51 protein-coding genes, 2 tRNA genes and 2 pseudogenes (2 of these 55 running past the window's edge) are annotated in these 57671 nt (G+C 56.1%); 29 read left to right on the forward strand and 26 right to left on the reverse strand.

The annotated features are described in order from the left end of the window. The 6 genes from GMO_RS11025 to rplM all read right to left on the reverse strand — a co-directional run. Positions 1-148, reverse strand: partial view of an ABC transporter permease gene (locus tag GMO_RS11025; protein ID WP_040509374.1) — the 5' portion only. Its footprint begins 641 nt before the window's first position; only the first 148 of its 789 coding nucleotides appear in the window; it begins with the start codon at positions 146-148; the stop codon falls past the left edge of the window. A gap of 5 nt (positions 149-153) precedes the next feature. After that, entirely contained in the window at positions 154-1269 is a 1116-nt protein-coding gene (locus GMO_RS11030; protein ID WP_008852486.1) for a capsule polysaccharide transporter, read from the reverse strand. A 127-nt stretch (positions 1270-1396) separates the two neighbouring features. Further along, positions 1397-2707 (reverse strand): glycosyltransferase family 4 protein, encoded by a 1311-nt coding sequence (locus GMO_RS11035; RefSeq protein WP_008852487.1) that lies wholly within the window; start codon positions 2705-2707, stop codon positions 1397-1399. 80 nt (positions 2708-2787) lie between these two features. Then, entirely contained in the window at positions 2788-3873 is a 1086-nt protein-coding gene (locus GMO_RS11040) for a branched-chain amino acid aminotransferase (RefSeq protein ID WP_008852488.1), read from the reverse strand. A gap of 181 nt (positions 3874-4054) precedes the next feature. Further along, a complete protein-coding gene (rpsI, locus tag GMO_RS11045) occupies positions 4055-4546 on the reverse strand; it encodes a 30S ribosomal protein S9 (RefSeq protein WP_008852489.1) in 492 nt (163 codons plus the stop codon). 9 nt (positions 4547-4555) lie between these two features. Beyond that, the gene (gene rplM, locus GMO_RS11050) at positions 4556-5029 is read right to left on the reverse strand and encodes a 50S ribosomal protein L13 (RefSeq protein ID WP_040509477.1); all 474 of its coding nucleotides are present in this window, start codon (positions 5027-5029) and stop codon (positions 4556-4558) included. A gap of 327 nt (positions 5030-5356) precedes the next feature. Here rplM and GMO_RS11055 point away from each other — a divergent pair, with 327 nt between their 5' ends. From GMO_RS11055 to GMO_RS11070, 4 genes are all read left to right on the forward strand, one after another. Then, a complete protein-coding gene (locus GMO_RS11055) occupies positions 5357-6772 on the forward strand; it encodes a hypothetical protein (protein ID WP_040509377.1) in 1416 nt (471 codons plus the stop codon). Then, positions 6769-7647 carry an NAD(P)H-binding protein gene (locus GMO_RS11060; RefSeq protein WP_008852492.1) on the forward strand — a complete coding sequence of 293 codons (879 nt, stop codon included), beginning with the start codon at positions 6769-6771 and terminating at the stop codon, positions 7645-7647. The genes GMO_RS11055 and GMO_RS11060 overlap by 4 nt, the downstream gene beginning before the upstream one ends. Before the next feature lie 80 nt (positions 7648-7727). Next, complete coding sequence (locus tag GMO_RS11065) at positions 7728-8987, forward strand: glycerate kinase type-2 family protein (RefSeq protein WP_008852493.1); 1260 nt, start codon at positions 7728-7730, stop codon at positions 8985-8987. A gap of 115 nt (positions 8988-9102) precedes the next feature. Beyond that, entirely contained in the window at positions 9103-10035 is a 933-nt protein-coding gene (locus GMO_RS11070; RefSeq protein WP_040509378.1) for a DMT family transporter, read from the forward strand. A gap of 32 nt (positions 10036-10067) precedes the next feature. Here GMO_RS11070 and GMO_RS11075 read toward each other — a convergent pair whose 3' ends face one another. The 4 genes and pseudogenes from GMO_RS11075 to GMO_RS11085 form a co-directional block, all read right to left on the reverse strand. Continuing rightward, the gene (locus GMO_RS11075; RefSeq protein WP_175282620.1) at positions 10068-11516 is read right to left on the reverse strand and encodes a phosphomannomutase; all 1449 of its coding nucleotides are present in this window, start codon (positions 11514-11516) and stop codon (positions 10068-10070) included. 939 nt (positions 11517-12455) lie between these two features. Next, a pseudogene (locus tag GMO_RS14725) lies at positions 12456-12723 on the reverse strand (transposase); the annotation flags it as partial. 243 nt (positions 12724-12966) lie between these two features. Continuing rightward, positions 12967-13042, reverse strand: a tRNA-His gene (locus GMO_RS11080). An 85-nt stretch (positions 13043-13127) separates the two neighbouring features. Further along, positions 13128-13991: an SDR family oxidoreductase gene (locus GMO_RS11085; RefSeq protein ID WP_139064461.1), complete on the reverse strand. Its 864-nt coding sequence runs from the start codon at positions 13989-13991 to the stop codon at positions 13128-13130. Positions 13992-14195: 204 nt separating this feature from the next. Here GMO_RS11085 and GMO_RS11090 point away from each other — a divergent pair, with 204 nt between their 5' ends. The 3 genes from GMO_RS11090 to GMO_RS11100 all read left to right on the forward strand — a co-directional run bounded on the left by GMO_RS11090 (position 14196) and on the right by GMO_RS11100 (position 18187). Next, positions 14196-15650, forward strand: a complete 1455-nt coding sequence (locus GMO_RS11090) for a SulP family inorganic anion transporter (RefSeq protein ID WP_040509381.1) — start codon at positions 14196-14198, stop codon at positions 15648-15650. Positions 15651-16006: 356 nt separating this feature from the next. Further along, positions 16007-17182, forward strand: coding sequence for an OpgC family protein (locus GMO_RS11095; RefSeq protein ID WP_008852499.1), 1176 nt, complete (start codon positions 16007-16009; stop codon positions 17180-17182). A gap of 117 nt (positions 17183-17299) precedes the next feature. Next, positions 17300-18187, forward strand: a complete 888-nt coding sequence (locus GMO_RS11100; protein WP_008852500.1) for a hypothetical protein — start codon at positions 17300-17302, stop codon at positions 18185-18187. Positions 18188-18238: 51 nt separating this feature from the next. Here GMO_RS11100 and hflX read toward each other — a convergent pair whose 3' ends face one another. The 6 genes from hflX to dusB form a co-directional block, all read right to left on the reverse strand. After that, entirely contained in the window at positions 18239-19546 is a 1308-nt protein-coding gene (gene hflX / locus GMO_RS11105; RefSeq protein ID WP_008852501.1) for a GTPase HflX, read from the reverse strand. Next, positions 19543-19758 (reverse strand): RNA chaperone Hfq, encoded by a 216-nt coding sequence (gene hfq, locus GMO_RS11110; RefSeq protein WP_008852502.1) that lies wholly within the window; start codon positions 19756-19758, stop codon positions 19543-19545. The genes hflX and hfq overlap by 4 nt, the downstream gene beginning before the upstream one ends. Before the next feature lie 89 nt (positions 19759-19847). Next, positions 19848-21269 carry a nitrogen assimilation response regulator NtrX gene (ntrX, locus tag GMO_RS11115; protein ID WP_008852503.1) on the reverse strand — a complete coding sequence of 474 codons (1422 nt, stop codon included), beginning with the start codon at positions 21267-21269 and terminating at the stop codon, positions 19848-19850. After that, on the reverse strand, positions 21259-23589 hold the full coding sequence (locus GMO_RS11120; protein WP_050801477.1) for a sensor histidine kinase NtrY-like: 2331 nt from the start codon (positions 23587-23589) through the stop codon (positions 21259-21261). The genes ntrX and GMO_RS11120 overlap by 11 nt, the downstream gene beginning before the upstream one ends. 32 nt (positions 23590-23621) lie before the next feature. Further along, positions 23622-24365: a helix-turn-helix domain-containing protein gene (locus tag GMO_RS11125; protein WP_008852505.1), complete on the reverse strand. Its 744-nt coding sequence runs from the start codon at positions 24363-24365 to the stop codon at positions 23622-23624. A gap of 50 nt (positions 24366-24415) precedes the next feature. Then, positions 24416-25507, reverse strand: a complete 1092-nt coding sequence (dusB, locus tag GMO_RS11130; protein ID WP_008852506.1) for a tRNA dihydrouridine synthase DusB — start codon at positions 25505-25507, stop codon at positions 24416-24418. A gap of 135 nt (positions 25508-25642) precedes the next feature. On the opposite strand from dusB, the gene GMO_RS11135 reads away from it, so the two are divergent. Together GMO_RS11135 and GMO_RS11140 are read left to right on the forward strand one after the other, a co-directional pair. Beyond that, positions 25643-26458 (forward strand): alpha/beta fold hydrolase, encoded by an 816-nt coding sequence (locus GMO_RS11135; protein WP_008852507.1) that lies wholly within the window; start codon positions 25643-25645, stop codon positions 26456-26458. After that, positions 26455-27303 carry a sugar phosphate isomerase/epimerase family protein gene (locus tag GMO_RS11140; RefSeq protein ID WP_008852508.1) on the forward strand — a complete coding sequence of 283 codons (849 nt, stop codon included), beginning with the start codon at positions 26455-26457 and terminating at the stop codon, positions 27301-27303. The genes GMO_RS11135 and GMO_RS11140 overlap by 4 nt, the downstream gene beginning before the upstream one ends. 110 nt (positions 27304-27413) lie before the next feature. On the opposite strand, the gene GMO_RS11145 is transcribed toward GMO_RS11140, so the two are convergent. Beyond that, positions 27414-27629 (reverse strand): hypothetical protein, encoded by a 216-nt coding sequence (locus GMO_RS11145; protein WP_008852509.1) that lies wholly within the window; start codon positions 27627-27629, stop codon positions 27414-27416. A gap of 92 nt (positions 27630-27721) precedes the next feature. On the opposite strand from GMO_RS11145, the gene GMO_RS11150 reads away from it, so the two are divergent. The 3 genes from GMO_RS11150 (at position 27722) to GMO_RS11160 (ending at position 31980) form a co-directional block, all read left to right on the forward strand. Continuing rightward, the gene (locus GMO_RS11150; protein WP_008852510.1) at positions 27722-28795 is read left to right on the forward strand and encodes a quinone-dependent dihydroorotate dehydrogenase; all 1074 of its coding nucleotides are present in this window, start codon (positions 27722-27724) and stop codon (positions 28793-28795) included. 146 nt (positions 28796-28941) lie between these two features. After that, complete coding sequence (locus tag GMO_RS11155; protein ID WP_139064448.1) at positions 28942-31386, forward strand: DUF3772 domain-containing protein; 2445 nt, start codon at positions 28942-28944, stop codon at positions 31384-31386. Between the two features lie 105 nt (positions 31387-31491). Continuing rightward, complete coding sequence (locus tag GMO_RS11160; RefSeq protein WP_008852512.1) at positions 31492-31980, forward strand: hypothetical protein; 489 nt, start codon at positions 31492-31494, stop codon at positions 31978-31980. Positions 31981-32031: 51 nt separating this feature from the next. Here the strand turns inward: GMO_RS11160 and GMO_RS11165 are convergent, their stop codons facing one another. From GMO_RS11165 to GMO_RS11175, 3 genes are read right to left on the reverse strand one after another with little or no spacing between them, the layout of a single operon-like run. Beyond that, entirely contained in the window at positions 32032-33042 is a 1011-nt protein-coding gene (locus GMO_RS11165) for a zinc-binding alcohol dehydrogenase family protein (RefSeq protein ID WP_008852513.1), read from the reverse strand. A 25-nt stretch (positions 33043-33067) separates the two neighbouring features. Then, positions 33068-34252, reverse strand: coding sequence for a 5-demethoxyubiquinol-8 5-hydroxylase UbiM (ubiM, locus tag GMO_RS11170; RefSeq protein WP_008852514.1), 1185 nt, complete (start codon positions 34250-34252; stop codon positions 33068-33070). Positions 34253-34257: 5 nt separating this feature from the next. Next, positions 34258-34860, reverse strand: a complete 603-nt coding sequence (locus GMO_RS11175) for a nitroreductase family protein (RefSeq protein WP_008852516.1) — start codon at positions 34858-34860, stop codon at positions 34258-34260. Between the two features lie 165 nt (positions 34861-35025). Here GMO_RS11175 and hisB point away from each other — a divergent pair, with 165 nt between their 5' ends. The 8 genes from hisB to GMO_RS11215 all read left to right on the forward strand — a co-directional run bounded on the left by hisB (position 35026) and on the right by GMO_RS11215 (position 39616). Then, positions 35026-35622: an imidazoleglycerol-phosphate dehydratase HisB gene (gene hisB, locus GMO_RS11180; RefSeq protein WP_008852517.1), complete on the forward strand. Its 597-nt coding sequence runs from the start codon at positions 35026-35028 to the stop codon at positions 35620-35622. After that, the gene (locus tag GMO_RS11185) at positions 35619-36008 is read left to right on the forward strand and encodes a hypothetical protein (protein ID WP_008852518.1); all 390 of its coding nucleotides are present in this window, start codon (positions 35619-35621) and stop codon (positions 36006-36008) included. The genes hisB and GMO_RS11185 overlap by 4 nt, the downstream gene beginning before the upstream one ends. Then, positions 35993-36628, forward strand: coding sequence for an imidazole glycerol phosphate synthase subunit HisH (gene hisH / locus GMO_RS11190; RefSeq protein ID WP_008852519.1), 636 nt, complete (start codon positions 35993-35995; stop codon positions 36626-36628). The genes GMO_RS11185 and hisH overlap by 16 nt, the downstream gene beginning before the upstream one ends. After that, positions 36628-37974, forward strand: a complete 1347-nt coding sequence (gene hisA / locus GMO_RS11195) for a 1-(5-phosphoribosyl)-5-[(5-phosphoribosylamino)methylideneamino]imidazole-4-carboxamide isomerase (protein WP_040509491.1) — start codon at positions 36628-36630, stop codon at positions 37972-37974. The genes hisH and hisA overlap by 1 nt, the downstream gene beginning before the upstream one ends. After that, positions 37968-38729 (forward strand): imidazole glycerol phosphate synthase subunit HisF, encoded by a 762-nt coding sequence (gene hisF / locus GMO_RS11200; protein WP_008852521.1) that lies wholly within the window; start codon positions 37968-37970, stop codon positions 38727-38729. Before hisA ends, hisF begins: the two co-directional genes overlap by 7 nt. A gap of 5 nt (positions 38730-38734) precedes the next feature. After that, the gene (locus GMO_RS11205) at positions 38735-39109 is read left to right on the forward strand and encodes a phosphoribosyl-ATP diphosphatase (RefSeq protein ID WP_008852522.1); all 375 of its coding nucleotides are present in this window, start codon (positions 38735-38737) and stop codon (positions 39107-39109) included. Positions 39110-39122: 13 nt separating this feature from the next. Continuing rightward, positions 39123-39488, forward strand: a complete 366-nt coding sequence (locus GMO_RS11210) for a histidine triad nucleotide-binding protein (protein WP_008852523.1) — start codon at positions 39123-39125, stop codon at positions 39486-39488. Between the two features lie 52 nt (positions 39489-39540). Beyond that, positions 39541-39616 (forward strand) — tRNA-Glu (locus GMO_RS11215). A 52-nt stretch (positions 39617-39668) separates the two neighbouring features. Here GMO_RS11215 and GMO_RS14730 read toward each other — a convergent pair. Further along, entirely contained in the window at positions 39669-40634 is a 966-nt protein-coding gene (locus GMO_RS14730) for a tyrosine-type recombinase/integrase (protein WP_008852525.1), read from the reverse strand. Positions 40635-40931: 297 nt separating this feature from the next. Next, positions 40932-41201: a hypothetical protein gene (locus GMO_RS11225; RefSeq protein ID WP_040509384.1), complete on the reverse strand. Its 270-nt coding sequence runs from the start codon at positions 41199-41201 to the stop codon at positions 40932-40934. A 28-nt stretch (positions 41202-41229) separates the two neighbouring features. Between GMO_RS11225 and GMO_RS11230 the strand changes: the two genes are divergently transcribed. From GMO_RS11230 to GMO_RS13985, 3 genes and pseudogenes are all read left to right on the forward strand, one after another. Beyond that, positions 41230-43143: a beta/alpha barrel domain-containing protein gene (locus GMO_RS11230; RefSeq protein ID WP_040509386.1), complete on the forward strand. Its 1914-nt coding sequence runs from the start codon at positions 41230-41232 to the stop codon at positions 43141-43143. A gap of 168 nt (positions 43144-43311) precedes the next feature. After that, positions 43312-44049: pseudogene (locus tag GMO_RS13980) on the forward strand (IS5 family transposase). 96 nt (positions 44050-44145) lie between these two features. After that, positions 44146-44319 carry a transposase gene (locus tag GMO_RS13985; protein ID WP_408734801.1) on the forward strand — a complete coding sequence of 58 codons (174 nt, stop codon included), beginning with the start codon at positions 44146-44148 and terminating at the stop codon, positions 44317-44319. A gap of 683 nt (positions 44320-45002) precedes the next feature. Here GMO_RS13985 and GMO_RS11250 read toward each other — a convergent pair. Genes GMO_RS11250 through GMO_RS11260 form a run of 3 tightly spaced genes read right to left on the reverse strand, consistent with a single transcriptional unit; the run spans position 45003 to position 48752 of the window. Continuing rightward, a complete protein-coding gene (locus GMO_RS11250) occupies positions 45003-46307 on the reverse strand; it encodes a cytochrome c (protein ID WP_139064450.1) in 1305 nt (434 codons plus the stop codon). A 20-nt stretch (positions 46308-46327) separates the two neighbouring features. Beyond that, positions 46328-48106, reverse strand: coding sequence for a GMC family oxidoreductase (locus GMO_RS11255; protein ID WP_040509395.1), 1779 nt, complete (start codon positions 48104-48106; stop codon positions 46328-46330). A 13-nt stretch (positions 48107-48119) separates the two neighbouring features. Beyond that, positions 48120-48752, reverse strand: a complete 633-nt coding sequence (locus tag GMO_RS11260) for a gluconate 2-dehydrogenase subunit 3 family protein (RefSeq protein ID WP_008852533.1) — start codon at positions 48750-48752, stop codon at positions 48120-48122. A 331-nt stretch (positions 48753-49083) separates the two neighbouring features. On the opposite strand from GMO_RS11260, the gene GMO_RS11265 reads away from it, so the two are divergent. Beyond that, positions 49084-50103, forward strand: a complete 1020-nt coding sequence (locus tag GMO_RS11265; protein ID WP_040509397.1) for a LacI family DNA-binding transcriptional regulator — start codon at positions 49084-49086, stop codon at positions 50101-50103. 139 nt (positions 50104-50242) lie between these two features. Here the strand turns inward: GMO_RS11265 and GMO_RS11270 are convergent, their stop codons facing one another. Beyond that, the gene (locus GMO_RS11270; RefSeq protein ID WP_139064452.1) at positions 50243-51544 is read right to left on the reverse strand and encodes a carbohydrate porin; all 1302 of its coding nucleotides are present in this window, start codon (positions 51542-51544) and stop codon (positions 50243-50245) included. 738 nt (positions 51545-52282) lie between these two features. Between GMO_RS11270 and GMO_RS11275 the strand changes: the two genes are divergently transcribed. The 5 genes from GMO_RS11275 to GMO_RS11295 form a co-directional block, all read left to right on the forward strand. Beyond that, positions 52283-52798 (forward strand): GlcG/HbpS family heme-binding protein, encoded by a 516-nt coding sequence (locus GMO_RS11275; RefSeq protein WP_245528480.1) that lies wholly within the window; start codon positions 52283-52285, stop codon positions 52796-52798. A 73-nt stretch (positions 52799-52871) separates the two neighbouring features. Continuing rightward, positions 52872-53546, forward strand: a complete 675-nt coding sequence (locus GMO_RS11280; RefSeq protein ID WP_083813664.1) for a sugar dehydrogenase complex small subunit — start codon at positions 52872-52874, stop codon at positions 53544-53546. Positions 53547-53548: 2 nt separating this feature from the next. Continuing rightward, positions 53549-55207 carry a GMC family oxidoreductase gene (locus GMO_RS11285; RefSeq protein ID WP_008852540.1) on the forward strand — a complete coding sequence of 553 codons (1659 nt, stop codon included), beginning with the start codon at positions 53549-53551 and terminating at the stop codon, positions 55205-55207. After that, entirely contained in the window at positions 55204-56631 is a 1428-nt protein-coding gene (locus GMO_RS11290) for a cytochrome c (RefSeq protein WP_008852541.1), read from the forward strand. The genes GMO_RS11285 and GMO_RS11290 overlap by 4 nt, the downstream gene beginning before the upstream one ends. Positions 56632-56676: 45 nt before the next feature. Beyond that, a protein-coding gene (locus GMO_RS11295) for a lactonase family protein (RefSeq protein WP_008852542.1) crosses the window boundary here: on the forward strand, positions 56677-57671 show its 5' portion. 154 nt of this gene lie beyond the right edge of the window; the window shows 995 of its 1149 coding nt (coding positions 1-995); the start codon lies at positions 56677-56679; its stop codon lies beyond the right edge, outside the window.

Below are 57671 nucleotides of genomic sequence, written 5' to 3' on the forward strand. Positions count from 1 at the left end.
CACCTGCGCAAAAGAGAATAGGTTCACCCACAATCCATAAGTAGCCTAAATTCTCTCGTCCGAACCGCGTGTGCAGTTCACGCATGATGAGCGCCCCGATAACACGGGCCTGTACTAAAAATAGAGACCAAACGGAATTTTTATTCATCGCTCTCACACCGTTTGATGTTCTTTAGCGCCGTTAACAATTAGTTTCCCCATCCAGTACAGCATAAGAAAAGAAGAGAAAACTATCAGTACATCTATGATGCGATGCGGGTATTCCGCATAATCAGGGAGATCAGGACGCGAAACTGCCTCTAGATAGACCTGCTGACGGTCTGCCTGTGCCTTTGCCGTTACAAGTGCTGTGGCTGCTGCTTCCAGCTCTTTTTCTACAAGCTTCTTCTGGACTTCCAGAGCATCGAATACCGTAATTTTTGGAACTAACGATGTATTCGGGCCTGTAATATGGCTCTGTTGTTCTTTGATCTGATTTTCCAGTATCGCAATACGCTGGCGATAAACTGCAATACTCGGACTTGATGGAGAGGCCTGCTGTATTTGAGAAAGCTGCATTTTTAAAGTAACCAGCATAACCTGAAGCTGGTTAATATCAGCCAGAAGCGGAAGAGACTGCTTTGTCGGGTCAAGAAGTGCCATTTGATTACGATAAAAAGCTGTCTGCTTTGCAACCTCTGTCAGCTGTTTCTGTGCATCTTCCAATTCCCTTTGTGCGCTTCCAACCGTATTGGCACGTTGCCTTCTATTCATATCATTGACCAGTTCCTCACCCGCGGACAGCAATGCTGTAGCAATGCGCTGAGAATCTGTTGGCCTGAATGTGACAACTTTAAGGGTGGAAATCGATGTTTCAGTATCCAGTTCTACCGTTACATGTTTTTTGTAAAATTTATAGAAATATTCAAATGTCGATCCTGAGTAAAAATTTGGGAACCGTGCAATCTTGTCACCCTCTGGCCGATCAAATACTTCTGCTAAATTTTCAGTTTTGATCATTTTCCTGGCAGCATCTCGGGAGATCAGATAATCCTGAACAACATAGGCATCCTGATCTGCCGCAGAGCCAGCTTCTCCCATCAACAGGCTGCCAAGCATGCCTGATGATGAATGTCCCGCACCGCGTACGACAAATTCAGCGACAGATACATACTGCGGCGCAGCGATAACAAAATAGTAAAACATGGAAAGCAAGGTCGGAATAACAACCACACACCCAAAAACGCCAAAGCGCTGTATTGTGCTTCTACGGTCAAACCCTTTGGACATATGCTTACGCCAACACTCTCGTCAGTTTACTTTAAAGAAAAACACCTTTTGTATGCCATCAAAAGCATTCAAATGCGAGCTTTTTAAGATAACTTAAATTGGATTAAATCTTTTTGAGTAATTTAAATTACATCACACTTTGATACATCGCTAACAAACGCTGAGCGTATCTGGCCATTGAGAACTTTTCTGCCTGCTGCGAAGAACGTGCGCATAAATCCAGATAAAGATTTTCATTTTTATCTAATTGCTCAATGCCATCCGTGATTGATGCAGCATTATAGGCATCCACCAGCAAACAGGCATCTCCCCCTACCTCTGGCAAAGCTCCCTCTCGCGAAATCAATGCCGGGGTACCTAATGAAAGCGCTTCCAGAACTGGCAGACCAAATCCTTCCGAGAGCGAGGGAAATAACACTGCGCGTGCATGCCTGACCAGACTGAGCAACATTTCATTCGGAAGATACTCCAAATGAACAACGCGTCCGCTTTTTATTCCCTGCTCAAGAAAACGAAGTTCGTTTTCTGATTTCCATGCCATTGCACCAACAATGACAAGTTTTCTGGAAGTGGACGCCCCTAGAAAACCTTCGATTATTCGTCCTATATTCTTTTTAGGCTCAAGGGAGCCAAAGAACATATAATATCCGTCCGGTGACAGTCCGAACAGACTTTCTGTTGTTACGATTCCTTTTTGTGAGAACTTTTTTACATTGTCAAAAACTTCACGAGAAGAAAAAGACTGATAAGTATTGAATATCTTATCTTCTACTCCACCAAAAAAAGACAGTATTTCCCTTTTTGATGCCTCGGATACCGTACATATTGCATCAGCGTTTTGGACAATCTTCTTTATTAATCTATAATATAAACCCTTATTATCCAAGGTTGTATACGGAAGAGTAAGGGGAACAATATCATGAATAGTATAGATATTCTTGCTTCCCTTTACATAAATCGGCAAAGGGTAAGTCCAATGCATGATTTCTGGTGCATTGGGCATTTCGACAGCCAGAAATTTACCGGTCGTTTTGAAAAACCCGCTGGCTGACCTGAATAGATCCAGAACACTCCAGATCCGATCATAAGCCGGCATTCGAGACGCAAAACTTCTCGCCTCGACACGCCCGGTCATCGGAATTTGCACGGCTTCATGCCCGGCAAAATGCCGGTATGTCTCTTTTGTCCATCGCACAGACGGAAATTTGGGACGCTTCCGCGCATGCTCCTGACCCAGGCTATCAAAGAAAATAACTTCCCGAAGAGCCGGACTCATCTTTTTATGAACATTGACGCCATATAGAACATCTATTTCACATCCCATGTCTTGCAGACAATAAGATAGAGTCCGAGCATAAGTAGCCACTCCTGTTCCCTTTGGAAGGGCCAGGTTGTAGCCATCAATACCAACCCTGAAAGAAGTCCTTTTAAGCGTCACGCAAATTTCCCTGTTGCCTTTATTGGAATTCAAACATGCCTGAATGAATTTTCATTTCCAGGCATGGTAATATCCAATATTCATTTCAAAAAAATGGAATGAATCCATTCCTTGTTTGTTTCTGTTTTTCCCGTCTGTATGGAAACGAGCTTTTCTTTCAGTTTCAGAGATAACGGGCCCGGGTTCACGCCATCTCCAAAAATGGCCTCTCCGGATGGACGGACCAGTTTTCCGATCGGTGACAGGACCGCAGCCGTGCCGCACGCAAAGGCTTCGACATATCGCCCGCTGGCAGCTCCTTCGAACAGTTCATCAATCTCGATCGGCTTTTCCACAACCTCGATACCACTCTCTCTGGCCAAGTGGATCAGACTGTCACGCGTGATCCCGCGCAGGATTGTTCCGCCCAGAGGCGGCGTGACAATCTTTCCGTCGTTCCGGACGAACATCACGTTCATTCCACCCATCTCTTCTACAAAGCGATGGTTTTTGGCATCCAGAAACAGAACCTGATCGCAGCCTTTTTCTTTTGCTTCCAACTGGGCAACCAGACTACCGGCGTAATTGCCACCGCATTTCGCTTCCCCGGTGCCGCCCTGGGCGGCACGGGTATAATGCTCGGAAACCCACACGGACACTGCGCCAGAACTGAAATATGCTCCGACCGGACAGGCAATGACAATGAACAGATATTCGGTCGCCGGCTTTACGCCGAGAAAGACTTCATTGGAAATCATGAACGGCCGCAGATAAAGGCTTTGCCCCTTCCCTGAAGGAACCCACGCCTGATCCACTTTCACGAGTTCATCGACAGCCTGAATGAAGAGATCTTCCGGCAGAACCGCCATTCCCATCCGACGTGCAGACGCAGCAAACCGTGCCGCGTTGGCTTCGGGACGGAACGTGGCAATCCCACCTTCAGCTTCACGATATGCCTTCATGCCTTCAAAGATTTCCTGCCCATAATGCAGGACGGTCGAAGCAGGATCGATGCTTAACGGACGGCGTGCAGTGATTTTTGCATCATGCCAGCCCTTGTCAGCCGTATAGCGGATCATCGCCATGTGGTCCGTAAACACACGACCAAATGCCGGATTTGCAATCAGTTCCGCCCGACGATCATCAGGGGTGGGCGTGTCAGTCTTTTCAATCTTGAAGATGGCCATGAAAATCGTTCCGCAAACAGGTCCAGGACAAGTGTTTCCACTTTGCCATAGGAGACAATCAGAAGCGATAGCGGAAGAAAGATCCTTTCATGACCATTCTCACAAAAATCGTTTCAATAAAAAAACCCCGGCCACATCGTGACCGGGGTTTTTCCGTATAGATCCGAAAAAGCTGATCGTATCAGCGCTTCGAGAACTGGAAGGAGCGACGTGCCTTCGCACGGCCATACTTCTTACGCTCGACAACACGGCTGTCACGCGTCAGGAAGCCTGCAACCTTCAGAATGCCGCGCAGGGTCGGTTCGTAATGCGTCAGGGCACGGGAAATACCGTGGCGGACAGCACCAGCCTGACCGGACAGACCACCACCAGTGACCGTGCAGTACACGTCGAACTGGTTGTAACGATCTGTGATCAGGAACGGCTGCGTGATCAGCATGCGCAGAACCGGGCGGGCAAAATACGTCGTGACCGGACGGCCATTGACGATGATGTCACCCTTGCCAGGCTTGATCCATACGCGAGCAACGGCGTCCTTACGGCGGCCGGTGGCATAGGAACGGCCCTGGGCGTCACGCTTTACTTCGTGAACCGGGGCGGCATTGGTGGCAACTGCAGGAGCAACGCTCGCAAGGTCCTGCAGCGTGCCGGTGCGCTCTTGGGTCTCGGACATAGTCAGGCCTTACGACTCGTGTGAGATGGTGTTCTTGCGGTTCAGGGAAGCAACGTCCAGCTTGACGGGCTTCTGGCCGTCATGCGGGTGCTCGGAACCAGCGTAAACATGAAGGTGCTTCATCTGGGCGCGCTGCAGCGGACCGCGCGTGATCATGCGCTCCACAGCCTTTTCCACGACGTTCCCCGGGTTCTTGCCCGTGAGACGCTGCGTGATGGTGCGCTCCTTGATACCGCCCGGATAACCCGTGTGGTAGTGGAAGAGCTTCTGGCCAACCTTGTTGCCCGTCAGTACAACCTTTTCCGCATTGATGACAACAATGTTGTCACCGCAGTCAACATGTGGGGTGTACTGCGGCTTGTGCTTGCCGCGCAGACGGGTGGCGATGATGGTGGCGAGACGGCCGAGAACGAGCCCTTCAGCATCGATCAGCACCCAGTTCTTCGTCACCTCCGCCGGCTTCAGCGAACGTGTGGTCTTCATCAGTGACATTCCAGCTTGGGGCGTGGCAGAAGCCACACCTATGAATGGCGCTTCCCGGTCCGGACAGACATCCTGAATGCCCGTCCTGTCCGAAAAGCGGATCAGGTGGGGCCTTATTGCGATCCACAGCGCAAACGTCAAGTCTTCTTTTGCATTCCGCATGACAGATTCGTGCCGGTTAACCGCCATTTTCCGCTATGTGGTATTATAATACCCCAAGAAAAACACTTCTCCGATTGCTCCATGCTCCCACAATGCTATCTTCCCCTTCTTACGACAGACCTTTCACAGCTTTCGAGCTGAGCGGTTTCAGACAGGAACACCTACGTGAAAAGACCCTGGCTCACCACGAGCCTGATCTCGGTAATCGCGGTGATCAGCGCCGTTGGCATTCATCATGAAGCGCACATGGAACTGGTTCGTGGCCTGTCCAGCTTTCGGGCCGCCCTTCCCGCTGGCACGACCTTTACTTACAGCAGTGCCAAACCCGCGATTTTTGCCCGCGGCGCGCTTCTCACAAACGTCACTCTTCATACAAGCGCCGTCACATTCCGCGCGACGCAGATGCGCCTGGGTCATCCACGCACCACACCGGACGGCGGCATTGGCATCAATTCGCTGGAAATTCATAACCCTTCCCTCCAGACCGCCAGCCTGCTCGTCCATGCCAGCAGTCTGAGCCTTCACAGGCTCACGTTGCCTCCCTCACATGAAAGGCACCCCGGCCCGGTCGCCATTGATCCGGCCCGCACCCTGCTGGATCATCTTTTGGTCGAACATCTTTCAGTTCAGAACCTTTCACATACGTCTGACGCAATGCCCGTATCTCCCCTTGCGCCTGTCCACATGCATAGTCTGACGCTCAACACTTTCTCCGTAGACAATTACGGCCCCTCACACCTCACGACAGGCACCATTCAAGGCGCTACAGTCGCCTACACCCGGATGACGCAGCAATCAGTCTCGCCCTCTGCCACACAGAGTGGTCAGCTGACTTTTGATCATGCCCAATTCCAGCAGCAAGATTTTGCAAATTACGTTGGCGCACTGAAAGCACATCGTGAGCTGGACGAAAGTGGCCTTCCCCCGCGTCAGCTTGATGTCCGCAATCTGCGCGTCAATGGAACAGGCGGAACATTCTGGATTGATGAAATCACAGGAAATGGCACGTCCGATGATGGGAAAAGCCATTTTCAGCAGACATGGAAAGGGCTTCATTTCCGGAGTATGAAGCCACTGCCATTCCGGATCGATGGCCAGCACTCCATTTTCCAGGCTACACAGGACTACAGTTCCGTTGACCAGATTGCCCATATTCAGGGCACGCTGACCATCCCCGCCCTGACACAGGTCATAGCCACAGCCGACCTGCATTTTCAGCATGGCTCTGCCGCACGGGCTCCTCTGAACACCATGCGGATCGCAAATCTGGCGGTGAGGATGGAAAAAGGCGACCGCCTTCTCCAGCGGTTTTTCATGTTTTCCGCACGGCAGGCCCAGAATGTCGTTCCTGCGGATGAACTCCGCAACCAGGCACTCCGGATGCTGACGCCCGCCGTTTCACACAACGCCCAGTTGGCTCCCCTGCCCGATTATCTTCTCAACCCTGCCAACCGGAACCTGACCCTGTCTTACAGACCGGTTGTTCCTGTCCCCGCGCGGACCCTGGCTTTCGTGCTCTCGCAGCCTCTGACATTCATGGCATTTCTCACATCTCCTGACGTCAGGGCCGTCGCAGAATGACTTCCACGTCCTCAGAAACGATCTGCGTCATCGGCGCAAACGGCCGCTCCGGATCCGCGCTGTGCCGCGCCCTTCTGGCAGAGGGCAAAAATGTCATTGCCGTCGTCCGCACCCGTGGGAAACTCGTTCCTGACCTGCAGGATCAGTGTCTGGCCGTCCGCACGGCTGATCTGACTGATCCCGTTGCCCTGCCCATCGCCCTGGAAGGCGCATCAATCGTCGCGAACACGGCGCATGCCCGACATCTGCCCGCCATTCTGGCGGCAACATCCGCGCCCGTGGTGGCGTTAGGGAGTACCCGCAAATTTACACGCTGGCCGGATGATCATGGACAGGGTGTGCTAGCTGGAGAGACCACCCTGAGAGCCGATGGGCGCCCGTCCATCATCCTGCATCCCACCATGATTTACGGCGCACAAGGCGAAGATAATGTCCAGCGTCTGGCCCAGCTTCTCGAAAAACTGCCTGTCATTCCTTTACCCGGGGGAGGCCGGGCCCTGGTTCAGCCCATCGAACAGGGCGACGTCACCCGCTGCCTGCTTTCCGCCATCAGATGTCTTGAAACGAGACGGGTCACCCAACCTGAAAGCATTGTCATCGCAGGCCCGAAAGCCGTTCCCTACCGTACGTTCGTCAGGATGGTACTGTATTTTGCCGGGTTTGGTGGGAGGCCCATCATCTCCCTGCCCGGCTGGCTTCTGATTGCCCTCGCCCCCCTGAGCAGACACATCCCCGGTTTCCCCACCATCTCCCCTCCGGAAATCCGCCGCCTGCTGGAAAACAAGAATTTCGACATCACGCGCATGCGCGAAGAACTGAAGGTAAACCCCATCCCACTTGAAAGCGGGCTGAAACGTCTTTTCTCGAAAAAATGAGTTCGTCGGCGGTTTCAGATCAGATTGTGCACAGTTAGCCTCGCAGAAGTCCGGTTTCTTCCCCTTCCGTGAGAGCAAACATGTCCCCGAACGACCGCGCTTTCCTCACTGACCTTTTCAACGCGGCCGTGCGAGCAGCAGATGCGGAGCGGGTTCTTGCGGAAAATCTACCTTCTCCACCCAAGGGGAAAACCGTTGTCATTGGCGCAGGAAAAGGGGCGGCACACCTGGCGGCAGCTTTTGAAAAAGTCTGGAAAGCGCCTTTCAGTGGCGTCGTTGTCACGCGCCATGGCTGTGCATGCCCTACCGGGACAATCCGTGTCCTGGAGGCGGCCCATCCAGTCCCTGACGACGCTGGCCTCCGGGCGACAAGGGCCCTTTTTGAGGCCGTTCGCGACCTTGGGCCGGACGATCTGGTGGTTGCGCTGATCTGCGGTGGGGGTTCTGCTCTTCTGCCAGCCCCGCCTGAAGGCATGACACTTGAAGATGAAATCGCCCTGAATCAGGCTCTGCTGGCATCCGGTGCGCCAATCTCGGTCATGAATGCCATCCGCAAGCAGGTCTCGACCATCAAGGGAGGCCGCCTGGCGGCGGCAGCGGCCCCGACGCGTGTCGTGTCCCTGATCGTCTCTGATATTCCATACGACGACCCGGCGCAGGTTGCATCCGGCCCGACCGTTCCAGATGCGGGTCTCCGGTCCGATGCACGTCAACTCATTCAGGACTGGAATCTGGACCTTCCCGCCCGCATCCTGGACTGGATCAGCAGCGAACGTGGACAGGCTCCCCTGCCTACCGATCCGGTTTTTCAGCATAATGATGTCAGGATCATAGCCTCAGCCCATCTCTCCCTCGAAGCCGCAGCCGAGACGGCACGAACGGCAGGCATCACACCCGTAATCCTGTCTGATGCCATCGAGGGGGAAGCCCGGGACGTGGCGCGTGTCCATGCGGCCATCATGCGGGAAATCATCATCCGCAACCGCCCTTTCCCGCGCCCTGTGGTGCTGCTGTCCGGCGGGGAGACAACCGTGACACTCCGCGGGAAAGGCCGTGGCGGGCGGAACAGCGAGTTTCTTCTGGCTCTGGCCATTGCTGGCGCGGACATGCCATTCGCGGCTCTGGCAGCTGATACGGACGGTCTGGACGGCTCGGAAAACAACGCGGGCGCCTTTGCTGATGGAGAAACAGCCCCCCGTCTGCGAGCACTGAAACTCAATCCCGCTACGCTCCTGAACAATAACGACGCCTATACGGCGTTCGAAGCTCTGGGAGATCTGTTTGTTCCCGGCCCGACAGGCACAAATGTCAATGATTTCCGCGCGATCCTGATCCGATAAAAGCAAAAACAAGGAAAAGAACATTTTTCATATTGTGAAACATTGACTGTCAGCGCAGAGAGGTTCCCATATTCTTTCCTGGAACGCGGCCTTCTTTCCGCGTCGAGGCATGACAATGAAACAGAACATCTTTTCTTCTGGCATATTACTAGCTCTCATCGGATACGCCCTGTTTTCCATCAGCGATGCCTGTTCCAAGGGACTGGCCGGACAGCTCAATCCTTTTGAAGTCGCTTTTTCAGGAGGTCTTTTCGGCTTTCTGATCCTGCCATTCATCAGAAAACCCGAAGAATCCTATTCCGATATTTTCGCAACCGACCGTCCGGGCATGTGGGTTCTGCGTGCCGTTTCCACGTTTGTTTCCACAGCCGCCAGCGTCATGGCGTTCATGCTTCTGCCCATGCCGGAAGCGCTGTCCCTCATGTTCCTGATGCCCTTCTTTGTCACGATCATCTCGGTCACCCTTCTGAAAGAAAAGGTCTCCGGCTGGACATGGCTTTCAGTGGGGATCGGCTTTCTGGGTGTCCTGATCGTCCTGCGCCCTGGAGTGCGCGCCTTTCATCTGGGACATCTCTGCGCCATCATCGCGGCCGTAGCCAACGCCACAAGCGTGATCGCCTATCGGCTGGCCGGCAATAACAGTGCCCGTCTCTCCCTGTTCGGATCAAGCCTGTTCGGCCCCCTGATCGGCGATGGCCTTCTCATGCTGGGTCATATCACTTGGCCCCATGGCCTGAAGACATGGGCCATTCTCTTCGGATACGGCTTTCTGGCGGCTCTGGGGCAGCTTTTCATGATGCTGGCGACAGCTGTAACGCCCGCCAACCGGGTTGCCCTACCGCAATATACCCAGATGATCTGGGCCGTCGCCTTCAGCTACCTACTGTTTCACCAGTCACTCGACATGTGGAGCTTTATCGGAATTGTGGTGGTCACCCTTTCAGGGATGCTGAACTGGGTCCATCAGAAAATACGTTTCGAGCGCATGGCGCTGGAAGAACATTGGCAACATCGCCACCCTTCCTCCAGCGCGATCCGTCCTTCCTGAGACAGGAAAGACGGCCATGCATCGTCCGTGTTTCAGCGCCAGGCCGAAACCGCTTTCATGCCGGTCTCCAGCAGCGTCTCCGCCCGCGGCAGACTATCCGCTTCCACATAGACCCGTAGTTCCGGCGCATTACCGGACGGACGGAAATGGATGATGTCTCCATCCGCGAAGCTCATGCGAAGTCCATCCGTCTCGTCAACACCTGAAAGCGGCCCACAGACCTTCGTCAATCCAAGCTCCTGCGCCCCTGCCGCCGGATTACGACGCAGTTCTTCCAGATGCTTCCGGCTCTGGGCCGTTGGCATTTCCTTGAGGCGGTCACTAAGTGTGAAACGCGGCGGTAGCGTCTCCACAAGCGCCTGAAGACTGTCTCCATGCTCCCGTGCCGCCAGAAGGGCGCAGAGCATCGGCAGAACGGAGTCACGTGTTGGCAGGGACGTCAGGTCACGACCGTCCTGTGCGATGTCGCTGGCCAGCAAAAAGCCTCCGTTGGCTTCATAGCCCACAACAGGCTGGTGTCCGTTCGCTACGGCTTCGGACATCGCGCCCACCACGAAGGGAGACCCGATCCTGGTCCGGCGCACATCCTTGGCAAATCCGGCTTTTTCGAGCGCCGTATTGCTGCTCACAGGCGTGGACACACTCGCGGCATCCAGGAAACGGGCAGAGAGGATGCCCAGAACATCTCCCCGCAACCAGTTGCCCTGATGATCCGCGAGCAGGGGACGGTCTGAATCTCCGTCCGTGGTAAGAATGGCATGGTAATCATCATCGGTTGCCCAAGCCCGGGCCAATTCCGCATCTTCCGGACGCACGGCTTCGGTATCTACCGGAATGAAACTGTCAGCGCGGCCGAGGGGAACAGCCGTTCCGCCCAGCGCTTCCACGACCTGCACCAAGACATCCCGCCCGACTGCGGAATGCTGATAGACACCCAGTTTCAGCCCTTCGAGAGCTTTTTCTCCAAAGAAATCCCGATACCGGGCGACGAAACCCGGCACAACATCTGTTATCGGTGGCAGTTCAGGGGGCACGGCCAGCATGCCTTCGGCATCGAAAAGATCTTCCGGAAGATTTACAGTCTGCTCCCGCATGGCCACTTCATCGCTTTTCAGGAATTCTCCATGCGCGCGATTGAACTTGATGCCATTCCGGTCAGCCGGGATATGGCTTCCCGTCACCATGAGGGAGGGAATGCCGCGCGCAAAGGCATAATGGCACAGCGCCGGGGTCGGCACATAACCACAGAACAGCGGCTCTCCCCCGGCATAACGTATAGCCGCGGCACAGGTCCGGAGGATACGGGGCGTGCTGGGGCGCAGGTCACCCGCCAACGCGACGGGCTTGCCGGGCGCGAATTCTCCCAGAACTTCAAGATGACGCAGATATCCCACCGTATAGGCAAAGCAGACCTGATCGGTCATGGCTGTTACCAGCCCACGCGCTCCACTGGTCCCAAACGCAACACCGGACCGTTCCATCCATTCCGAAATACGCATCAGCTTTCCCTGAACTTTTCGAGCCTTTTCTTCGCAGGCATGCGGATCTTCCACAGAAGACGCTCTACCCCAAAGATTCAAAACAGCTTCAACTGCTACACTGATTGAAAAGAATAGACAAAACCGCCCCTCCGGCTTCGGAAAACAGCCGTGGACTGATCCGGGGGCGCTTTATGCGAGGATGTCTGAACGGGAGACAGCAGTAGCGCTTTTCCGTCTTCTTCTCGGCTATCTGCCTCACAGCAACCGACATGTTCTGGTTATGTGTCCTGAGCCCAAGATGAAGGACGACCCGCGTGGGTTTTGAGATAACGAACCAATAAAAACCGGTCCTGAGAGGATTGCCGAAAAGTTATTTTCTGCGCCAAAACTCTAAAAATTACCTCTCTACCACCTATATGTCTGCAACACTGGGCGAAATTGATTTTTTACATTTCTTTGCGGCTTGTATATTAAATCTACCGAAGTCACGCATGCCTCTCCGCTCTGTCTTCGTGAAGTGGATTTTAATGCACTCCTCAATAAGGGACTGTAAGAAAATTTTCCAATATCTGGCAGTTGGTCATTCACAAAAAACTTCTTTTCTAAGAAAGAAGTAGGAAGGCATTTTGATATTTTACTATCGTTAAGCCGAAAATAAACTTCACTTACGTAAGGGGATTTATAATTCTTAACTCAATTAAATCAAAGACTATTCCGTCCCTCATGCGTATTCCTTTGGCAGATTGGATCCAAGTTTAGTTATTAATTCTATTGAATTATATTTATAATATTTCTTGTATGGATTTACTTGCTTTACATATAAGTGGTTGAGTGAATTAAAATTGAATAACAACACCATTATGATTTTTCGTATATTCATCAATATTTTCCTTATTTATTGTGTTTGTATATCAAAAATAATGACGTCATGCTTAGGCCTTATAGCCAGAGCATGACGATTGCTGCGAGACAGATAGCTGAGAGTAAGACGATTAGGCAGCTGTCATAGCGTGTAGCGACCCGCCGCCAGTCCTTGAGCCTGCCGAACATGATTTCAATGCGGTTACGGCGTTTGTATTTTCGTTTGTCGTATTTGAGCTTGAGCGGTTTTCCTCAGGATCTCCGCTCTGGAATGCGGGGTCTGATCCTTTCTTCCTCCAAGGCATCCCTGAAACCGGTCAGCGTTATAACTCTGGTCTCCCAGCATCTATTGTGCTGCGGAAAAGCCGCCCATCATCCAGGAAGACACCATGGCGTTCCAACGTCAAACCAGCGATTTTTGGGGATAATGAAGTAAACGTAGCATGTACGTCTTCAAAGGGTCAGATGTTGCACGGTCAGGATTCCCCCGGAATGATCCAGAAGATATGACGCTCAACCCATGACGCAGCATTAGAACCCGGAAGGATTCCAAACAGCCAACTTATTGATTTTCTTGGAAATGGATTGCTGGGGCGAATGACGGGGATCGAACCCGCGACAACCGGTACCACAAACCGGCGCTCTACCAACTGAGCTACATCCGCCACACAGCGAGCCGTTCTTTAGAACACTGACAAAAGGCCGTCCAGTCCTTTTATACAAAAAATTCCGCTCTTCCCTAGCTTCGGTTCAGATGAACGGAACACCGCCCGTCACGGCAATATTGGCCCCGGAAACATAGCTTGCCTCATCGCTGGCCAGGAACACATAGGCCGCAGCCAGTTCAGCTGGTTGGCCAGGACGCTCTATCGGACTGTCACCTCCAAACTGATGAACATGCTCACCATTCATCGTTGCCGGAATCAGCGGCGTCCAGATCGGGCCCGGCGCCACCGTATTGGAGCGTATCCCTTTCGGTCCCAGCAGTTCGGCCAGCCCTCCACTGAAATTGAGGATGGCAGCTTTCGTTGCGGAATAGGCCAGCAACTTGGGTTTTGGCCGGTCAGCATTGATGGACACCGTGTGGATGAGTGAGCCACCACGCGGCATGTGCGGCACAGCCAGACGGGACATCCGGAAAACCCCGCCCGAATTGGTATCGAATGTCAGGTCCCATTCGTCTTCGCTCACATCCGCAAGAGACTCCCGTTCGATCTGAAACGCGGCGTTGTTCACAAGAACATTGATCTTCCCGTATTCCGCCACTGTACGGTCCACGATTTCACGGCAGACGTCACGGTCGCGTATGTCTCCGGGCACCAGCAGGACCTTGCGTCCCTCCTTCTGAATCCATGAGGCCGCCTGACGGGCGTCATCCTCTTCTTCCGGCAGAAAGGACAGCGTCAGGTCAGCCCCTTCCCGCGCGAATGCAATCGCCACAGCCCGCCCGATCCCGGAATCTCCGCCCGTGATAATGGCGCTTTTCCCCCGCAGACGACCATGCCCAACATAGCTCTGTTCACCATGATCAGGCTGGGGTGTCATTTTGGAGGTCTGTCCGGGAATGCGATCCTGAAGTGCCGTGTCAAAAGGGGGTTTGGGATAGTCAGGCATGGTCATGTCTCCACAGTCATTCGTGGACACCCAACGAGGCAGCCCGGAGGATGTTCAATCATTTCTGGCTTATCTCCCGGGTTTTGACCTCCTGCCTGCCAGCCACCTTCCCATTCGATACCCGCCCGCGTTACAGTGGCGGTCTCATTGCCGCGCCGGGCCCGAATACGTCGCACCCTTTTCACCCCTTAACCAAGGATGGACATGACCCCCGCTCTCTATGGCCGCCAGTGGGCCGAAAACCCGCTGCGTGAAATTCTGGCCGGCATGGTTGGCACTTTCGCGCTCATTCCAGAAGTAATCGCATTTTCCTACATCGCAGGCGTCTCACCTGCCGTTTCGCTTTTCGCTTCCTTCGTTATTTCCGTTTCGATTGCCATTTTTGGCGGTCGGCCGGGCATGATTTCGGGAGCCGCCGGATCAGTCGCGCTTGTCGCGGCCCCGCTCGTCCATGCGCACGGCGTCCAGGCCATGCTGCTCGCAACCCTGATCGCCGGTGCGCTTCAGGTCCTGTTCGGAATACTGCGCCTTCAGGCCGTCATGCGCTTCGTCCCGGCTGAAGTCAGAACCGGCTTCGTCAACGCATTGGCCATTCTGATTTTCTCGGCCCAGGTCCCACAGATGCTCGGCGTCACGTGGCATACTTATGCGCTGATCGCTCTGGGGCTCATCATCATCTATCTGCTGCCCCGACTTTCGGATGCCATTCCATCCCCCCTCATCTGCATCGTTCTTCTGACTGGCATCACCATGATCTCGCCCATGCCCGTCCATACGGTCGCCGATCTTGGAGAACTGCCCACCGGCCTGCCCCATCTGACGATCCCCCATCTTCCGCTCAACTGGGCGACATTCTCCGTTGTCCTTCCCTACGCCGTCGCCATGGCAGCCGTCGGGCTTCTGGAATCCCTGATGACCGCGTCTGTCGTCGATGACGCCACCGATACCCATGGCGATCAGCAGATGGAATGCACGGGTCTTGGCATTTCCAATATTCTCGTTGGCGCTTTCGGCGGCATCGCCGGCTGCGGCATGATCGGCCAGACTGTCGGAAACCTGCGCTATGGCGGACGGGGACGTCTCTCGACCTTTACCGCAGGTGCCTTTCTGCTCTTTCTGATGGTTCTGCTCCATCCCTGGGCAGCGCGGGTTCCGATGGCTGCGCTCGTGGCCATCATGATCATGGTGTCAGCCAGCACCTTCTCATGGAACAGTCTGCGGGAACTGAATCGCCATCCGCGCCTATCCAGCCTGACCATGATCATTACGGTCGCCGTTGTGGTCGTGACGCATGATCTGGCCGCGGGTGTTGCTGCGGGTGTCCTGCTGTCGGGCGTTTTCTTCGCATGGCGCGCTGCCCGGCTTATCACTGTCACCTCATCCCGGGCAGGCGAGACCGAGACCTATACCGTGACAGGACAGGTTTTCTTCGCATCGGCAGACAGTCTGTCCGACGCCATCGACTATCACACCTCCGCCACGACCGTGAGGCTTGACCTGACAAATGCCCGTTTCTGGGACATCACATCCGTTCAGGTTCTGGAGAAGATCATTGGCCGCCTTCAGGCCCGTGACTATAACGTCACAGTCATCGGCCTCCAATCAGGTCGTCACGATATCATCAACACCCAATCCGATAATGACCTTCTGAAAATATAAATTCCGGAAAGTACGGTCTCCTCTGGCAACGTTTCTACAGGCTTCCACGTAAAAGCCAGAGAAGGCCTGTTCCGGGACTGCCATGCAGCTTCCCTGTTGTGGGGTTCGAACGGTTTGCAGACTTCCGGACATCAGACTGTCTATGATTCAACAAGAACGGGCACGCATGACCTGCCAGATCAACAGGCACCATCAGGCGCTTGTTGTCACTGACTACCAATGCCGGGTCCGTCAGGAGATATCTTCTCCCATCGCGCCTGAAAGAGAGGACAGGCTCAATTCCATACAATCTTTAATCTGCTCGTAATCCTTCCCGCATACTCTGCGTACCGGAAAGCCGATATTGAGAAATCATCATGTCGCAGCCTCCTTCACAGAATCCCGCCCTGACTTTAGCGCGCAAGAACGAGCGCGATCACCGTGTCGATGCCTTGCGGGGCATAGCGCTGCTCATGATGCTCGTGGACCATGTCCCTGATGACCTGCTCAACCGCTTGACCATCCGCAATTTCGGCTTTGCGGATGCAGCCGAGATTTTCGTTATGCTGGCAGGTTATGCGTCCTATCTGGCTTACGGACGCCTGATCGACAGAAAAGGCTGGAAAACCGGTATCCATCGAATTCTGGCACGATGTGGAAAGCTCTATTTTTATCAGACAGCGATGACACTCATCTTCGTGGGGCTGGTCCGGCAGTGGCGCCATTACGAGCCCGTTCCCGAGTACATCATCGAACCGCAGCTTCTTCAGGGCTACAGCTGGATATGGCGCATTCTGACCTTCGATGCACTTCCCAGCTATCTGAACATTCTGCCGCTCTATATCGTCCTGCTGGCCCTGTTCCCGCTCATCTACGCCATTATGCGCAAAAGCCCCTGGCTTCTGCTCGCCGTCACCATCCCTGTCTGGACGCTGGCCAATATTGACCCAAAACTGACAATTCCGAACTGGCTGGATGCCAATGGCTGGTATCTCAATCCGTTTGGCTGGCAGTTTCTCTACGTTCTGGGTGTTCTGGGCGCGCTCTGGGCTTCGAAAAACAACGGCGACCTTCCTTCAAGAACATGGGCCAAAATCCTGTGCGCCGCATATCTGGCCGGAGCATTCATTCTCTGCTTTCCCTACGAATACTGGGGCATCCCCAGCCTGCGTCTTTTTCCCGCTCCCCCCAATACCGGCAAGTCGGCTCTGGCCATCTGGCGGTTGCTGGACATTCTCTCCATTTTCTATCTGGTACAGTCTTCCACATGGCTCCGGCGCCTCTCGGCCGATCGTCTGGGACAGAGCCTTGCCCTGCTGGGGCGAAACTCGCTGGAAGTATTTGCCTTCAGCACCGTGCTGGATCTGATCGGACGGCTCATTTTCGGCAGTTTCGGAACCAGCCTACCCCTTCAGGTTTTCATGAACCTGATCGGCCTCAGCCTGACCTATGCCCTTGCCATTCCTCTCGACCACAGCCGGCGCAGAGCCAAGGAAGCCGCCCGCCGGAAGACGGAGACCTCTACGCCCCACGCCGAAGCCCAGAGAACCTGATCCGGGACTTTCCTCCCCTGTCAGCCCCGTATTAGGGTTTTCTGGAAACAGCACCCTACTACCAGACATTATTATGCAAGAGGCGTTTTTCTGCGTCTCTCTGTCAGGAGAATGACAATGGCCGACGCAGTTCCCAAACGTACCCGGAAAAAAACCACGAAACCTTCTCGGACGAAACCATCTCTCCTTTCTGAAAAAGCAATCTCGCTTCTTGACCGTCTGAGCGACGGAAAGGGAGAGGCCTTTCTTGAGCGTCTTGTCCGGGAACCAGACAGCCTTGAAAGCGTCGCGCGCGAACTGGCTGGCAGTCCTCCTGTGGAGATGCTGCGCAAACTGGCCCTGACAATCGACATCATGAAGACCGGCAGAATAGAGGCCGACTATGCTTATGTCGGTCTGCCGGAAGAAGCCCGGAACGTTGATTTCAAAACCGGATTTGAAACCTACCTCAAGTCGCGTCTGGATAAACGGGCGGAAAGTTTCGAGATCATGTTCGAGAAGCTCGACCGTTTCAGCCGTCCCCTGATCGTGGAAACGGGGTGTCTGCGCGTTCCCGACAACTGGGCTGGCGATGGCCAGAGTACTTTTCAGTTTGACTGGTATGCCCGGGAAAAAGCCGGAAACGTCATTACAGTAGACATCAGTCCTGATAGCATCGACAGTGCGCGACGCGCCTGTAGTGACGTTACAAGCACTGTTCTGAATGACTCGGTTGCCGAACTCTTCATGCTTGGGGAACGTCTGACTCAACCCGCAGCCCTGCTTTATCTGGACAGCTTCGATCTGGACCTCTCGGATCCAATGCCAAGTGCCATCCATCATGCAAAGGAACTGATCGCTGCCCGACCGCTGATCGGACCCGGCACTCTGATCTGCGTGGATGACTTCAATGTTCCTCCCCTTGGCCCGGGAGGAAAGGGTCTGATCGTCGATCAGTTCATGCACGGGATCCGTGCGGAACTTCTATTCTCTGGCTATCAGAAAGTCTGGCAGATGCCGGGCTGATGCCGCCGGATGTAAGAAAGCCGGCATCCGTGGCGGCTTTCTTACACGACGTCATTCAGCCGACAGGCGCCCGGGATAGACGATTTCGAAACGCTCTCGATCCTGTGGGAAAAGCCGGACCGTCACATCCATGCCCTCGTCATGGTCGAGACGTTCCACCACCTCACCGTGATCATACAGCCATGCCAACGCCGCCCCGTCGGTTACGGACAGACGCACCCGGACATCCTGCATCGAACGGGTTAGATACTGGTCCAGGGCCTCGAAAAGATCGGGGATGCCCTCACCGGTTATGGCGGAAATCGCAACGGCGTTTTCACGCTTCGGTATTGCCTGCACACCTCCGACAAGATCCGCCTTGTTCAGCACCTCGATCGTACGCTCCGGCCACTGTGCATCCAGCATGCCGTCCCGAACCATGCTGTCGAGAACATGCAGCACATCCGCACGCTGCGCGGCACTATCCGGATGCGCCACGTCACGCACATGCAGAATGACATCCGCCTGCGACACTTCTTCCAGCGTTGCACGGAATGCCGCGACAAGTTCTGTCGGCAGTTCACTGATGAATCCGACTGTATCGGACAGAATGACATTACGCCCGGACGGAAGCCGCAGCGCACGCATTGTCGGATCCAGTGTCGCGAAAAGCTGGTTCTCTGCCTGTACGGATGCTCCGGTCAGAGCATTGAACAGGGTGGATTTTCCCGCATTCGTATAACCAACCAGTGCTACAACCGGGAACGGTACGCGCTTGCGGGCATCACGGTGCAGCCCACGGGTGCGGCGGACCTGCTCCAGTTCCTTTTTGATCTTGCCGATCCGCTCGGCCAGCATCCGCCGGTCCGCTTCCATCTGCGTCTCACCCGGGCCTCCAAGGAAGCCGAAACCACCCCGCTGACGCTCAAGGTGGGTCCAGAGCCGGACAAGACGGGACCGCTGGTATTCCAGATGCGCCAGTTCAACCTGAAGCACGCCTTCACGGGTTGCTGCGCGCGCACCGAAAATATCGAGGATCAGCCCGGTCCGGTCCACAACCTTGCAGCCAAGGGCCTTCTCCAGATTGCGTTGCTGCCCCGGTGAAAGCCGCGCATCGATGATGACGACATCCACGCCGTCCAGCTTTACGGCCTCGGCAAGCTGTTCCACCTGCCCGCTGCCCAGCAGGGTCGAAGGCCGGCGCGCGCGCAGCAGGATCGCTGCCTTTCGTACAATCACCAGACCAATCGAGGCTGCCAGCCCGACGGCTTCCTCAAGCCGTGCGTCCGCTGCACGGATCTCTTCCTGTGGGCCGGATTTTTCCCATGGCAGAATGACAGCCGCGCGAGTTGCGGGTTTCTGGGTCTCAAAGCCGCTCAAAGTTCATTTTCCGCAAAACTGGTCAGCGCCGCGACAGGCATGATGGTGCTGACGGCGTGTTTGTAGACAAGCTGTATATGATTGTCGCGCCGTAGCAGGAGGGTCTGACTGTCAGACTGGATGATCACGCCCTGAAGTTTCACACCGTTGACAAGAAAAACAGTCACCGGCGCCTGTGTCTGACGCAGATGTTCGAGAAAGATCTCCTGCACGGCTTTCCCGGCAGGTGGGGAAGGGTCTGAAGTCACGCTGTTAATGGCCTGCCAGTCATAAGATGAAAGAGTTCTGTGTCATATGGTGTTCAGTTTCCCGTCTGGGAAGAGGCGGAGGAAGATGCACCCGTCCGGTCTTCTCCAGTCGTCACGCCAAGCTGCTTGAGCTTACGATGCAAAGCACTGCGCTCCATGCAGACGAAATTGGCTGTTCGGCTGATATTCCCGCCGAAGCGCATGAGCTGGACCTGAAGATACTGCGTTTCGAACAGATCGCGCGCTTCCCTGAGCGGTAGGCTCATGACATCCGCACCGGAATTGAGACGGGTCATGGACGGCGCCCCCTGACTGATGGTGGATGGCAGCATGTCAGCCCGGATAGGATCATTTCCGCTGCCAGGCATCATGATCAGTAACCGTTCCATGAGATTGCGCAATTCCCGCACATTCCCTGGCCATTCATACGCCTGAAGCGCAGCCAGCGCATCTACCGACAACTCCCGGACCGGTAGTCCGGATGCCTGTGCGCACCGCTCCAGGAAATGCCGTGCCAGAGCAGGGATATCCTCCCGCCGCTCCCGGAGGGAAGGGATGCGCAGCGGCACGACGGCCAGCCGGTAATACAGGTCTTCCCGGAACCGGTGCGCCGCAATTTCTCCCTGAAGGTCACGGTTTGTTGTCGCAATGACACGGACATCCACCTTCAGGCGCGTATTGCCACCGATCCGCTCGAAGGTCTGATCCTGAAGCGCGCGGACGATCTTGCCCTGCGTCTCCATCGGCATATCCGCCACTTCATCTAGCAGCAGGGTCCCGCGATGCGCCCGTTCCAGCACGCCGCGGCGGGTCGGCTGGCCATTCTCGCCCTCCAGCCCGAAAAGCTCTTCCTCAAAGCGGTTTGGGGCGAGCGTGGCACAGTTCAGGGCGATGAAAGGCCCTTCCGCACGCCGCGAGCGGGCATGGATCATGCGCGCCGCAACCTCCTTGCCTGAACCGGCGGGACCGCTGATCAGCACGCGCGAATTGGTGGGCGCTACCCGTTCGATCTGGGCGCGGACAGCCGCAATGGCCGCCCCATCACCAAAAAGCGTGGTCTCCGGCCCGGCGCGCAGACGCAGTTCCGCATTTTCCCGCCGCAGGCGCGCCGCTTCAAGCGCACGTCGCACCACCACCAGCAGCCGGTCGGACTGGAAAGGTTTTTCGATAAAGTCGTAGGCGCCGTGCTTCAGACTCGCCACCGCCGTTTCGATCGTGCCGTGGCCTGAAATCATCAGGGTGGGCAGGCCGGGGTCCTCGGCCTGCATGAGTTTGAGCAGTTCGAGCCCGTCAAGCCGGGAGCCCTGCAGCCAGATGTCCAGAATCGCCAGAGACGGCCGATGGGCGCGAAACAGTTCCAGCGCCTGATCCGAATTGGCCGCCGCCCGGGTCTTGTACCCTTCGTCATTCAGGATTCCCTCGATGAGGAACCGGATGTCCGGCTCGTCATCGACGATCAGAATCTCATGCTCCATGTGTAGTCCTCATGATCCGGCGGTTCTCTTCTCCGGCGTTGTCCTGTTCCGCAAGAGGCAGGGACAACGTGACGCGCGTTCCCCGGCGCCTTCCGGAGGGTCCGGGGTCCCGATCGGCAAGCTGAAGCATCCCAGAATGGTCCTCCATGATCTTCTTGACGATCGCAAGGCCCAGTCCGGTCCCCTTCGCCTTGTGTGTCACATAGGGCTCGGTCAGCCTGTGGCGCTCTCCCGCAGGCAGACCAATCCCGTCATCTTCGATCTCTAGCAGGACATGCCCGTCCTGAATGTGCAAGCCCATCACAATGTGTCCGATTGGCTGCACTGGATGGTCACTGGTGTTTTCTCCCGGTTTTCCGCCGTCTGCCATGGCAATCGCGTCAGCTGCATTCTGTAACAGATTTGTCAGGGCCTGACCGATCAGCCGTCTGTCACAACGCACGCGCGGACCGGAAGGCAGCAGACCCACTGTCTCATAAATGATTTCCGGGTGGGCATGCCGCTGAAGAACGAGCGCTTCCCGGCACAGACGGGAAAAGTCTTCGGTCTGCATCACGGGCTGGGGCATTCGTGCAAAAGCCGAGAACTCGTCGACCATCCGGCCAATATCCCCAACCTGCCGCACGATGGTATCGACAAGCTGGCTGTAGGTGTCGGGGTCCGTCTGAATCTCCTTGAGAAACCGGCGTTTCAGCCGCTCCGCCGCGAGTTGGATGGGAGTCAGCGGATTCTTGATCTCATGCGCCACGCGACGCGCCACATCCGCCCAGGCCGCCTTGCGCTGCGCCGACTGAAGGGCCGTAATGTCATCGAACGTCACTACATAACCGGCCACGTCCGTCCCGCGCAGCTCTGCCACGACCCGCACCAGAAGCGTGCGCCCGGCTCCTGCGCCACCACCCTCACCTGGTCCCCCCGGACGCTGGGCGCCTTCGGTGTCCACCTGCACTTCAGCCGTATGCACGCGCTCCGGTGCCTGGCAGGCCGCAATCAGCAGCGCGGAAAATTCCGGTACGCTTTCGGCCAGACGCTGCCCGATGGCGGGCATCAGATCCCGTTGCAGAACCGCTGACGCCGCCCTGTTAGGGAGTTCGATGACCTGCGTGCGGTCCAGTCCGATGACGCCGGCGGAGACGCCCGCCAGAACCGTCTCCGTGAAACGGCGGCGTTCATTGATCTGGTCATAGGCCTGCATCAGTTCCGAACGCTGGCTCTCAAGCTGGTCCGTCATGCTGTTGAACGCCCGTGACAGCCCCGTGACCTCGTCATCCTTATCCTTGGTGCCTGTCTCCGGCACAGGCACGCGCACGCCCAGATCTCCGCGGGAAATCCGCTGTGCCGCCAGGATCAGTAGGCCCAGCGGATTGGCGATCCTGTTGGCCATCGCCAGCCCTGTCAGCATCCCGACCGCCAGCACCAGCAATCCCATCAGCGCAAAGATGACCACAAAAGTCACCTGCGTTTTACCCCGGTTGGCGATCATGTGCTGGTAATCCTGCACCAGCGCATCGGTCCGGTGCATGTGTTCCAGGACATCCGGATCCACCGGGCGCGTGATGACCAGCATCAGCCCCGAGTTCCCGCCCAGCGACACTACGGCCCGCACCATCCTCTGATCCGGCCGGTCAAGAATTGCGACATCCCCGGCCCGCGCCATCTCGATCACGGATTTTGGTGGCAAAGGAGGCGGTGCGGTCATGTCCGTACTACCCAGAAGACCACCAACGGCAAGAACCTTGTTGGTCAGTGGATCGAACACCTCCGCATCCGTCAGTCCGCGTTCCGTTACCTCGTCGTCCAGAAGCTCCTGCAGACGGGCCGGATCGTGCAAGAGGTCCGTGCCATGCGCATAGAGTTCATCGTTCTGAACGGTGATAAGTGTGTTGGCGAGTGCGAAGGCTTCCGTCCGCGTATTGTCGTTATGTTCCCGCAGATAACCCGCGGCGACCGACCGCGCTTCCGTCAGGGCCGTGTTGACGCGATTGGAAAACCAGATCTCCACCCCGTAATGGAAGAACAGGGCTGCCACGGCTCCGACCAGAATCGTCGGGGCAACCGCCACGATGCCGAACAGGGTGATGAGCCTTGCGTGAAGCCGTGCGCCTGCGAGGCCCAGCTTCCGCTCTGCCATCATCCGGCCCATCTGCACCACGGCAGCGGCCGCGATGAGCATAAGCATGACGAAGTCGAGCAGGAACACGATGGCCTGCACCTGCGGACGATGCGCAAGCGACATTCCGCCCGCAAGAATCACAAAGGTCGCAAAAGCCAGCACAAGGGCCATGACGGTCAGGAGAACCGCTCCATTGGCGCTGGTCATTCGCGTCAGCAGGCGCCGGATGGAGGGGCGTTTCACTCGTCGCCGCCTTTCGGGACAGTCACGTCCAGTTCGCGGATCTTCTTACGCAGTGTATTGCGGTTCAGGCCGAGAATAGCGGCTGCACGCAGCTGGTTCCCACTCGTCCGCCGCAGGACCATCGTAATCAGCGGACGCTCCACTTCTCCGATTACACAGGCATGCAGGTCCCCGGCCCTGTTTTCAAGGCCACTCTCCAGATAATCCTCCAGCGGACGCTCCAGGGCACGCGCCAGTCCGCGCGGGCGTTCTGTCCCATCGCCCGGCAGCCGGCACACCGCTCCGATCCTGTCCGGTCCCAGTTTCTGGGACGAATCGAAAGATGCCAGCCAGCGATGCAGTCCCACATCCAGCGCGCCCTGCCGCATCAGCAGCGTAAAATCATGCCGGCTGGCCGCAATCACACGCAGATCCGTCTCCGGAGCATGAAGACAGGTGATAAAGCGTGCCTGAAGTTCGGGACAGAGGCAGTCGATCTCATCCAGCAGCAGCGTTCCACCCTGTGCCTGGGCGATCCATCCCGTCTTGCCCTCCCCGCCGAACAGGGCTTCGGGCCGCAGGGCGCGTGGCGTCGCGGTCAAGGCGGCGACAACAAATGGACAGGTCGACCGGGGGCTATGAGCATGGAGACGTCTAGCTACGTCCTGCCGGTCCAGACGGGATGCTCCATAAAGAAAAACGGGACGGCAGGTCGGGTCGGTCAGGGCGGCCTGAGCCTGCCCCGTCGCCATCTGCGTCATACGATGCGGTCTGTCACGCAGCAGCCCGCTGCCGTACGGTGCAGCATGTCTCAGGCCGCCTCCCGGCTGCCATCGCGGCTCATGCTGGCCGCAGGTCCACTTTCACGATCCCGCACGATCCCAGCCCCGATGTTCCGGTCATAGAAATCTGTCAGAAGACTGATGACCTCGGATGCATTGTCGATCCGGTTGATGGTGGAGCGGAATGTCGCGGAGCCGGGCAGCCCGGCCGAATACCAGGAGACATGCTTGCGCGCGAGACGTAGACCCGGGCGCTCGCCAAAATGATCCAGCATCATGCGATAGTGCTGAAGAACGATGGTCTTTTCCGTTGGTAGATCAGGATCCGGGATGTCTTCCCCGGTCCGCAGGGACCCTGCGACCTGCGCCGTGAACCATGGACGCCCGTAACAGCCACGCCCGATCATCACCCCGTCTGCCTGCGACTGATGCAGTGCTTCCCGGGCGTCACGGATCGTATTGATGTCCCCGTTCACGATGACAGGCAGGGAAACGGCATCCTTGACCGTCTTCACGAAACGCCAGTCCGCCGTGCCGTTATAGAACATCTGCCTGGTGCGGCCATGAACCGTTACCATGCGGATTCCGCTTTCCTGAGCGATTTTCGCCAGTCTCGGCGCGTTCAGGGAGCCATGATCCCAGCCCATCCGCATTTTGAGCGTCACAGGCACATCGACCGCCCGGGCCGTTGCTTCCAGCAGTTTCCCGGCCAGGACTTCATCGCGCATCAGGGCCGATCCGGCCATCTGACCGATCGCCACCTTCTTCACGGGACAGCCGAAATTGATGTCGATGAGATTCGCTCCCCCATCGACGGAAATTTTCGCGGCCTGCGCCATGGCGTCCGGGTCGCATCCCGCCAGCTGAACGGCATTGGGACCATGCTCCGCCATGCGGGCCATGCGCATCGTGTTCTCGTTCTCCCTGATCATCGCCCAGGATGCGATCATCTCCGAAACGACGAGGCCCGCCCCCAGCTCGCGCGCAAGCTGGCGGAACGGCAGGTCCGTCACACCTGACATGGGTGCGAGGATCACGGGGTCCCGGATCACCACACCCTGACCAAGATCGATCGGCGCAAGCATGCGGTTCGGAGGAGCGGAAATGGATGAAGCTGTCATGATAGGCTCAATTTACCGACCCGCCCGCCCGAGCGCAAACGCTCCTTTTCCAAGAAACCGACCACCAGACCTGCGCGCTATAACGTCCTGACCGGAACGAACCCGATCTGTTCCGTCACGGCGAAGGAGAAACACATGCCGCATATCACTACCAGTGACGGAACCCGCATTTACTACGAGGAGCAGGGCCAGGGACGTCCCCTGATCCTGATTCACGGCTGGACATTCTCGGGTCGCTTTTTCCACCGCAACATCGGGCCCCTGTCCGAACAGACCCGCGTCATCACCCTGGACCTCCGCGGGCACGGGCGGTCGGACAAGCCCCGGCACGGATACCGCGTCTCCCGCCTCGCCGCCGATCTTCAGGACCTCCTGATTGCCCTGAACATCAACGATGCCACCGTGCTCGGCTGGTCCCTGGGCTGCCCGGTCATCTGGTCCTATCTGGAACTTTTCGGACGCGAACGCATCCGCAACGCCATTTTCGTTCAGCAGACGCCCCGACAGTATTATTCGGCCGACTGGAAGTATGGTCATGCCATCTGTTACGATCAGGCCGGTCTCGCCTCGCTTCAGCAGCAGTTGTCCCTGACACCGGAAGCATTTGACCGCACCAATCTCAAAAGCTGCCTCTGCCACGACCTTCCGAAAGATGAAGAGGCATTTCTTCTTCAGGAAATGGCAGAAAGTCCTGCCTTCGCGCGTAGTCCCCTGATGGCGGATCATACCAATGCCGACTGGCGGGATGTCCTGCCCCGGTTCCAGCTCCGCGCCATCATGATGGTTGCGAAGAAAGACACCGTTCTCGATCCGCGTGGACCGGAATGGGTCGCGCAGAACATGCCCAACTGCAAACCGGTCTATTTCGAAGACAGTGCCCATATGATCTTTCTCGATGAAACCGAGAAGTTCAACCAGACTGTCCTCTCCTTCCTGAATGGCGAGATATGAGCGATTTTCCCTTTCTTTTCGGCGTCAACGAATTCACAACACAGCCTTGGTCCTTCGAAGAGGACATCCACCGCTACCGTGAACTGGGCGTTCAGGCTGTGGAAATCTGCGAAGTCAAACTCGATCCCGCCCGTCTCGACCAACAGATGCGTCTGGCGCAGGAGAGCGGGATGGTTATCAGTGCCATACAGCCCTCCGTCCGGACCTTCTTCGGGAGCGCCATGGCTCCTGACCCCGAAGAACCGGCTGCACGCTTCCGTCGCTTCGAACAGAGCTTGCGAACCCTTGCTCCATACGCGCCAGGGACGGTGTTCGTCACCAATACCGGGGCTCCTCCCCACGGGAATATCCGGCGCACCATGGACGAAACGGTACAGGCCCTGAGAAAACTCTGCCCGATTGCCGTTGAGCTTGGCGTTTCCCTTTCTCTGGAACCGCTGAACCCGACCTCCATGAACACGGAAAGCGCCATCTGGACCATTGACCAGGCCATGGACATCATTGACGGGGTCGGCCATCCGGCCGTGGGGCTGTGCCTCGATTTCTGGAACATCTGGCAGCAGGATGACGTCTGTGCGGCCATCCGCAGGGCAGGCGAAAAAATCAATGTCCTTCAGGTGAGCGACTGGCGCACACCGTATTCCCCGACAGACCGTCTGATCCCCGGAGATGGCGACATTCCCCTGCATGACATGCTCCGCGCCACGGCAGATGCCGGATTCCGGGGCTCCTGCACAGTGGAGATCTTTTCTTCCAACGTCCCTGACAGCCTCTATGACCGGGATCTGAAAACCGTGATTACGGAATGCCGGGATGGCCTGGACAAAGCGTGGCGGACGGCATGACCAGATTGGCCAGCCCCGCCACCACAGAACCGGGGCTGGCCGAACCCGTTATCTGCGGAGCGTTCTCCGTGTCCAGTCGGGCTCAGCGACCCGCTTTTCCGGGAAATGCCTTACCGAGCCGGACCAATTTCCTGCTCGTGCCGTTTCAGACCGTCCTCGGTCAGAACGTATCGCCCTTCCGGGGTGCGTCTGGTCAAGCCCATGCGCTCCAGGCGGTCAAGACAGGGCTGATCCTTCAGCCCCTCCGGCCGCCCTGCCGATGCACAGAGCAGAACACGGTGCAGCGTCGAACGGCAGCATGTTTCAAGATAGGGTTCGTCCCACATGCCATCGCGTCTATCGCGTCCCCCCGCCCCCGCCAAGCCAAAACTACAGGACGACGTGCGCCGGGAAGCGGTTTAAAGTAAGAAAGCGACTCATGATCGATCTCGGAACCATGGTTACGCCCTTTCTGCATCGCCTCGACACGGAAACGGCGCACGAACTTGCCATTCATTCGCTCGCGCTCGGACTGGGCGGCAGTGCCGCAAAGGACGTCCCGGCCTTCGCGGTCCGGACGCTCGGGCTGCGCTTTCCGAACCCGATCGGACTGGCCGCGGGATTTGACAAGAACGCCCGCGCCATCCGTCCGCTGGCCAAGCTCGGCTTCGGCCACATCGAAGCCGGGACCGTGACGCCACGCCCACAGCCCGGCAACCCAAAACCCCGTCTGTTCCGGCTGCCCGAAGATGGCGCCATCATCAATCGCATGGGCTTCAATGGCTGCGGCATAGACCGCTTCTGCCGCCGTCTCGCACGTCTGCACCGTCCGATGCCCAATGGCCGCCTCAGGGGGGCGACCGTCCCACTGGGCGTCAATATCGGCATCAACAAGACCGGTGCCGATCCTCTGAAGGATTATCCTGAACTCGTCTCCCGCGTCAGTTCCTATGCGGATTACGTGACGATGAACCTGTCCTCGCCCAACACGCCCGGTCTGCGTGATCTTCAGTCCGCAGACATCCTCCGGGAACTGCTGGCGGCCATCAACACCCGCAACCCCCAGCGTCCGCCACTTCTGGTCAAGCTGGCGCCCGATCTGGATAACGCCTCCTACGGACCGATTCTCGAAGCGGCCATCGCGGGCGGTGCGCAGGGTCTGATCCTGACCAATACCACCATCACTCGTCCCGGCCATCTGACCAGCCCCCATGCGAATGAGACCGGTGGCCTCTCCGGCCGTCCCCTCGCTCCTCGCGCACGTGATGTGCTGAAGGCTGTCTCGGAACAGAACCGCGGTCGTCTCGCCCTCATCTCCTGTGGTGGAATCGAAAGCGGGGAAGACATTCTCGAGAGAATCCGCATGGGCGCGGACATGGTCCAGATCTACACGTCGTTCGTCCTGCAGGGACCGGGCATCTTGGCGCGCCTGAAGGCGGAACTGCGTGACGCCATGCGCCGTGACGGCTTCGAGACGATCAGCGACGCCAGAGGCGTTGATCTGCCCGCCTGACAACCGCACGGAATGTGCCCTTTTCCGTTCAGGAAGATCAGGGGCACTTTCCATGCGCTGAACGGAATGTGTTCCCCTGTGATGAACCCGTTTCGTGTCAAACCGTTTAACGGGGAATGCCGATCATCAGGGAGGGACACGAACGGATGGTGGAAGATAATGCACGACAGGAAATTCCACGCCTGAAACCTCATGGCAGAACCACTCTGACCAGCCTTGTTCTGGCTCTGCTGTGCCTTGCATGCGTACTTCCTACCGGCTTCGTGCCACCCGTCTCTGGCGCCCCCGCTTCCCACGATGCCGCGTCTTCCCGAAGCCCTGCCCCGGATAAGAACGCTGCCCCGAAAGACACCAGCTCCAAAAATGCCGCTACCCCTGACAACCTCTCGCAGGGCCTGGGATGGAACGCCATTTCCCAGACGGTCTCACAGCAGCTGGATGACAGCGCCACCAGTCTGCGGAGAATCTTCAACAGTCTGAACCGCACAGACCCGGCAATGGGTGCCAGCCAGCTGGATGCGCTGGCCGGTGAGGCACAGCGCATCCAGCAGAATACCCGGAATACGATCCAGCAGATCGAGTCCTATGACGGGATCATTGATTCCTATCTGAAAATCCTCGGACCGAAGGCAGCGGATAATGAAGATCCGTCGGTTACGAAACAGCGGCAGAGGATGCAGGCGAATTCACAGTCCGTGAAATCCGCTCTCATGCGCGCGAAGCTCTATAACCTTCAGGCCCAGCAGCTTGGCACTGCCATAAGCACCCGCCAGAACCGACTGCAGCAGGCTGCCCTGTCCGAGCGTTCCGTTTCGCCACTTGCCCCGCGCTTCTGGCAAACTCTCGTTACGGAACATGCGGAAAACCGCTCCTCCGTTCATTCCGGCGGGATCCTGCAGGACTGGATGTGGATTCTGGGTGGCACGGTCCTGAGCCTTCTGTCCGTAGGCTTCGGCTCGCCTCTTCTCCTGGCCTTCATCAAACGCAGTGGCGCGCATCTGCACCGCAGCGACGATGAAAGTATCCAGACAGTCATCTCCGGCAGCGTCATTGCCATCACGCTCAATGGGCTCCTCTGCGCCATTCTGGCCACGTTGGTCTGGTTCATCTGGGCCGGGATCACACTTCCTGATGGCGGAGACGCCGTAGGGACGGTCATTGCCGAAACTCTTCCGCTCTGTGGCTTCATCATTGGCGCGGGACTGCCGGTCTTCGGGCGACAGGGTGTGCTGGCCGCCACAAGTCCGAACGTCCGCAAATGCGTCCGGGGCATGGACTGGGCCTTGGCGTTAGGTATTCTCGCCCTGAATGTCCTGCGGACTTTCCGGACACAGGGCGTTTTTGGTCCGACACTTCAGAATCTTCTGGAAATCGTTTTTGCTCTCGGTGTCGCATTTTGCGCTGTGGATACGTTCCGCCGGCTTGGAAAACAGAACGAAACCGAACGTTTCGCCGCGCCCGCTTTCGGGATGTCTTCCCTGCTGCTGGTGGTGACAGTCTTTTCCATCATGCTGGGATATGTCGCCTTCGCCTTTACCCTCAATGGCTGGTTTCTTTCCCTTGGAAGTGGACTGGCGATCGTGGCGCTTCTGGGGCTCTGCTGGCGCAACCTGCTGGACCGGATGTTCGATGAGCATGGCTTCGTCAGCCGTCACCTCTATCCGCTCGGGATCAGTCAGCGCCGTCTGACGCAGGTCAGCGTCCTGCTGTCCGGAACCGGCAACATTATTCTGCTGCTCGTCCTGTTCTCCGTCGCCCAGACGGATGGCAGTTTCAACATCGCCGACATCACCAACAGGTTCTGGCTCCTGTTCGTTGGCAACACTGTCCATGGCGTCAAGATTTCGCTCGATACGGTCGTGATGTGCATTGTCCTGGCCGTCGCCAGTTCCTACGCCATCCGCCAGTCCCGCGCCTGGATACAGGACCGCTTCCTCCCGACTACGCGTCTGGATATCGGTTCGCGCACCTCGATCCTGAGTATCTTCACTTACTGCGCTTGGATCCTTGTCGGGCTGGCCATCCTTTCGCTTGCGGGCGTATCCGTCCAAAACCTGACATGGGTGGTCAGCGCCCTTTCGGTCGGGATTGGCTTCGGGCTCCAGTCCATCGTCCAGAATTTCGTCTCCGGCGTAATCCTTCTTGCTGAACGTCCTGTCCGGGTGGGAGACATGGTGGAAATCGCCGGGACACGGGGCGACATCAAGCGCATCAGCATTCGCGCAACGGATATCAGCCTGGCGGACGGCTCTACCATGATCGTGCCGAACTCACAGTTCATCACGTCTAGCGTCAAGAATGCCACGCTTTCCGGCGCAACCGGCGCTCTGACCGTCAGTTTCCTCGTTCCCACCTCCACGGATCTGGACAAGGCCCGGAACATGCTGCTGGAAGTTGCGGCACACCGTCAGGAAGTCCTGTCCAGCCCACCCCCTAGGGTCCGCGTCAGCGCCCTTTCGGGAGACAGCGTCACCATGAGCCTGAGTGTCACGCTCGTTTCCGCCCGCGACGCAAGCAGTGTCCAAGATGCCATCCTGTTCGATGTGTTCCGCCGTTTCCATTCCGAAAACGTCACCATCACAACAGCCTGATCCGAAACGGGGGCGATTCCCCCGTTCCACAGAGCCACAATGCTCGTTTTCAGGGAGAAACTCCTCTACTATCCACTTGGCTGTCTTATTGCAGGATTCACCTCTATGCCCGCCCCGACAGATCTCTCCGGACAGAACGGTTCAGGCCAGATCCTGCATCTACCCGTCCGTTCCCGGACTCTTTCGCTTGAGGAAGCGGCCATTCACCTCGGCCTGCCCCAGCGCAGACTGCGCCTTCTGACGCACTTGGGGGGTGGCCCACAACGTGCACCGTCTTCCAGAGGGAAAGTCACCTACCGTCGGGAAGATCTGGAGAAATACATCAGCGAACTCTACGAAAAAGCCGATATCTCAGGGAATGAAATGTCGCGTCGTCGGAGCGCATCTGCACCTGCGCGGCAAGTCGCAATCGAAAACCTCAACACCAGCAGCCCGGATGCCGGTCAGGCTCCGGTTGATCCGTTCATGCTGATGGCCACATCAGGCGAACTTTCCCGGCAATCCGTCTTTTTCGTCCTGAAGGTCCTGGCGATTTTCGGGTTCATCATGCTGTGCATCTCACCCACGCCCCTGCTCCGGACCCATTTCAACTGACCGGCAGAAAAATCGGGTTCCCTCGCCAGTCTGTATATCTTCTCGCAGCGTTCAGAAGCCGCTGAGAACGGTCTTGCCGATTCCCTTTCCGCTCTCCATGAGCGCATGGGCACGCAGCAGGTTTTCCAGCGTGATCGGTCCGAGCACATCATGCAGGGTTGTCCGTAGAAGACCCGCCTCTACCAAGGACGTCACCTGTCCAAGGATATGCCCCTGTTCCGCCATGTCGGGCGTCTGGAAAATCGGACGCGCAAACATGTATTCCCAATGCACGGACAATGATTTGCGCTTGAACGGCATGATGTCGAACGAACCGGGATCGTCAATCATGGCCAGCGCGCCCTGCGGCGCCAGTGACCGGACAATGGCGTCCTTATGTTCACCAGTCGCCGTCAGACCCGCTACATAGCGGACATGCGGAATCCCGATCCGCGACAACTCCTGATCCAGCGGACGACGATGATCAATAACGTGATGTGCGCCCATCTTCTCGCACCACGCGACCGTCTCCGGACGGGATGCCGTCGTAATCACGGTCAGCCCTGTCAGGCGACGGGCTAGCTGTGTCAGGATGGACCCAACACCCCCGGCACCACCGACGATCAGCAGGGCGTCAGGGCTGTTCATCTCCCCCACCCGCACACCGAGACGGTCGAACAGAAGTTCCCATGCGGTCAGGGCCGTCAGGGGAAGCGCGGCGGCTTCCTCATCATTGAGATTCCGGGGGGCGCGGGCGATCAGGCGCTCATCGACGGCCTGGAACCGTGCATTACTGCCCGGTCTTTGCGCACTGCCCGAGTAGAACACACGATCACCGGCCCGGAAACCACGGACCTGTCCTCCGGCAGCCACCACCTTGCCCACGGCATCGTAACCGAGGATCCGCGGCTCATCACCTGGGGGATCAATCGCCCGCAGCTTGGTGTCGACCGGATTGACCGAAACGGCGGAAATTTCCACCACCACATCACGGGGGCCGGCTTCGGGCGTCGGGATATCCAGTTCGATCAGAGTATCCGGTTCGCCAAGACGGGTCGCGCGTGTATGACCAAAGGCTTTCATCGGAAATATCCTGTCTTTCGAAACTTCAGGAAGAACGGTCCATCAGCATGCTGGTAACGGCAGCCTTGAACGGCAGAAGCCGGTTGGCCACCGCGAGACCGAGCTTCCGCGCAGCAAGAAGCGGCGCTTCATCACGGGTATAGACTGTGGCGATGGTGTTCGTGGCGGCGAAAAGAGGCGCCGTCGTCCGGCGATGGATCCGGGCAAATTTTGCCAGGGCCGCCGGATCACCGGCATCCCCGGAACCGTCAGCAATGGCTCTGGCAAGGGTTTCCTGCCCGCGAAGGCCGAAATTGAACCCGTGTGCGGTGATCGGATGCATTCCGACCGCCGCATCGCCAATCAGTGCAAAACGCGCGTCATGAAAACGATGGGCATAGACTGCTTTGAGCGGATAGGCACAACGCGGACTCTCAAGGGTCATCGGTCCCATACGGTTCTGCGTGCGGGCAGTAATTTCTGCATTGAAAGCCTCAGCATCCAGCGTCTGGAGACGAGCGATTTCCTCTGCTTCCAGCGTCAGGACAAGAGACGAGGACGCTCCTTCCCGCCCATCCGGAGCAACCGGCAGAAGAGCTATGGTCTGTCCCTCGTCGAACCACTGAAGCGCCGTATTGGCATGCGGACGGGGATGATGCATCCGGCAGACCAGAATGCTGCGTTCGAAGTCATGAACGATCGCGCCAATCCCGGCCTCGTCTCTCAGGCGGGAAAACCGTCCGTCCGCCGCAACCAGAAGATCCGCTTCCACCGTCATGCCGCCTGAGAGGGTCACACTGGCAGACCGCGCATCATGCCGGGCGGAATGGATCGTCTGTCCGGACAGGATGTCCAGCCCGTCCATCCCGGATGCCACACGATAAAGCGCCCGGCGGATCAGATGGTTGGCAACCATATGCCCCAGCGCATCCGGCCCCTCTGCGGGCGCATCGAACAGGAGCGGCGCCCCTTCCGAACGGCCGGTCTCGATTCGGGCTGTATGCATGGGACAGATGGAATCCTTCGGGATATGTTCCCAGGCTCCTGCCTCTTTCAGCCACTCCGAAGCATGATGGGCCAGCGCAATTTCCCGGCCATCAAAAGGCGGATCCGCCAGAATTTTCTCGGAAGAACGTTCTACGAGACAGACGCGGCGTCCATCCCGCACAAGGGAAATGGCACAGGCCAGACCGACAGGTCCGCCCCCGGCAACAATCGCATCGTACCGCATGGCGTTCAGCCTGCATCCGCTCCGAAATGGACCGCCTCGCCTTTCCAGACGGCCATGTAGTCATCGACATCGGGGCGTTTGTGGCTGCCATCGTGCTTACCCGGCGTTCCCACGAACAGGAATCCGACAATCCGGTGAGGATCCGGCAGGCCGAGACTTTCAAGGAGGGCGCGATCCTCGCAGAACGCCCCCGTGATCCACATTCCGCCAAATCCTTCGACGTGAAGTGCATTCAGGACGTTCATGGCGCCTGCCGCCACAGCCATCTCCTGTTCGATGACTGGAATCTTGCCCGCGGGCTCGATATGGATGCCCAGGGCGATGATCATGGGCATGGTGGAGAAACGCTGACGGCGCTTGTTCTTCTTGACCGTCGGAGCATCGGGCTCTTGCCGCTCCATCGCTTCCACTACCAGACTGGCGAAGGCATCCCGGTGCTTGCCCTTGATGACCGTATAGCGCCAGGGCCTGAGTTTCCCGTGGTCCGGCGCACGCAGCCCGGCGGAAAGAATGGTCCTGAGCTGATCTCCCTTGGGCGGCGGCTCAACAAGATGGTCGGTTGAGGCGCGGGAGAGAAGAACATCGAGGGGGGAATGATGATGTGCCATGGTTCATGGATAATGACGCGTTCCTTTCCGTCCGCCAAGAACAATCTGCACTCACGTCCGCGCGACGGAACAGACGTTCCGACAGGGCGTGGAATCGCCTGAAACGTTGTGTTTTTCCCGATGAGAACGTGGAAATAGTCCGCTTACTGGTGTAGCAGGATCATCATGAGTGAAACACGCCACGCCCGCCTGCATCGCGCCACCAGCGAAACCGACATTACCCTTGCCCTCACACTCGACGGGCATGGACGGTCGGTCATCAGCAGCGGCATCGGTTTTTTCGATCACATGCTGGCCGCCCTGACGAAGCATGCCGGGTTCGATATGGAGCTTGAAGCGAAGGGTGATCTGCATATCGACGGCCATCATACGGTCGAGGATGTGGGGATCGTTCTGGGTCAGACCTTCCGGCAGGCCATCGGGGACAAGCGTGGCATCGAGCGCTTCGGTCATGCCCTCGTGCCTCTGGACGAGGCGCTGTGTGAAGCCGTCGTCGATATTTCCGGCCGCCCCTATCTGGCATGGAACGTCGTCTTCCCGCGCGAGAAAATCGGCGTGATGGATACAGAACTGTTTGAAGAGTTCTTTCGTGCTTTTGCCATGTCCGCGCAGATTGCCCTGCATCTGACATGCAAATCAGGCACCAATGCCCATCACATCGCGGAAAGCGGGTTCAAGGCCGTGGCCCGAGCCCTGAAAATAGCTGTCTCCGGGGATCCCCGTGCAGCAGGCACTATTCCCTCCACCAAAGGCGTGCTGTGAAACTATATACACCCTGCCTTGCGCCTTCCGGGAAGAAGGCCAGCCTGCCCGTCATGGTTCAGGACGGCTTTTCATGGCGTGTCCTGTTTTTCGGCTGGCTTGGCCTCCTGACTTATGGCGCATGGATTTCCGCGTTGCTGACGGGTGCGGTCACGGTCCTGCTGTACCAGTTCGCTCCATCCTTCGCCCTGTTTCCTGCACTTCTTGGCCTGCATGTCGCCCTGGCGGTCTTCACTGCGGAAATCCGGCTGTGGGAATTACGGCTCAATGGCTGGTTCCCCGCATCTCCGGTTGCAGCCCCAAGCCTTGACCTGGCGCTTCTGCGCTGGATCGACGGACAAGCGGCTCTCCTGTCAGCTCCGGAGGAAAAATGCGCGTTGTCGTAATTGACTACAACGGTGGCAATCTTGCTTCCGCAGCGCAGGCTGCCCGCAAGGCCGCGGCACAGCAGACTCTTGATGCGGACGTCACCATCACCCGGGACGCAGATGCGATCCTGAATGCGGACCGTCTGATCCTGCCGGGACAGGGCGCCTTCGCCGATTGTGCCCATGGTCTTGGTTCGGAACTCCGTCACACGCTTGAAACGGCGACTGAACGGGGAACGCCATTCCTTGGCATCTGCGTCGGGATGCAGCTCATGGGCGAGTACGGGCTGGAGCACGGACGGACAGAAGGACTGGGCTGGATTTCCGGCAATATCCGCCGCATGGACGAAGCGGCGGATTCTGGCCTGCGTCTTCCCCATATGGGCTGGAACACCCTTGATTTCACACCGGGACGGCACTTCCTGACCGAAGGACTGGAGCCGGGCTGCCACAGCTATTTCGTCCATTCCTATGCGCTGCATGATGGCCTGGAAAGCGAACTGGTCGCCACGGCGGATTATGGCGGCAGTGTTCCCGCCATTGTCGCCCGCGGCAACCGCTGTGGCACGCAGTTCCATGTCGAGAAGAGCCAGACGGTCGGGTTACGGATCCTCGGCAATTTCCTGCGGTGGGCCTGATGACCATCAGATGCGAACGGGTCGTTTCCCCGCTCTCAGCCGAGGATATGGATATCCTGATCGAAGCCACGACTGCCGGAATTCTGGACGGCGGTGGTTTCGGCTGGGTACAGCCCCCTGGAAGCCAGGCCCTGACCCGATATTTCGAAGGCCTGCTTCTGGTCCCGGAACGGAGCCTCTATATCGTCCGGGAAAATGGCATCATCTGCGGTGCGGGACAGCTTGTCCGCCCGCCCGCAAGCTATGAAGCCCATGCCAGAACCGCACACCTGACGGGTTTTTTCGTCGCACCTTACGCGCGTGGTCGCGGTCTGGGCCGCGCGCTTGTTGAAACGATGCTCAAGGGTGCCCGCAGCATGGGCTGCAAGGTTGTGAACTGTGACGTGCGTGAAACGCATGTCGCCGCCATCGGGCTGTTCCGGTCGCTCGGTTTCGAGCACTGGGGGACCCACCCCTATTACGCACGGATCGGAGGCCAGACAGTGCGCGGACTTTTCCTCTCCAAACTTGTTGCCAGCGAAACCGAGGCAGCACACTGGCAGAACAGCATTGCCGTACCGGATTCCGCAGGCGCTCCGGTCATGGAAGGAAAAGTGGACCATGCTCGTGGCCTGACTCTCTATCCTGCCATTGACCTGAAGGATGGCGCCTGTGTGCGTCTGCGCCGGGGCGAAATGGAAGACGCCACGTATTACTCCGACGACCCTGCCGCTCAGGCACGGCTGTTCCAGGATGCCGGCTGCCGCCATCTGCATGTCGTGGACCTCAATGGCGCCTTCGCGGGACATTCTGCCAACATCCCGGCCATTGAGGCCATCGTAAAAGCCACGAATCTTCCGGTTCAGCTTGGCGGTGGCATCCGGGACATGGCAGCCATTGAACGTTGGCTGGAAGCGGGTGTTTCACGGGTGATTTTGGGATCTGCCGCCGTCAAGGATCCGGATCTGGTCCGGCAGGCCGCCCGCGCTTATCCGGGACAGATCGTGGCGGGTATCGATGCCCGTCAGGGACGGGTTGCTACCGAGGGCTGGGCGGAAGTATCCGAACTGGAAGCCAATGACCTCGCCCTGCGGATGGAAGATGCCGGTGTCGCGGCCATCATCTTCACGGAAATCAGCCGTGACGGAATGCTGGCCGGTCTGGATCTGGATCAGACGGCCGATATGGCCCGCCGTCTCTCCATTCCGGTCATTGCCAGCGGCGGCGTCGGCACGTTGGATCACCTGAAGGCCCTGCGCGATGTCGCCCGTACTGTTCCCGGCATTTCCGGTGTCATTATCGGAAGGGCCCTTTATGACGGACACATTGCCCTCAGGGATGCCCTGGACGTTCTGGGCTCATGCTGAAACTTCGCGTCATCCCCTGTCTGGACGTCAAGGATGGCCGGGTGGTCAAGGGCGTGAACTTCGTCTCCCTGCGTGATGCCGGCGACCCAGTGGAGCAGGCAAAACTCTATGACGCCGGCGGGGCGGATGAACTGACATTCCTCGACATCACGGCCAGTGTCGAAAACCGGGACACCATCCTTGATGTCGTCAGGCGCACCGCCGAAGCCATCTGTCTGCCCCTGACGGTTGGAGGAGGCGTAAGGACATGCGAGGACATGCGCCGCCTTCTTCTCTCTGGAGCCGACAAATGCGCTGTCAACTCGGCCGCGATCCGTAACCCGGAGCTGATCCGGGAAGCATCGGAACGTTTCGGCAGCCAGTGCGTAGTCGTGGCAATCGATGCCCGCTCCAATGGCCGGGGTGGATGGGAAGTCTATGCCAAGGGGGGGCGTGAACCCACCGGGCTGGATGTGATCCTGTGGGCGCAGAAAATGCAGGACTTGGGAGCAGGAGAAATCCTGCTGACCAGCATGGACCGTGACGGAACACGTTCCGGTTTCGATCTTGACCTGCTCAAGGCTGTCTGTGATGCCGTCACGGTGCCGGTCGTTGCCTCAGGAGGTGTAGGCGAACTGACCCATTTCGTGGAAGGCGCACAGATTGGCGCCAGTGGGCTTCTGGCCGCCAGTGTGTTTCACTTCGGTCAGTTCCGTATTGATGAAGTCAAGAATGCCCTTGCGGCAGCTGGACTTCCGGTCAGGCTTGGAGAATAGACAAGGTGGGAAAACCCGCAAAACAGGTTGAGAAAAAACTCGATCCTACGAAAGATTCCATTCTTCAGCGTCTGTATGACACCGTGCAGTCACGTCGTGGTACAGATCCGTCCCTCAGCCATTCTGCGCGCCTGATGGCCCGTGGCAGGAACAAAATTGCCCAGAAATTCGGAGAGGAAGCCGTCGAGTGCCTGATCGAGGCCGTCAATGGCAACCGCAAGGAACTGGTCGGAGAAAGCGCGGACGTGCTGTACCACCTCATCGTCATGTGGGTGGATGCCGGCGTTTCTCCTGAAGAGGTCTGGGCTGAACTGAAGCGGCGCGAAGGTACCAGCGGCATTGCCGAAAAAGCCTCCCGCCCCAAGGAAAAACTGGACTGAGGAACTTCCTGCGATGAGCTACGACCCCGATAATGTCTTTGCGCGGATTCTTCGCAAGGAAATCCCGGCACGCACAGTTTACGAAGACGATTTCGCTCTCGCCTTTCAGGACATCGCTCCCAAGGCGCCGGTCCATATTCTGGTGATTCCCAAGGGACCGTATGTTTCCATTGCGGACTTTGGAGCAAAAGCTTCGCCTGAAGAACTTACCGGCTTCTGGCGCGCTGTCTCGAAAGTCGCCGAGGAACAGGGTCTGACAGAAGAAGGTTTCCGCCTCATCAGCAATTCCGGCATCAATGCCGGGCAGGAAGTCCCCCATTTTCATGTCCATCTGTTTGGTGGTGCGGTTCTAGGGCCCCTTCTCGCAAAAGAATTCTGATAAATAGGACTTGCCACGACCAGAGCGCTCCGCTACTAACCGCGTCGCTCTGGTCCCATTCGTCTAGAGGCCTAGGACACCGCCCTCTCACGGCGGCAACAGGGGTTCGAATCCCCTATGGGACGCCAAATCCGCAAAATACCCGCAGAAAACCGCCATTTCTTCCCACTGTTTTACAGTTTACGGGATGCGTTTTACAGCGGCCATTCTCGCCATGGCCTCCCGCGCCAGCTTCTCCTGATCAACTGCCCGGGTATATCTCTGTACCTCGGCAAGCGTCGCGTGACCGGTTATGGCGGCGATCTGATGGGCCGAACATCCAGCCTCTGCCAGCCGCCGAGCGGCCGCCTTGCGAAGGCCATGTGGGCTTAACCCGTCCGGCAATCCGGCTTCGGACCGCCAGGCCTTGAACCGCATGTAGAATCCATTGGCCGTAAAGGCCGCCCCGTTCTGGCGCGCCAGGAATGTCGGCTGCCCCATATGCTGGGACAGCTCTGCCTGCAGGGCCGCATGGATGGGGATAAGCAACGCGGCGCCTGTCTTCTGCTGTGTCACTTCGATGAGATCCCCGCGGATATGGCGCGGGCCCATGCGGACTACGTCGCTCCGGCGCTGGCCGGTATAGAGCAGAAGGGCCAAGGCCAGACGCGGAACGGAGCCAGAAGGCCACCGCTCTTCAAACTGCCGGATATGGTCGTCGCTCCACGATTCGGCACCCTCCTGCTTTTCCTTCAGGCGCTTGAGCGCCATGGCCGGATTGTCTGTGCGCCATCCATCGTCAACGGCATGTTCAAAAAGCATGCGGAAGAGCTTGATCCGGTGATTGGCCGCAGCCGGTCGGTCTGCAAACTCTTCCACGAAACGTCGCAGGTGAACCGTCTGGAACTGGTCCACGTAGTCGTCTGCATAAGGGGCCTTCTGGATCGAAAGCAGCAGCCGTCTGTAGTTCGCCTGGGTACTCGGTCCCAGCGCCTTGAAGCGGCCTGACCGCATCCATGCATCAATCAGATGCGCCAGTGTCTTCGGAACAGGAGCAGCCTGGCGCGTTGCAGTCTGCGCCAGCGCTTCCTGATAGGCCGGGAAGAACTCTGGCGTTTCTGGATCCGGTAACGCTCCTGACCTGAGGGGTGGAACAAAAGGCGACATGGCGCTGACTGCGCTTGCAAATCATAGAAGCGCATGGGCGCTCTGGCATCATCTGTCGACACCCAAATCTGGATTCCTAAATGTAGAAGACTTTGAAAGCATCCGTACGCAAAACGCTGCCTTTCTGTCCGGGGTGAGTGTCGGGTAGAGGGACTGGTCCTGTGCCTGAGGCTTTGCGGCTGTGTGATTAGATCATCCTCGCCCGTCACGATCAGCCAGGCCATCGGCGGCATGCAAGCGTACCTGACGAAAGCGGGTGTGGTCAGTGTGTCCGACGTACAGACCCTGGGCGGCCGATTAGGCCGCCCAGTTGTCGCAATGCGCAAGGGCTTCACAGATCTCCTCCCATTTTAGCAGAAGACGGTCGAATGTCCGGGTCGAGGGGATGCTTTTGCGCGTGACAGGGATGTCCGAGAGCGGTAGACAGGATTGGTCACGCAACTCGACCTGTACCCGGTTTCCCACAACGACCAGCATCTTCCGGGTCGTCTTTGCTTCGAGTGCCACGAAATAGCCCTCTGCATCCTCGTGACTCTCGTCATCGGAGCGTATGCTATGCCACAGCATGGCTTCGATCCCAGAGGAGACCCTGAAAATGAAACTGTCTTCCCGCCTCAAAATGGCGCTTCTGGCAACTGTCTGCGTCTTTGGCGGGGCAGTTCATGCACGTCCTCCCTCCACGATGCTCAATGATGGGTTCTTCAGCACAGGGCCGTGGGTTTCCAAGCAGGAACTGGCGCTGGGGATCAACTCGCCTGGCGGCGTGGCGGGATTGGATCCGAGTGGGAACCTTACGGCCAACGTGAATGGCGTGCCTCTTTCTGAGGCCGTCAAAAACTGCCAGATTGAATCCCCGACCACTTTCTACGGCGCGGTGAACTCGTCGTCCGAGATGGGCATGGCTTCCAATACTGCCAATCTTCGGGCGTCTGGCAATGTGATGCCCTACTTCAATGAAGCCGGAATGGGGGCGTCAATTTATGGTGGCGCGGGGGATGTGAATGACGTTGCGGGCATCATCGGCATGTCAGCATTTCAGAACGTCATCCAGACAACCGGCCCCTTGGGTGTAATCGAACTTTCCCTTGGTCAGTACCTCACGCCCAAGATCAATTCCGCTTACTGGCAGAGCCTTAAAGACCGGAACGGCAAAGTCATTAACGACGTGCAGATGATTGCGCAGACAAGTTTCAAGCCCACAGTTGCAACGCTGAACTTCGTGCGTGATTTTGATACCGGCGCCGACACGACCAACGTTCAGTATTATACCGACAACGATCTGAACAACTTCAAGCTGGCCAATTCGGACATCAAGAAGAATATCCCGTCAGTTCAGCAAGTCTGGCCTTTCATCGTCCCCGGGCCGGATCATCTGCTGTCAACAGATGCATATTGGAAAAATGTTCGTACAGCATTAACCAGTGTTGCAGGTGGCGTGGGGATTGACATTCCGGCTGGCAATTACATTCTGAACGGCCCAACAAGCATGGCCCCAATTATCGATGAAATCAAATGGGCCAATGCAAATGGTGTGAAAAGCCTTGTCCTGCTTTCTCCGTACTCTATTTCTGCTTCTCCTGCGGGATACGGAAGAGAAGTCGTTCCACAATGGCGTCATGATGAGGATTTCCTCAATCACGTCCGTATGTTTATCGGGTGGTTGCGGTCTGCTGACGCCCTTCCGTCTTCGTGGTCCGTTGTGAGCTACAGTCCGGTTCAGTATTGGGACGGCAGAAATATGCACGGTACGCCATGCAATGGTTGCACTCGCGTCACATCAAACCTGATGGGATCTGACGATGACAGTGCAAATCAGACTGTGGCTTATGTCGCAAGATGGGTCGCTGAAAACGCACCGACCTCTACCTACACAACAATGCCTGCCATGGGGCAGACAGATCAGGTTTGTACCTCAACGGTATTATCTGGGTATAAATCAAGTAAGCCAGTTATTGGCACTAATCAGCTTGGACTTGGTTCACTTGCCTATCAGGATTACAATAAGGCAATCCTATATTATCCTTCAATTTTCGGAGGAGACCTTCGAGGTAATTTTAACTTTGCAGGAACAAATGGCAATGTTTTTGGAGCGAACGAATCTACCCCTGTATGGGAACAATACAATACTGACAGCCACACATTAACCTATTCGGGTGGGAAGGTTACATTTAACCTATCTGACGTGTTTATGAATGCTTCTCTATGGATGAAAAATAACATTTCCTTCCAAGGAAATGGAAACTCCGGGACTAATGGTATCCAATTTCAGTCAGCGGGTGGAACAAAATCCAGTTGGATCAATGGTGACGGCAATGGCGGAATTGCTCTCGATAGTGTCGCAGCGATCAAAGCAAACAAGACCTTTCAGATTTCTGGAAAAACCACAGCACAAATCAAAGCAATCACGTCTCCTGCGGATGGTGAGATCGTGAACAATAGCGATACTCACCAGCTTGTCATTTATGAAAACGGAGCATGGTATCCGGTAAAGCTTGGTTCAGCGCTCTAATAAGCGCCTCTCCTGCCTGCCGGAATAGCGCGATTTCTGGCGGGTCTGTACGAACTATCCGAAATTTTCGGATGGTTGCAATGCGGGTGGGCCTACCGTTTCCCACGTTGCGCTCCTGCCCCTGAATAGAGCAGTGCTACGGCAGGTAGATTATCACCGTGTTACCGCATCCAAGCCGAGCGTAGCGGACTGGTGCAAATTTTCCCACTGGCACATGGGGTTCCGCGTGTGGACGACCGTCGTATTCTGAGCGGGATTGTTTGCGTGATCCGCAACGGCCTTCAGTGGAAAGACGCCCCGAAAGCGTATGGTCCGCACAAGACCTTATACAACCGCTTTATCCGGTGGAGCCGCCTGGGTGTCTTTGACCGGATCTTCGTCGCCCTGACAGAGCAGGCTGGCCGTTCGAAGCGCCTGATGATCGATGCAACACATCTCAAAGCGCACCGGACATCGGCGTCCCTACTCAAAAAAGGGCTTTTCCCCACCATATCGGACGGACAAAAGGCGGCCTGAACTCAAAGCTTCACGCCATGTGTGATGCCCAGGGCCGTCCGGTCCGTCTGCATCTGACAGCAGGTCAGTGACTTCAAAGGCGCAGACGTGTTGCTTGTAGATCTTCCCGACGAGATAGAAGAAGTCATCGCGGACAGAGGCTATGACAGCAACCGGATCAGGTCATCGCTTGCAGAACGCAATATTACTGCCTGTATTCCCCCGAAAAAGAACCGGAAATCAAAGCCGCCTTACGACTGGCATCTGTATAAAAAGCGCCACCTGATCGAAAACATGTTTGCAAAGCTTAAAGACTGGCGGCGTATTGCCACCAGATACGACCACTGCGCTCACACATTCATGTCCGCAATCCACATCGCAGCAAGCTTCATCTTCTACCTCAAGGAATGAGTCCTGAGCCTAGGGTATTGAGTAGGAATACGATTTTTAGGGTCGGTTAGACCTTAAATGACGGAACGGACAGCATAGCTGTTTGTGATCAGCATGATGCAGTCTATCTTTTCTAATGCCTCATGGTCTGTCTGGAAGACTTTGATTGAGGAAGACCGTCCGAAGGGCAAGACCCCACCGAAGAACCTTCGACGGACGATATTCGCAATTTTCTGGCGCTATCAGAACGGTGCAAAATGGCGGAGTATTCCCATCAAATCGGGTCCATGACGGCGGACCGTCGCGACCAGATACGACAAAACCATCACCTCATTTCTCGCCGCCTCCTACATCGAGCAGCCACCAACAGGATCAAACACGGGGCCTGTCAGCATCTGATATCGTCTGCTGTAACAGCGATGAGAATGATGGAAAGGAAGGACACGGCTGTCTTTTCATACCCGGTAATGACACCATGCCATTTCCTGATGCAGTCTGCCGTCCTATAAAGTAATTACGAAGTAATTCTTGGTCTTCTTCTCAGATCTTCCATTTCTGGTCTATGAAAGTACCTGTACCATACCATCCCCATAAAGATCTTGGCGCGTTATTTCTGTGCATATTAGGCACAAGTATTATAATTCCAGTTTCCTACTACCGAATTTATTGTACCAATGACGCAAGCCCATCAATCTTGTCTTCCAATACCACAATTATGTGCGTGGACCCCATCAGGGAGATCCGATTTTTCGGCAGCAATATTTAGGCGCTCCGTATCATTCTGCAATTTGTTCCTTAAGCCTTAATTCTCTAATCAATATCGTCGCCGTCTCTTTCTTAATCTCATGCTGTGCACTCCTTCTTTATCAACAGAGTGAGGAGCAAAGAGATATCTGTCTCCAACGCCAAGATAAGCCTGCTGCGCCAAGGTAAAAAGGAACTGCCCGACAGAAAGCAGTTCCTTTTCAGAGAAGTCAGTTAAGAGGAAGGTTCTTGCTCTGAAGCACCGGGGCCGGGGCAGATTTTTCCAGCGCCTTGACCGTTTCTGCCGTCACGGCAGCAGCATTATTCCCCCATGATTTGCGGATGAATGTCACGACATCGGCAATCTGCTGATTGCTGAGCATCTGCCTGTAGGCGGGCATGGCAAATGCTGATGGCGCTTTGGTCATTCCGGGCAGGATGGCGCCACTCTGAACGACGTGTACAAGAGAAGCCGGATCATCGCTCATGACCACCGGATTTCCTGCCAGTGGCGGAAATGCCGGCGCATAACCATGCCCATCAGTGCGATGGCACGCCGCGCAATGATCGACATAGACCTTGGCACCCTGGGCAGAAGCATCCCCAGCCTGTAAGGCCTTGGCAGCGGACGGGTCATATTGCCATTTCGCTACGGACAGGTCATGAGGCTGAAGGGAGAGAAGATACTGCGCAATTGCATGCAGATCTGCGTCCGTAAGATGCTGTGTTCCATGGAAGATGGCATCTGTCATGCCGCCGAATGCTTCCCCATGGCGGTTACGCCCCTTGGACAGGAATTCGACAATGTCGTCCTCTGACCAGCCTGCCAGACCTCTTCTCTGATCCTGTCGAAGGCTTGTCGGTATGAAGCCATCAATCGCTGCCCCTCCAGAGAGAAAGAGCGTCCCGCTTCCGTTCGAAAGAGCTTTTTCCTGAAGAGCCATACCGCGCGGAGAATGACAGGCTCCACAATGACCCGGCCCCTCCACCAGATAGGCGCCACGAGCAATATCTTCGCTTGGGAACGAACGGTTGACGTCTTTCCACGCAGACGTGACGGATGGTGAAAATACCGCACGCCATAGGGTCATGGGCATCCGGATCGACAATGGCCACGGAATGCCATTGGCCGGAACAGCCTGCGCAACAGGTTTCACGCTTTTCATGAAATAAACATACAGCGCATGGATATCGCCGTTACTCATGCGTGCATAGGAAGGAAACGGCATGGCCGGATAGAGGCTGGCGCCATCGCGGCGGACACCCTCGCGAACGGCCCTTGAAAATTCTTCTTCGGAATACGCGCCTATTCCATGCACGGGATCAGGAGTGATATTAGAAGAATAGATGGTTCCAACAGGTAGCTTGAATTCCATGCCTCCCGAGAATTCCTGCCGGCCGTTAACGGTGTGACAGGCACTGCAATCAGAGGCTTCAGCAACATATTTACCCTGCTGGATCAGGGCGTCCGTGTCCTGTGCCTCAAGATCGGAAGCATATCCGCCAAAAAGTGCCAATGCCCCTAGAAACGCCATACGTGAAAATGTTCTGTACATCATGCCTGCACCATCGGACCGGGGTTTTTCAGATAGGTTGTCCGGATGTGATAGGCTGCCCAGTAGGCAAGCGCGGCAACCATGCCCGTTGGATTGTATCCCATTCCTTGGGGAAAGGCGCTTGCGCCGATCACGAAGACATTCGAAACGTCCCAGCTCTGCAGGTACCGGTTAACACAGCTTGTTTTCGGGTCCGTCCCCATGACGGCCCCTCCTCCCAGATGGGTTGTCTGATACCGGCGGGTATCGAAAATCTCATTATCCTTCAGCATAGCAAGCGAATACCGGATGGCCCCCATGGCCTTCATGATGGGTTCGATTTTACCCACCACATACTGGTTCATGCGGATGTCATTGTCCTTCCAGGTAAATGTCATCCGGAGCAAAGGCTGTCCGTAAGCATTCTTGTAGGTCGGATCGAGATCAAGATAGACATCCCGATACGCCATGTTACTCCCGTGTGCATCGATCGTCAGGGAATGGCGATAGGTGTTGACCATCGCCTCCTTGTAACCCTCACCCCAAGTCGGAGCGGTACCACCTGGACCACCAATGGCAGCCGCGATCGGCTTTACACCTGCTTGGTTAACCCATACCGGAGATCCTCCGACGAATCCCAACGGCCCATGATCGAAATTCATGCTGTTGAAATCGTCGATCGCCACACCAGCGCCACCAGCCCCTACGAAAAGACTGGTGTACTGCTTGGGAGAAAGCCACGCCCGCGAGGTTGTAATGGTCTGATAGACAAAATTGCGTCCGACCGTTCCCGTATTCTGCACCGGATCATAAGGCTGCCCAATGCCCGACAGCAGCATGAGATGGACATTGTGAAACTGGAAAGCACTGATGATGACCAGATCAGCGTCAATTTCGACCTGGCTGTTGGTCCGTATATCAAAATACGTCACACCAGTAGCTTTTTTCCCATCACTGTCCAGATTGACCTTCAGGACATTGGCCTGCGTAATCAACGTGAATTTCGGATCCTGCCTCAGGGCTGGTAAGATATTCACATTGGGCGACGCCTTGGAATACATGTAGCAATCATACCCGCTGCAATACCCACAGAAGTTACATGGCCCCATCTGCACCCCATAGGGGTTCGTATATTGAGCGGACGCATTGGCCGCTGGCAGCGCATAGGGATGATAGCCGACATTGGCAGCAGCCTTCCTGAACAGACTGGCGGAATAGACTTCCTTCATCGCCGGCAGTGGAAAGGCGCCAGAACGGTCAGGCGCGTAACGGTTTCCGTTCCCCACAATCTTACCATTGATCGTGTATGGTTCTCCTGACGTTCCGAATACCTTTTCTGCTTTATCGAAAAATGGCTCCAGTTCCTCGTAAGTCACACCATAATCCTGAAGATTCATTCCTTCAGGAATAAAACTCTTACCATACCGGGCAACGACATTGGTTCTTAGTGCCAGATCATCAGGAGCAACCCGGAAATGTACACCAGACCAGTGCAATCCGGCCCCGCCAACTCCTTCTCCGGGAAGAAACGCAGCCAGACGACGATAAGGTACCGCCTCCTGGTCTATCTTATTGCGGATCGTGACCGTGGAGCGGGACATATTCTGGAAAAGGCGATGACGGATTGCCCCGCGGAGTTCATCAATTGAACTGGGATAATCACCTTCCACCGCGGTTGTCCGCTCTTCGCCACGCTCCAGCATAACCACTGACAGACCAGCTTCCGTCAACTCTTTCGCTAGGATCGAGCCAGCCCAACCTGCGCCAATAACGACAGCATCAACTTTTTTCGCACACATTACTTGATAATCCTCAGGCCGTCTCACCGGATATCGAAACAGGTCCGAAAGGATACGCTGCCCCTTTCTGATCTACCCAGTCCATGAAATCTGCCCGCGCACCGGGGAAGCCGAGAAGCGTCCACCCTGCGAGCTTTTTATTTCCGCCATAAAGAGGATCGGCGAAAACACCCTCTAGCGTGTTCTGGCGCAGTTGCTCGAAAAAGAGATGTGCCGGCACGGCACCCAGCATCATCTTGCCCTGTTCGAACGCCTTTAGAAGATTGACCTGCGCAGGTACGTCCAGTTCGGCAAAACTCCGCCCCCCATGCCGAGCGGCGACATACGCATTCGCAGCGGCTATGGCCTGACGATACAGATCGCGCGGCGCAAGTGGTAACTGATAGCCGAGATTGGCAGGCGCCTCACGGAACGGCCCCGACATGTACCACAACTCACCATGCCCATACGGAGTGTCCATCTGCCGATCAATGAACTCAGGCGCCCCCAAAACCGTTGCATCAGGACCATGAGCATCAGCAGGAAAGATTCGTGCACAGGCCACTTTCAGGAAACGCCATTCTTCAGACCGGAAATAACGCGGTCTGTAAGACAGACTATCCTCTGCATTCAAAGTATCAGCCCAGGACTGATGTCCCTTGTACATCCAGAACGATGCTGAACCGAGTAGAGCGGCAGTGAAATTACGCCGCGATGGAGACAGTATGCTCATTTATTTTTCCATTCACAGGCAGTTCTGTTGAAGAAATGCAGGCAAAAGCTTGCGTCAGACACATTCCTGCCTCTTTCCAAGCAAGAATTATCTCATCATGCACTTGTAAAAAAATCGATCTCGCAGGCCATTCGCAAAGAACTACCTTTCCTCTTTGCGCCTCTAAAGAAGTATGAAATGCTTGGGCAACAGAAATCAGGTTTCTCGAACGGCCTGCTTTAAGATGATTACAATCTATTCCTATCGGTAAGGACAGTTGAACAGTATGAGCAGGCGGCAGAAAACAGTAACTCTCAACTCCGTTGCAGTTGAAGCAGGGGTCTCGCGAGCTACTGCGTCTCTGGTTCTGCGAGAAAGTCCGCTTGTCTCTTCCGAAACTCGCAGCCGCGTCCTCGCCGCCATGGACACACTTGGATATATCTATAACCGGGGCGCCGCCAATCTTCGCGGACGTAAAAGCGGGACGATCGGACTTGTCCTGTGCGATGTCGGCAATCCGTTCTACAGCAAGCTGATGCTCGGTATCGACGAAGTTATCGTTGACGCCAACGTCATTGCCGTTCTGGTCAACAGCGCCAACAATCCTGAAAGGCAATTCAGGCAGATCCGACAGTTGCGGGAACATGGTGTCGATGGCCTGATTATCTGTCCCGCGATCGGCACCCCCGATACCCTTCTGGAAGAAACGGAGAAACTCAATCTTCCCTGCGTACAGGTACTGCGTCATGTCTCGCCCATAAAAGGCGATTATGTTGGTCCCGATTACGCGGAGGGAACCTCTCTTGCGGTCAAACACCTCATTAAGCACGGAAGAAAAAAGATCGTCTTCCTGGGAGGAGAGCCTGTCCATTCCGCAGCCCGTGAACGGCTTGAAGGTTTCAGAAAAACACTCAAGCGGCACAATCTGGAACACGATCTGATCATTCAGACCAATATCCAGGACCTTGCGGATTATGGAAACCTTCCAGATCTTCTGGCATCCACCAACCCTCCGGATGCCGCCATCTGCTATAATGATATGATAGCTCAGTCTCTCATAGGCTATTTTCTGGCACACGGGAAAATGCCCGGTCGGGACTTTGCCATTATCGGAGCCGACAACATTCCGCAGGCGGCCACCTCTTTCCCACCTCTTACGACAATCGTAACGGACCCGGTCGGAGTGGGACGCAATGCCGCACGACTTCTTTTGGATCGCATCAACGCTCCCAGCATAACCTCCACCCGCATCCTTGTTTCCGGACAACTGATGATACGGCAGAGCTGTGGCGGACCGATTTCCTGAAAAATAAAGCATTCCTAACGAATCCTGCCTTATTTCTTCCGGCGTCTCGCACACAGACCTATAGGAAAACTTCAGGAGGTTTTCTCCCAAAGCGATTATCGGCCACGAAATCAACATAGCATCACTCCTATAGAACGATCTAAAAGAAAGATACATAGGATTTGAAGCCGAGCATTGCCGAATTTCTCAATCCTACCTGACCATTGGGATTCATATAATACTGGAAGTCCGGCCTAAAGGTGACGCCACGCATGACATATATGGAATAGTCGACTTCCAGAACTTCAGCATTAGTCTGCACACCCGTCGCATGATTAGGCATTCCAGAATATTTCCCTGCCTTGACCATTGCCAGCGTTGTGTCTCGCGTTCCCGGGGCGATACTTACATACGAAAATGCAACACCAAATGAATCTTGCGGCCGCCCAGGGATCAGACCCTGACTTATAAGAGCGCCGTATACTTCAAAATCACGCACTGCAGTATGTGGAGAGTTGTAGATATATCCTCCCATAAACGTCAGCCCGCTCGATTTCGGCCTGTGGGAATAGGCCATCAATTTTTGATCAAACATGAAATATGTCTGCCAGGAAGAATTTCGCATTAACTGCGTCCCACCATAAACATAATAGGATTGACCTATTGTGTTGTAATAATTATCCGGTCGGCGCACGTCATCATAAACAAATCCCAGCTTATAATGCCCCGGCAGGTCATGATGGGCACCAAAATGAGGCTCCCACTGTGCTTCTACAGGAATTTCATACCCAACAATATTTGCTCCATTGAGTTTGAATCCAGTTCTATGCTCGGCATCCATATAAATCCCATTTTCAGCGAAATAAACACCTGCCTGAATATAGAGATCTTTCCTCGGGCGCCCTTTCATACGAAAGGCCCAGGTCGAGGCGGGATAACTCCCATAATATGTACTGTCTGCTGCGGCTTTGGGGCGACCACAAAAGGAATTGTTCTGGAAGCTGCAGAATATGGGACTGGAAGCAAAATCAGACATCTGAGACATACGCCCTCCTGCAATAAGCAAACGGCCGCCAAGCAGACTCTCTTCACCATATAGAGAAACAAGATGAACAACGACATTTCCACCGCCGCCATAAATTTCAGAACTATGGGCAAGCCAGTCACCGAACATTCTGTTCGCAGTAGTACCGTATCTCCCTACAGTCGTCATATGCGTCACGAACCCTTTGACATTAGCCAGATGCTCCCAGTCGATTGTTAAATTTGCTGAATACTGCCCAGCATTACTAGAACCACGCCGGTAATTTGTGTAATGGGGCCCTCGTGTAGGAGCCTGCAACGCGCCTGCGTATTCATTGGTATTATCGACATGAAAACCAATTCCGTGTTTTCGAAGCCACGTTGTCATTCCAAAGGGATCCTGAAAAATCGATGGTGGCCCTTCAGTAATTGGAGACATTCCCGTTCCAGGTGGCGTAAGGGGTGGCGCGGGATAGGGTGTAAAAAATCCTGGCGGGATGTCCGCCTGAGGGGGGGCATTCTGTTGAACCGAGTTTAGTGGTGTCGAAGCATTCTGCTGAGGACCAAGGGTTTGGGTTTGGGTTTGGGTTGGGGTTGGGGTTGGGGTTGGGGGCACCCCTTTCGCAAAAAGATCCGAGTCAAAACAAAGAAAAGATGTCAATAAAATAGAATATAATAATATACACCTAAGATGTTTTCTTTTTTTACGACCTCCTCCTGAACATCTTTTTTGGACAAGATATTTTAACATTTCCGTTCCAATGAACATTCTCATTTTTAGACTCAGTACCAGTCCTTCTTAGATTGCGAATCATGGACTTAGTACTTCGGCTCGCTTTCAAGGAGCGGAATGCCACAGAAAATCTTCGCTTCCCAGACAACGCCGCATCACGAAATCCGTGAAGTTCCTTTTTAAAAAATTTAAAATGGAAAAAATATTTTTAGATCGGTTTAAAAAATGCTTTTTCCATCGCGCCAAAAAATCATGGTTTTCCATTGGGATAAGATAAAATGTCCCAATTTTGTGAGGAAAAATCCCCTGCCATATTTTGAATTTTAAAAGGCTATTATCGCAATATTTCACAATATAGTGAATTAGAGCGATCTAGTTGAGCTTTTGTTTCCCGTGGCAAATGCCCTTCAGACGTTACGCAATATGACCCGAAAGGTTAGCCACGTGCTGCGATTCAAGAATGTATCCGCAAAGACCAATCGTGGGCTTTTACGCAGAGTCGGCTGTGCAATGTTCCTCGGGACCATTTTCTTTCCCGGCTTGAGCCAGGCAGGGAATTCCTTTTCCGGGAACCTTTCGCTCAATCAGGCGCGCAATCTGGCACAAGTCGCTGAAAACCGAGCTGCATCTAACCATACCGCCATTGTCGTGACAGTGGTGGACGCATCCGGACAGATTCTTCTGACAGAACGCATGCCCGGGGCTCAGTTGGCCAGTCTTGAACTCTCAGAACGCAAAGCCATTAGCGCAATTTTCTACAAACGGCCCTCTTCCGCCTTCGAGACAGCTCTTGCAGGCGGAAAAATGGCAGTACTTGCCCTCCCCCACGCCATGCCGGCTGGCGGCGGTGTGCCCATCTTCCGTGATGGCCAACTTACAGGAGCCATAGGCGTAAGCGGCGGCAACAATACCCAGGACAGCGATGCAGCCAACACTGCTGTGAACGCCCTGAAATGGTGAACAGACCGGAAAAGGAACGTTCCGTGACAAGATTGCACACTGTTTCATTTTCACCCGGCGAAGGATTTACGATATGAGCAGAAACAGCCTCTCATCATCTGAATGCCCCGTCCCAAAAACTGCACTGAGCCGCCGATCTCTCTTGTTCGGCACCATCATCGGAAGTGTTTCGGTGGCTGTGGGTAATTCTTTGCTTGGCAGCGATTGCGCACAGGCAGCGACACCATTTGATACGGCTTTCCTGCAGATTTCCGAGGCTATTACAGGCCGTACCAATCTGGATCCAGTGATCAGCAGCCGGTTATGCGCGGCGATGCAGGCGACCTTTCCCGGTTATGATGAGACGATCCGCAAACTCTCTTCACTCGTGTCATCAGGTGGCCAGCCTCAGGACATTCTTGATCGCTCGGGTGATCTGAGAAAGGCTGTACTGGCGCTTAATGCTGCCTGGTACACCGGCTCCGTGGAGGACAAAACGAATGCCCCCATGGTCAGCTATTACAATGCCTTGATGTATCAACCCACAAAAGACGCTCTCCCGGTCCCGACTTATTGCTTCGCAAAGCCGGGGTGGTGGACTGAAGCGCCTCCTGCGCTCGACATTGCGCTTCACGCGCCTCTTCCCGCCACTCCGCCGGCTCCTGTTCCACAGGGCGTAGAAAGCAAGACACCTCCGCAAACGCCGCCGCTGAAAACCATCAAACCCGCCTCTCCCCCTTACATTCCTTCCCCACATCAGGAGCACTGACCGTGGCTAAACCAGAGTTTCTGTCTTCCGGTGATGTTTCTGCCGATGTCGTTGTCGTTGGTTCCGGCGTTGTAGGCGGCATGATTGCGAATGAACTGGCTACTGCCGGTCATTCCGTTGTCATTCTCGAAGCAGGTCTTCGCCTCAAACGCTCCCAGTACGTGGAAAACTGGCGAAACATGTCGTTTCACAACAGGCTCCACTCTGATTTCCAGGGTCTTTATCCGCAGTCCCCCCTGGCGCAGGCGCCCCTGTACTTTCCACCCAATGACTATGTCGGCCTCTCCGGCCCCAATGGCTCCGCTTTCAAGCAGGGTTATCTCCGGACCGTAGGAGGAACAACCTGGCATTGGGCAGCATCCTGCTGGCGGCATCTTCCAAGCGATTTCGAAATGAAATCGCGTTACGGCGTAGGTCGTGACTGGGCCATTTCCTACAATGACTTAGAGCCCTATTACTGCCGGGCAGAAGAGGAAATGGGAGTTTCCGGCCCCCACGACAAAAGCCTGCAATCTCCTCCTGAACGCAGCCGCCCCTATCCGCGGGATATGATTCCTTTCGGTTACGGTGATCGTCGCGTGGCAGAGATCGTCAATCCACACGGCTTTCATCTCGTTCCCATCCCACAGGGTCGGAGCATGGAACCGTTCGGCGATCGTCCCGCATGCTGCGGCAATAATAACTGCCAGCCCATCTGCCCGATCGGCGCCATGTACAACGGCATCCAGCACATCGACAAAGCAGAAGCTCACGGCGCCGTGACCATTGCCGAAGCGGTGGTCTATCGCATCGATACTGACGAAAACAACCGTGTAACGGCAGTTCACTGGTACGATGCCCACCGGCAATCCCATAAGGCTTCCGGGAAAACCTTCGTTCTGGCCTGCAACGGCATTGAAACCCCGCGCCTCCTGCTCCTTGCAGCCAACCACCGCAACCCGAACGGAATTGCCAATTCATCCGATCAGGTAGGCCGCAACATGATGGACCACTCGGGCGTCCACGCATCCTTCCTTGCCAATGAACCACTCTGGTTCGGACGTGGACCTGCACAGAGCAGCTGTATCGTTGGTCCCCGTGACGGGGATTTCCGGCGTGAATACTCAGCTAGCAAGATGATTCTCAACAACATCAGCCGCGTCGCTCCGGCCACAGAACAGGCACTGAAGCTGGGTCTCGTAGGCAAGGATCTGGATAACGAAATCCGACGCCGCGCTGCCTGTGGTGTCGATCTGTCCATCAGTCTCGAACCTCTGCCCGATCCCGACAACCGCCTTACCCTTAGCAAAACCCGTAAGGACCCGCTTGGACTGCCCTGCCCTGACATCCACTATGACGTAGGGGATTATGTGCGCAAAGGACTCGATGCGGTCAATACACAGGTCAAGACCATCGCCGGCCTGTTCGGCGGAACCGAGCTTCACATCACTACTGACTACAACGCCAACAATCATATCATGGGCGGCACCATCATGGGCCACGACCCGAAGAATTCCGTGGTGGATGGAAATTGCCGGACGCATGACCACCCTAATCTGTGGCTGCCTGGTGGCGGGGCCATGCCTTCGGCAAGCGTCGTTAACACCACGCTCAGCATGGCGGCTCTCGGCCTGAAGGCCGCTGACTCCATCAAGAATGCCTTTGCACGGGGGCTTGCATGATGCAAAAACCCCTTGGCCTTCTGGCTCGGCTCGCTTATCCGGCCCTCGCCGCCTCAGTCCTGTTCCCTGCCTTTGCAGCGAATGCCCAGAGCGTCAGCGCCGACACGATAGTGGCAGAACGTGGACATTACCTTGCGATCGCAGCCGACTGTGCGGCGTGTCACACGGCACCCGGTGGTGGAAAGGCATTTGCTGGAGGATATGGCATAGCGTCTCCACTTGGATCGATCTATTCCACCAATATCACGCCCTCAAAAGAACACGGCATCGGCAATTACACGGAGGAGGAATTCGCGCACGCTCTCAGGGAAGGGATAAGACGTGATGGTGCCCATCTTTACCCGGCGATGCCTTACACGTCCTATACCAAGCTGACCGATGAAGACGTCCATGCCCTGTACGTCTATTTCATGACGAGCGTGAAACCGGTCGAAAGCACCCCCCAGAAAACGGCTCTACCATTCCCATATAGCATCCGTGCCTCCATGGCCGTGTGGAACGTTCTTTTTTTGGACGATACGCGGTTCAAATCTGACCCTGCCAAATCCGCAGAAGTAAACCGGGGACACTACCTGTCCTATGCGCTGGCGCATTGCGATACCTGTCACACGCCAAGAAACGCAATGATGGCGGAAACCGGCAGCAGTCCTCTTGCAGGCGCGTCACTGTCCTCTTGGTACGCTCCCAATATTACCTCCGATCCACACAGCGGCATCGGAGACTGGAGCAATGAGGATCTTTTCCGTTATCTCAAGACAGGCGACGTTCCCGGCAAAGCTCAGGCCGGAGGCCCCATGGCGGAAGCGATCGAGCATAGCTTCCAGTACCTGAACGACAATGATCTTCGCGCCATTGTAGCCTATATCAAGCAGGTTCCAGCCATTTCAGACGCCAAAGACGCAGCACCTCGTGAAAGTTATGGAAAGACTTCCAATCGCGAGGCTGCATATCGCGGCCTTTCCGTCGGAAAAGTGAGCCATGGGGAGTATCTTTTTTCCGGTGAATGCGCAGCCTGTCACCGTCCCAGCGGACAAGGAAGCCCTGACGGATACTATCCGCAACTTTTCCATAACACGGCTGTTGGCGCTCCCATCGCAGACAATCTGATCACAACGATCCTCATGGGGGTTCGGCGCGAAGTCCATGGTCATACGACCTACATGCCAGGTTTCGGCCAAGGTTCTTATGTCGACTCTCTTTCCGATCAGGACATCGCCGACATCAGCAATTACGTTGAGCAAACCTTTGGCAATCCGAACGTCAAGGTCACGCCTGATGACGTGAAGCTCATCCGGTCTGGTGGTCCCAAACCCCTCATTGCCCAGCTCGGCGCGTTTACCGTCCCGGCGATGATCATAGCGGCCCTGATTATAGCCGCGGCAATCCTCTTCCTCATTCGACGTTCGCGCAGGACGCAAGCCTGAACCCACAAATTCCTCCTGTCTAACGCCCTTCAGGACGCACAAGAGATGAAAAAAAGCAGCCTTCTGGCATATGTTGCGGCTCTGGCCGTAGCTTCGCCTCTCCATGCCCAGACTGTCGTTTCGGCCAATGATGCCCATTCCATCCTGCGCAATGGCGTACAGGTCATTCCCAAGCCGACCGTTCCGGATTCTCTGTCAATTCTGGAAAAAACAAGCGACGGAATCTGGAAAGTCAAAACCAGCATTGACGTACCGACCAGCGTCATCGGACCGCCTACTGCCGTTGCGTTCAGCCCGGATAAAAAAACGGTTGTCGTTTCAGCCGCCTCTAAAGCTGACCTGAATACCAACAAAATTGTTCCCGACGACCAGATCACCGTGATCGACATCTCGGGCAGCACCCCGAAAGTCGTACAACAGGTATCCTCTGCGCCGGGTGCCACCACCTTGCGCTTCACGCCGGATGGTCAACACCTGCTGGTCGCCAATGGCAAATCCGGCGTGCTGACCTGGTTCAGATTCGCTCATCAGAGCCTGAGCAACCGGAAAGTCATTTCGCTTCCCGTCTCCGGGTTCCCTGGTGGCCTTGCAATCCTGCCCGATGGGAAACGGGCATTGGTCAGTCTCTGGCAGGCAGATAGAGTTTACACACTCCACATTCATGGAGATGACATTTCCGTTGACCCTACTCCCCTGCCCATCAAACCCGGACCGTGGAATATCCATCTCAGTAAAGATGGTCATTATGCCGTCATGGGAATGCTCGGTCACGGCGAAGGTCTGCCCGGAGCACTTTCCGTTCTGGATGTGAGTGCAGATCCGGTGAAGGAAATACAGAGGGTACCCGTGCCGAACGCACCGGAAGGGCTCGATTTTTCGCCAGATGGCCAGTATGTCGCCGTCGTCTCACAAAACGGATCTGCTCTTGCTCCATCCTCTCCACGCTATCATGACCGCGGAATCGTCACGGTGTTCTCATTCCGGGACGGACACCTGAACCAGCTGGCACAGGTACCGGGTACATTATGGCCTCAGGGGCT

The sequence above is a fragment of the Gluconobacter morbifer G707 genome (assembly GCF_000234355.1).
GTDB classification, from domain to species: domain Bacteria; phylum Pseudomonadota; class Alphaproteobacteria; order Acetobacterales; family Acetobacteraceae; genus Gluconobacter; species Gluconobacter morbifer.

What these genes read in the sequence shown, in the direction of transcription:
- GMO_RS11030 (WP_008852486.1), bottom strand. Translation starts at nt 1,269, where the DNA reads ATGTCCAAAGGGTTTGACCGTAGAAGCACAATACAGCGCTTTGGCGTT.
- GMO_RS11040 (WP_008852488.1), bottom strand. Translation starts at nt 3,873, where the DNA reads ATGGCCATCTTCAAGATTGAAAAGACTGACACGCCCACCCCTGATGAT.
- rpsI (WP_008852489.1), bottom strand. Translation starts at nt 4,546, where the DNA reads ATGTCCGAGACCCAAGAGCGCACCGGCACGCTGCAGGACCTTGCGAGC.
- rplM (WP_040509477.1), bottom strand. Translation starts at nt 5,029, where the DNA reads ATGAAGACCACACGTTCGCTGAAGCCGGCGGAGGTGACGAAGAACTGG.
- GMO_RS11060 (WP_008852492.1), top strand. Translation starts at nt 6,769, where the DNA reads ATGACTTCCACGTCCTCAGAAACGATCTGCGTCATCGGCGCAAACGGC.
- GMO_RS11065 (WP_008852493.1), top strand. Translation starts at nt 7,728, where the DNA reads ATGTCCCCGAACGACCGCGCTTTCCTCACTGACCTTTTCAACGCGGCC.
- GMO_RS11070 (WP_040509378.1), top strand. Translation starts at nt 9,103, where the DNA reads ATGAAACAGAACATCTTTTCTTCTGGCATATTACTAGCTCTCATCGGA.
- GMO_RS11075 (WP_175282620.1), bottom strand. Translation starts at nt 11,516, where the DNA reads ATGGAACGGTCCGGTGTTGCGTTTGGGACCAGTGGAGCGCGTGGGCTG.
- GMO_RS11085 (WP_139064461.1), bottom strand. Translation starts at nt 13,991, where the DNA reads ATGCCTGACTATCCCAAACCCCCTTTTGACACGGCACTTCAGGATCGC.
- GMO_RS11090 (WP_040509381.1), top strand. Translation starts at nt 14,196, where the DNA reads ATGACCCCCGCTCTCTATGGCCGCCAGTGGGCCGAAAACCCGCTGCGT.
- GMO_RS11095 (WP_008852499.1), top strand. Translation starts at nt 16,007, where the DNA reads ATGTCGCAGCCTCCTTCACAGAATCCCGCCCTGACTTTAGCGCGCAAG.
- GMO_RS11100 (WP_008852500.1), top strand. Translation starts at nt 17,300, where the DNA reads ATGGCCGACGCAGTTCCCAAACGTACCCGGAAAAAAACCACGAAACCT.
- ntrX (WP_008852503.1), bottom strand. Translation starts at nt 21,269, where the DNA reads ATGGAGCATGAGATTCTGATCGTCGATGACGAGCCGGACATCCGGTTC.
- GMO_RS11120 (WP_050801477.1), bottom strand. Translation starts at nt 23,589, where the DNA reads ATGACCAGCGCCAATGGAGCGGTTCTCCTGACCGTCATGGCCCTTGTG.
- GMO_RS11125 (WP_008852505.1), bottom strand. Translation starts at nt 24,365, where the DNA reads ATGACGCAGATGGCGACGGGGCAGGCTCAGGCCGCCCTGACCGACCCG.
- dusB (WP_008852506.1), bottom strand. Translation starts at nt 25,507, where the DNA reads ATGACAGCTTCATCCATTTCCGCTCCTCCGAACCGCATGCTTGCGCCG.
- GMO_RS11135 (WP_008852507.1), top strand. Translation starts at nt 25,643, where the DNA reads ATGCCGCATATCACTACCAGTGACGGAACCCGCATTTACTACGAGGAG.
- GMO_RS11140 (WP_008852508.1), top strand. Translation starts at nt 26,455, where the DNA reads ATGAGCGATTTTCCCTTTCTTTTCGGCGTCAACGAATTCACAACACAG.
- GMO_RS11145 (WP_008852509.1), bottom strand. Translation starts at nt 27,629, where the DNA reads ATGTGGGACGAACCCTATCTTGAAACATGCTGCCGTTCGACGCTGCAC.
- GMO_RS11150 (WP_008852510.1), top strand. Translation starts at nt 27,722, where the DNA reads ATGATCGATCTCGGAACCATGGTTACGCCCTTTCTGCATCGCCTCGAC.
- GMO_RS11155 (WP_139064448.1), top strand. Translation starts at nt 28,942, where the DNA reads ATGGTGGAAGATAATGCACGACAGGAAATTCCACGCCTGAAACCTCAT.
- GMO_RS11160 (WP_008852512.1), top strand. Translation starts at nt 31,492, where the DNA reads ATGCCCGCCCCGACAGATCTCTCCGGACAGAACGGTTCAGGCCAGATC.
- GMO_RS11165 (WP_008852513.1), bottom strand. Translation starts at nt 33,042, where the DNA reads ATGAAAGCCTTTGGTCATACACGCGCGACCCGTCTTGGCGAACCGGAT.
- ubiM (WP_008852514.1), bottom strand. Translation starts at nt 34,252, where the DNA reads ATGCGGTACGATGCGATTGTTGCCGGGGGCGGACCTGTCGGTCTGGCC.
- GMO_RS11175 (WP_008852516.1), bottom strand. Translation starts at nt 34,860, where the DNA reads ATGGCACATCATCATTCCCCCCTCGATGTTCTTCTCTCCCGCGCCTCA.
- hisB (WP_008852517.1), top strand. Translation starts at nt 35,026, where the DNA reads ATGAGTGAAACACGCCACGCCCGCCTGCATCGCGCCACCAGCGAAACC.
- hisH (WP_008852519.1), top strand. Translation starts at nt 35,993, where the DNA reads ATGCGCGTTGTCGTAATTGACTACAACGGTGGCAATCTTGCTTCCGCA.
- hisA (WP_040509491.1), top strand. Translation starts at nt 36,628, where the DNA reads ATGACCATCAGATGCGAACGGGTCGTTTCCCCGCTCTCAGCCGAGGAT.
- hisF (WP_008852521.1), top strand. Translation starts at nt 37,968, where the DNA reads ATGCTGAAACTTCGCGTCATCCCCTGTCTGGACGTCAAGGATGGCCGG.
- GMO_RS11210 (WP_008852523.1), top strand. Translation starts at nt 39,123, where the DNA reads ATGAGCTACGACCCCGATAATGTCTTTGCGCGGATTCTTCGCAAGGAA.
- GMO_RS14730 (WP_008852525.1), bottom strand. Translation starts at nt 40,634, where the DNA reads ATGTCGCCTTTTGTTCCACCCCTCAGGTCAGGAGCGTTACCGGATCCA.
- GMO_RS11225 (WP_040509384.1), bottom strand. Translation starts at nt 41,201, where the DNA reads ATGCTGTGGCATAGCATACGCTCCGATGACGAGAGTCACGAGGATGCA.
- GMO_RS11230 (WP_040509386.1), top strand. Translation starts at nt 41,230, where the DNA reads ATGAAACTGTCTTCCCGCCTCAAAATGGCGCTTCTGGCAACTGTCTGC.
- GMO_RS13985 (WP_408734801.1), top strand. Translation starts at nt 44,146, where the DNA reads ATGCAGTCTATCTTTTCTAATGCCTCATGGTCTGTCTGGAAGACTTTG.
- GMO_RS11250 (WP_139064450.1), bottom strand. Translation starts at nt 46,307, where the DNA reads ATGGCGTTTCTAGGGGCATTGGCACTTTTTGGCGGATATGCTTCCGAT.
- GMO_RS11255 (WP_040509395.1), bottom strand. Translation starts at nt 48,106, where the DNA reads ATGTGTGCGAAAAAAGTTGATGCTGTCGTTATTGGCGCAGGTTGGGCT.
- GMO_RS11260 (WP_008852533.1), bottom strand. Translation starts at nt 48,752, where the DNA reads ATGTACAAGGGACATCAGTCCTGGGCTGATACTTTGAATGCAGAGGAT.
- GMO_RS11265 (WP_040509397.1), top strand. Translation starts at nt 49,084, where the DNA reads ATGAGCAGGCGGCAGAAAACAGTAACTCTCAACTCCGTTGCAGTTGAA.
- GMO_RS11270 (WP_139064452.1), bottom strand. Translation starts at nt 51,544, where the DNA reads ATGTCTCCAATTACTGAAGGGCCACCATCGATTTTTCAGGATCCCTTT.
- GMO_RS11280 (WP_083813664.1), top strand. Translation starts at nt 52,872, where the DNA reads ATGAGCAGAAACAGCCTCTCATCATCTGAATGCCCCGTCCCAAAAACT.
- GMO_RS11290 (WP_008852541.1), top strand. Translation starts at nt 55,204, where the DNA reads ATGATGCAAAAACCCCTTGGCCTTCTGGCTCGGCTCGCTTATCCGGCC.